Origin of the sequence: Marinobacter sp. C2H3, assembly GCF_037080155.1 — a bacterium.
GTDB lineage: Bacteria > Pseudomonadota > Gammaproteobacteria > Pseudomonadales > Oleiphilaceae > Marinobacter.
Window position 1 is genome coordinate 884,022 of record NZ_JBBBNZ010000001.1, and the last position, 57,671, is coordinate 941,692.

46 protein-coding genes (2 of these 46 cut by a window edge) are annotated in these 57,671 nt (G+C 64.3%); 24 read left to right on the forward strand and 22 right to left on the reverse strand.

What is annotated here, in order from left to right; translation table 11 throughout:
* Nucleotides 1–861, forward strand: the 3' portion of a protein-coding gene (locus tag V3388_RS03900) for an alpha/beta hydrolase (RefSeq protein WP_336366207.1). Its footprint begins 141 nt before the window's first position; the window shows 861 of its 1,002 coding nt (coding positions 142–1,002); its start codon lies off the left edge, out of view; its stop codon occupies nt 859–861.
* A gap of 13 nt (nt 862–874) precedes the next feature.
* Entirely contained in the window at nt 875–1,531 is a 657-nt protein-coding gene (locus V3388_RS03905) for an OmpA family protein (RefSeq protein WP_336366208.1), read from the forward strand.
* A 100-nt stretch (nt 1,532–1,631) separates the two neighbouring features.
* Here V3388_RS03905 and serA read toward each other — a convergent pair whose 3' ends face one another.
* Complete coding sequence (gene serA / locus V3388_RS03910) at nt 1,632–2,861, reverse strand: phosphoglycerate dehydrogenase (RefSeq protein WP_336366209.1); 1,230 nt, start codon at nt 2,859–2,861, stop codon at nt 1,632–1,634.
* A gap of 187 nt (nt 2,862–3,048) precedes the next feature.
* Here serA and V3388_RS03915 point away from each other — a divergent pair, with 187 nt between their 5' ends.
* Both V3388_RS03915 and mscL read left to right on the forward strand, forming a co-directional pair.
* Nucleotides 3,049–4,452: an FAD-binding oxidoreductase gene (locus V3388_RS03915; RefSeq protein ID WP_336366210.1), complete on the forward strand. Its 1,404-nt coding sequence runs from the start codon at nt 3,049–3,051 to the stop codon at nt 4,450–4,452.
* 134 nt (nt 4,453–4,586) lie between these two features.
* Nucleotides 4,587–4,988 carry a large-conductance mechanosensitive channel protein MscL gene (mscL, locus tag V3388_RS03920; RefSeq protein WP_336366211.1) on the forward strand — a complete coding sequence of 134 codons (402 nt, stop codon included), beginning with the start codon at nt 4,587–4,589 and terminating at the stop codon, nt 4,986–4,988.
* A gap of 8 nt (nt 4,989–4,996) precedes the next feature.
* Here mscL and V3388_RS03925 read toward each other — a convergent pair whose 3' ends face one another.
* The 5 genes from V3388_RS03925 to V3388_RS03945 form a co-directional block, all read right to left on the reverse strand.
* Entirely contained in the window at nt 4,997–6,313 is a 1,317-nt protein-coding gene (locus V3388_RS03925; protein WP_336366212.1) for an ABC1 kinase family protein, read from the reverse strand.
* A gap of 82 nt (nt 6,314–6,395) precedes the next feature.
* On the reverse strand, nt 6,396–7,058 hold the full coding sequence (locus tag V3388_RS03930; RefSeq protein ID WP_336366213.1) for a fumarylacetoacetate hydrolase family protein: 663 nt from the start codon (nt 7,056–7,058) through the stop codon (nt 6,396–6,398).
* A 19-nt stretch (nt 7,059–7,077) separates the two neighbouring features.
* Nucleotides 7,078–7,620 (reverse strand): adenine phosphoribosyltransferase, encoded by a 543-nt coding sequence (locus V3388_RS03935; protein ID WP_336366214.1) that lies wholly within the window; start codon nt 7,618–7,620, stop codon nt 7,078–7,080.
* 30 nt (nt 7,621–7,650) lie between these two features.
* Nucleotides 7,651–8,949 (reverse strand): NCS2 family permease, encoded by a 1,299-nt coding sequence (locus V3388_RS03940; RefSeq protein ID WP_336366215.1) that lies wholly within the window; start codon nt 8,947–8,949, stop codon nt 7,651–7,653.
* Between the two features lie 131 nt (nt 8,950–9,080).
* On the reverse strand, nt 9,081–9,701 hold the full coding sequence (locus V3388_RS03945) for a trimeric intracellular cation channel family protein (protein ID WP_336366216.1): 621 nt from the start codon (nt 9,699–9,701) through the stop codon (nt 9,081–9,083).
* Nucleotides 9,702–9,916: 215 nt separating this feature from the next.
* Here V3388_RS03945 and V3388_RS03950 point away from each other — a divergent pair, with 215 nt between their 5' ends.
* Both V3388_RS03950 and V3388_RS03955 read left to right on the forward strand, forming a co-directional pair.
* A complete protein-coding gene (locus tag V3388_RS03950; RefSeq protein WP_336366217.1) occupies nt 9,917–10,495 on the forward strand; it encodes a BLUF domain-containing protein in 579 nt (192 codons plus the stop codon).
* Between the two features lie 103 nt (nt 10,496–10,598).
* Nucleotides 10,599–11,579 carry an NADPH:quinone oxidoreductase family protein gene (locus tag V3388_RS03955; protein WP_336366218.1) on the forward strand — a complete coding sequence of 327 codons (981 nt, stop codon included), beginning with the start codon at nt 10,599–10,601 and terminating at the stop codon, nt 11,577–11,579.
* Nucleotides 11,580–11,585: 6 nt separating this feature from the next.
* On the opposite strand, the gene V3388_RS03960 is transcribed toward V3388_RS03955, so the two are convergent.
* From V3388_RS03960 to V3388_RS03990, 7 genes are all read right to left on the reverse strand, one after another.
* Nucleotides 11,586–13,415 carry a long-chain-acyl-CoA synthetase gene (locus tag V3388_RS03960; RefSeq protein ID WP_336366219.1) on the reverse strand — a complete coding sequence of 610 codons (1,830 nt, stop codon included), beginning with the start codon at nt 13,413–13,415 and terminating at the stop codon, nt 11,586–11,588.
* Nucleotides 13,416–13,448: 33 nt separating this feature from the next.
* Nucleotides 13,449–15,398 carry an acetyl/propionyl/methylcrotonyl-CoA carboxylase subunit alpha gene (locus V3388_RS03965; protein ID WP_336366220.1) on the reverse strand — a complete coding sequence of 650 codons (1,950 nt, stop codon included), beginning with the start codon at nt 15,396–15,398 and terminating at the stop codon, nt 13,449–13,451.
* Between the two features lie 237 nt (nt 15,399–15,635).
* On the reverse strand, nt 15,636–16,469 hold the full coding sequence (locus tag V3388_RS03970; RefSeq protein WP_336366221.1) for an enoyl-CoA hydratase/isomerase family protein: 834 nt from the start codon (nt 16,467–16,469) through the stop codon (nt 15,636–15,638).
* A 24-nt stretch (nt 16,470–16,493) separates the two neighbouring features.
* The gene (gene atuD / locus V3388_RS03975) at nt 16,494–17,654 is read right to left on the reverse strand and encodes a citronellyl-CoA dehydrogenase (RefSeq protein WP_336366222.1); all 1,161 of its coding nucleotides are present in this window, start codon (nt 17,652–17,654) and stop codon (nt 16,494–16,496) included.
* A 449-nt stretch (nt 17,655–18,103) separates the two neighbouring features.
* Nucleotides 18,104–19,720 (reverse strand): acyl-CoA carboxylase subunit beta, encoded by a 1,617-nt coding sequence (locus V3388_RS03980; protein ID WP_336366223.1) that lies wholly within the window; start codon nt 19,718–19,720, stop codon nt 18,104–18,106.
* Between the two features lie 66 nt (nt 19,721–19,786).
* Nucleotides 19,787–20,653 (reverse strand): SDR family oxidoreductase, encoded by an 867-nt coding sequence (locus V3388_RS03985; protein WP_336366224.1) that lies wholly within the window; start codon nt 20,651–20,653, stop codon nt 19,787–19,789.
* Nucleotides 20,654–20,878: 225 nt separating this feature from the next.
* Nucleotides 20,879–22,678, reverse strand: a complete 1,800-nt coding sequence (locus V3388_RS03990; RefSeq protein ID WP_336366225.1) for an acyclic terpene utilization AtuA family protein — start codon at nt 22,676–22,678, stop codon at nt 20,879–20,881.
* A gap of 153 nt (nt 22,679–22,831) precedes the next feature.
* On the opposite strand from V3388_RS03990, the gene V3388_RS03995 reads away from it, so the two are divergent.
* The 8 genes from V3388_RS03995 (at nt 22,832) to V3388_RS04030 (ending at nt 34,858) form a co-directional block, all read left to right on the forward strand.
* On the forward strand, nt 22,832–23,446 hold the full coding sequence (locus V3388_RS03995; RefSeq protein ID WP_336366226.1) for a TetR/AcrR family transcriptional regulator: 615 nt from the start codon (nt 22,832–22,834) through the stop codon (nt 23,444–23,446).
* 349 nt (nt 23,447–23,795) lie between these two features.
* A complete protein-coding gene (locus tag V3388_RS04000; RefSeq protein WP_336366227.1) occupies nt 23,796–24,854 on the forward strand; it encodes a hypothetical protein in 1,059 nt (352 codons plus the stop codon).
* An 88-nt stretch (nt 24,855–24,942) separates the two neighbouring features.
* Nucleotides 24,943–25,953: a putative solute-binding protein gene (locus V3388_RS04005; RefSeq protein ID WP_336366228.1), complete on the forward strand. Its 1,011-nt coding sequence runs from the start codon at nt 24,943–24,945 to the stop codon at nt 25,951–25,953.
* Nucleotides 25,954–25,968: 15 nt separating this feature from the next.
* The gene (locus V3388_RS04010) at nt 25,969–28,020 is read left to right on the forward strand and encodes a TRAP transporter large permease subunit (RefSeq protein ID WP_336366229.1); all 2,052 of its coding nucleotides are present in this window, start codon (nt 25,969–25,971) and stop codon (nt 28,018–28,020) included.
* 208 nt (nt 28,021–28,228) lie between these two features.
* Nucleotides 28,229–30,943, forward strand: coding sequence for a S8 family serine peptidase (locus V3388_RS04015; protein ID WP_336366230.1), 2,715 nt, complete (start codon nt 28,229–28,231; stop codon nt 30,941–30,943).
* The gene (locus V3388_RS04020) at nt 30,940–31,473 is read left to right on the forward strand and encodes a protease complex subunit PrcB family protein (protein ID WP_336366231.1); all 534 of its coding nucleotides are present in this window, start codon (nt 30,940–30,942) and stop codon (nt 31,471–31,473) included. The genes V3388_RS04015 and V3388_RS04020 overlap by 4 nt, the downstream gene beginning before the upstream one ends.
* A 92-nt stretch (nt 31,474–31,565) precedes the next feature.
* On the forward strand, nt 31,566–33,473 hold the full coding sequence (gene parE / locus V3388_RS04025; protein ID WP_336366232.1) for a DNA topoisomerase IV subunit B: 1,908 nt from the start codon (nt 31,566–31,568) through the stop codon (nt 33,471–33,473).
* A 95-nt stretch (nt 33,474–33,568) separates the two neighbouring features.
* Nucleotides 33,569–34,858, forward strand: coding sequence for an SLC13 family permease (locus tag V3388_RS04030; protein WP_336366233.1), 1,290 nt, complete (start codon nt 33,569–33,571; stop codon nt 34,856–34,858).
* Here the strand turns inward: V3388_RS04030 and V3388_RS04035 are convergent.
* The 3 genes from V3388_RS04035 to V3388_RS04045 form a co-directional block, all read right to left on the reverse strand.
* Nucleotides 34,845–36,128: an EAL domain-containing protein gene (locus tag V3388_RS04035; RefSeq protein WP_336366234.1), complete on the reverse strand. Its 1,284-nt coding sequence runs from the start codon at nt 36,126–36,128 to the stop codon at nt 34,845–34,847. The genes V3388_RS04030 and V3388_RS04035 overlap by 14 nt on opposite strands.
* 524 nt (nt 36,129–36,652) lie before the next feature.
* Nucleotides 36,653–38,290 (reverse strand): methyl-accepting chemotaxis protein, encoded by a 1,638-nt coding sequence (locus V3388_RS04040; RefSeq protein WP_336366235.1) that lies wholly within the window; start codon nt 38,288–38,290, stop codon nt 36,653–36,655.
* 167 nt (nt 38,291–38,457) lie between these two features.
* Nucleotides 38,458–38,700 carry a hypothetical protein gene (locus tag V3388_RS04045; RefSeq protein WP_336366236.1) on the reverse strand — a complete coding sequence of 81 codons (243 nt, stop codon included), beginning with the start codon at nt 38,698–38,700 and terminating at the stop codon, nt 38,458–38,460.
* A gap of 241 nt (nt 38,701–38,941) precedes the next feature.
* Between V3388_RS04045 and parC the strand changes: the two genes are divergently transcribed.
* Entirely contained in the window at nt 38,942–41,236 is a 2,295-nt protein-coding gene (parC, locus tag V3388_RS04050; protein ID WP_336366237.1) for a DNA topoisomerase IV subunit A, read from the forward strand.
* Entirely contained in the window at nt 41,229–42,443 is a 1,215-nt protein-coding gene (gene serB / locus V3388_RS04055) for a phosphoserine phosphatase SerB (protein ID WP_336366238.1), read from the forward strand. The genes parC and serB overlap by 8 nt, the downstream gene beginning before the upstream one ends.
* A 57-nt stretch (nt 42,444–42,500) precedes the next feature.
* On the opposite strand, the gene V3388_RS04060 is transcribed toward serB, so the two are convergent.
* The 3 genes from V3388_RS04060 to epmB all read right to left on the reverse strand — a co-directional run bounded on the left by V3388_RS04060 (nt 42,501) and on the right by epmB (nt 47,680).
* The gene (locus V3388_RS04060) at nt 42,501–44,585 is read right to left on the reverse strand and encodes an EAL domain-containing response regulator (protein WP_336366239.1); all 2,085 of its coding nucleotides are present in this window, start codon (nt 44,583–44,585) and stop codon (nt 42,501–42,503) included.
* 130 nt (nt 44,586–44,715) lie between these two features.
* Nucleotides 44,716–46,503 (reverse strand): GTPase, encoded by a 1,788-nt coding sequence (locus tag V3388_RS04065; RefSeq protein WP_336366240.1) that lies wholly within the window; start codon nt 46,501–46,503, stop codon nt 44,716–44,718.
* 148 nt (nt 46,504–46,651) lie between these two features.
* Nucleotides 46,652–47,680, reverse strand: a complete 1,029-nt coding sequence (epmB, locus tag V3388_RS04070) for an EF-P beta-lysylation protein EpmB (protein ID WP_336366241.1) — start codon at nt 47,678–47,680, stop codon at nt 46,652–46,654.
* Between the two features lie 45 nt (nt 47,681–47,725).
* Between epmB and efp the strand changes: the two genes are divergently transcribed.
* A complete protein-coding gene (gene efp, locus V3388_RS04075; protein WP_336366242.1) occupies nt 47,726–48,301 on the forward strand; it encodes an elongation factor P in 576 nt (191 codons plus the stop codon).
* Nucleotides 48,302–48,309: 8 nt separating this feature from the next.
* Complete coding sequence (epmA, locus tag V3388_RS04080) at nt 48,310–49,278, forward strand: EF-P lysine aminoacylase EpmA (RefSeq protein WP_336366243.1); 969 nt, start codon at nt 48,310–48,312, stop codon at nt 49,276–49,278.
* Between the two features lie 11 nt (nt 49,279–49,289).
* Here the strand turns inward: epmA and asd are convergent, their stop codons facing one another.
* A complete protein-coding gene (gene asd, locus V3388_RS04085) occupies nt 49,290–50,147 on the reverse strand; it encodes an archaetidylserine decarboxylase (protein ID WP_336366244.1) in 858 nt (285 codons plus the stop codon).
* A 202-nt stretch (nt 50,148–50,349) separates the two neighbouring features.
* Between asd and motA the strand changes: the two genes are divergently transcribed.
* Both motA and motB read left to right on the forward strand, forming a co-directional pair.
* The gene (gene motA / locus V3388_RS04090; protein ID WP_336366245.1) at nt 50,350–51,201 is read left to right on the forward strand and encodes a flagellar motor stator protein MotA; all 852 of its coding nucleotides are present in this window, start codon (nt 50,350–50,352) and stop codon (nt 51,199–51,201) included.
* Nucleotides 51,202–51,230: 29 nt separating this feature from the next.
* A complete protein-coding gene (motB, locus tag V3388_RS04095) occupies nt 51,231–52,196 on the forward strand; it encodes a flagellar motor protein MotB (protein WP_336366246.1) in 966 nt (321 codons plus the stop codon).
* Nucleotides 52,197–52,208: 12 nt separating this feature from the next.
* On the opposite strand, the gene rsgA is transcribed toward motB, so the two are convergent.
* Entirely contained in the window at nt 52,209–53,258 is a 1,050-nt protein-coding gene (gene rsgA, locus V3388_RS04100) for a small ribosomal subunit biogenesis GTPase RsgA (protein WP_336366247.1), read from the reverse strand.
* Between the two features lie 146 nt (nt 53,259–53,404).
* Here rsgA and orn point away from each other — a divergent pair, with 146 nt between their 5' ends.
* Nucleotides 53,405–53,950: an oligoribonuclease gene (gene orn, locus V3388_RS04105; RefSeq protein ID WP_336366248.1), complete on the forward strand. Its 546-nt coding sequence runs from the start codon at nt 53,405–53,407 to the stop codon at nt 53,948–53,950.
* Between the two features lie 25 nt (nt 53,951–53,975).
* On the opposite strand, the gene queG is transcribed toward orn, so the two are convergent.
* Nucleotides 53,976–55,061, reverse strand: coding sequence for a tRNA epoxyqueuosine(34) reductase QueG (gene queG / locus V3388_RS04110; protein WP_336366249.1), 1,086 nt, complete (start codon nt 55,059–55,061; stop codon nt 53,976–53,978).
* 168 nt (nt 55,062–55,229) lie between these two features.
* Between queG and V3388_RS04115 the strand changes: the two genes are divergently transcribed.
* The 3 genes in view from V3388_RS04115 to V3388_RS04125 are tightly spaced (at most 13 nt apart) and all read left to right on the forward strand, a layout consistent with a single transcriptional unit that may run on beyond the window.
* Nucleotides 55,230–56,783, forward strand: coding sequence for an NAD(P)H-hydrate dehydratase (locus tag V3388_RS04115; RefSeq protein WP_336366250.1), 1,554 nt, complete (start codon nt 55,230–55,232; stop codon nt 56,781–56,783).
* Nucleotides 56,784–56,796: 13 nt separating this feature from the next.
* Entirely contained in the window at nt 56,797–57,324 is a 528-nt protein-coding gene (tsaE, locus tag V3388_RS04120; protein ID WP_336366251.1) for a tRNA (adenosine(37)-N6)-threonylcarbamoyltransferase complex ATPase subunit type 1 TsaE, read from the forward strand.
* A gap of 4 nt (nt 57,325–57,328) precedes the next feature.
* A protein-coding gene (locus V3388_RS04125; RefSeq protein WP_336366252.1) for an N-acetylmuramoyl-L-alanine amidase crosses the window boundary here: on the forward strand, nt 57,329–57,671 show its 5' portion. 1,013 nt of this gene lie beyond the right edge of the window; the window shows 343 of its 1,356 coding nt (coding positions 1–343); it begins with the start codon at nt 57,329–57,331; its stop codon lies off the right edge, out of view.

Below are 57,671 nucleotides of genomic sequence, written 5' to 3' on the forward strand. Positions count from 1 at the left end.
CTGTGGGTGGAACACCCCGAGGTGGCCTATCACCAGGGCTACGTGCCCGCCGGCGGCCACCAGGTGATGCTGCATTACTATCGGCTCTCAGACGCCGCCGGCCCGTGCCGGGGCACAGTGTTTATCCTGCATGGCTATTTTGACCACGTTGGCCTCTACAGCCAGCTGATTGACCGCTGCCTGGGCGCCGGCTTCGACGTGATCGCCTACGATCAGCCCGGCCACGGCCTCTCGAGCGGCACTCCGGCCGCCATCGGCAGTTTTCTCGAGTACCAGCAGGTGCTGACGTCGGTGATGGGGGCGGTCCGTGGCCACGTGCGGGCGCCCTGGTTTGCGGTGGGCCAGAGCACCGGTGGTGCCATCCTGATCGATTACCTGCTGTCCAACGGCCACAATCAGGACACGTCGGCGTTCCGCAAGGTGGTGCTGCTGGCGCCCCTGGTGCGCCCGGCCGGGTGGCTGGGCGCCCGCATCCTGCACTCCCTGGCTCGGCCGTTTTTCACCCGCTGGCGCCGGGCCTTTTCGGAGAACAGCGGTAACACCCGGTTCCTCCGGTTCCTGCGGGAACACGATCCGCTCCAGGCCCGTGCGGTGCATGTGGACTGGGTCAGCGCGCTGCGCCAGTGGGTACCGCATATTGAGTCTGCACGCCCCGTCGATTTCCCGGTGACGGTCATTCAGGGTGAAAAGGACCAGACGGTTGACTGGCGTCACAACCTGCGGATCATCCGCAATAAATTCTCCTCGGTTGAGGAACGGAAAATCCCCAGCGGGCGTCATCATCTGGTGAATGAAGCCCGGGATTTGCAGGCGACGGTATTCAATACCATCATTGATTCATTCCGCAGTGTGTCATCGTAAACAGGAGAAGCTTGTGAAAAAGACCCTCATCGCGTGCATCGTTGCCGCCTACGCCCTGACCGGCTGTATGACCTATGACCCATACACCGGTGAACAGAAGACGTCCAACGCCACCAAAGGCAGCGTGATTGGTGCCATCGGCGGCGCCGTTGTCGGTGCCGCGACGTCCAGCAAGAAGGACCGCGCCAAAGGTGCTCTGATTGGCGCCGCAGCGGGCGGGGCGATCGGCGGTGGTATTGGCTACTACATGGACAAGCAGGAAGCCGAGCTGCGCCGCAAGCTGGAAGGTTCCGGCGTGCGTGTGGTGCGCAATGGCGACGAGATCCAACTGGTCATGCCGGGCAACATCACGTTCGATGTGAACCAGACCAGCATCAAGTCGTCGTTTACGGACACCCTCGAATCTGTGGCGCTGGTCCTCAAGGAGTATGACAAGACCATCATCCAGATCGCCGGCCACACCGACAGCTCCGGCTCGGACAGCTACAACCAGCTGCTGAGCGAGCAGCGCGCGGCCTCCGTGCGGGATTTCCTGCTGAACCAGGGCATTGCCCCGGCCCGTACCCGTGCCGTGGGTTACGGCGAGCGGTACCCGGTGGCGTCCAACGACACCGCCGCTGGCCGGGAACAGAACCGCCGGGTCGAGCTGACCCTGGTGCCGATGCAGTAAGTGGCCTGGTTGGGGCGCCAGCGCTTGAAGCCGCTGGCGTTACCGGCATAAAAAAACCGACGCCCTCAGGCGTCGGTTTTTTTGTGGCCGGATAGCCGGCTCAGAACAGCACCCGGCAGCGGATGGTGCCCTTGACCTTGCGCAGCTTCTCAAGCGCCAGCTCGCCGTAGGCCTTGTCCACATCCACCACCACGTAGCCGATGTCTTCCTTGGTCTGCAGGTACTGGCCGCACACGTTGATGCCGTTCTCGGAGAACACCTGGTTGATTTCGGACATCACGCCCGGCACGTTCTCGTGAATGTGCAGCAGGCGGTGCTTGTTCGGGTGGGAGGGCAGCGCCACTTCCGGGAAGTTGACGGACGACACGGAGGTGCCGTTGTCGCTGTACATGGCCAGCTTTTCCGCCACCTCACGCCCGATGTTTTCCTGGGCTTCCATGGTGGAACCGCCCACGTGCGGGGTCAGGATGACGTTATCGAACTCTCGCAGGGGCGACACGAATTCCTCGTCGTTGGACTTCGGCTCCACCGGGAATACGTCCACGGCGGCACCCAGCAGCTTGCCGGACCGAAGCGCGTCGGCCAGGGCGTCGATGTCCACCACGGTGCCCCGGGAAGCGTTCATGAAGACGCTGCCCGGCTTCATCTGGGCGAACTGCTCGGCCTTGAACATGTACTTGGTGGCCGGGGTCTCCGGTACGTGCAGGGAAACCACGTCCGCCAGGTTCAGCAGCTCCTGCATGGAGCCCACCTGGGTGGCGTTACCGATGGACAGCTTGGAGACCACGTCGTAGAAGAACACTTCCATGCCCAGGGCTTCGGCCAGCACGCTGAACTGGGTGCCGATGTTGCCGTAGCCGATGATGCCCAGCTTTTTGCCGCGAATCTCGAAACTGTTCTTGGCGGACTTCTGCCAGACGCCGCGATGCGCCTTGGCGTTTTTCTCCGGCACGCCCCGCAGCAGCAGGATAGCCTGGGCCAGGACCAGTTCGGCCACGGACCGGGTGTTGGAGAAGGGCGCGTTGAACACGGCCACGCCGCGACGGGTGGCGGCCTTGAGGTCCACCTGGTTGGTGCCGATGCAGAAACAGCCCACGGCCACCAGCTTGTGGGCGGCCTCGAACACCTTCTCGGTGAGCTGGGTCCGGGAGCGGATGCCGATAAAGTGCGCGTCGGCGATCTTCTCGATCAGCTCCTCTTCGCCCAGGGAATGAGTCAGGTACTCGATGTTGGTATAACCTGCCGCGTTGAGCGTATCAATGGCTGTCTGATGCACGCCTTCCAGCAGCAGGATCCGGATTTTGCTCTTTTCGAGAGACGTATTGGACATGGGCTAGTTTCCGAACCTTTCCTCTATGAAGTGACCTGTGGCCAGGATCATCGGGCCGGCTCACAGAACAGGGGCGGTATGATACCATACTCGCCACGTTTCACAGTGCGTCGGTTCACTTGAGTCAATTCTCCCCGACTCCCGTCGCAGCAGGCGTTGACCCAACTTTCACGAGACCGAATAGCCAATGAATGCCGAACAGATCATTGCCGCCCTTAAAGACCTTCTGGCCGCCGGTGACGCACCGGGTCGCGTGTTGACGGACCCGGACGACCTGGAGGCCTATGGCAAGGACTGGACCAAGATCTACCCGCCCAAGCCCACCGCCATCGCGCTGCCGAAGACCACCGAGCAGGTGCAGGCTTTGGTGCGTTTTGCCAACGAGCACCGGGTGGCGCTGGTACCCTCCGGCGGACGCACCGGCCTGAGCGCTGGCGCCGTGGCCGCCAACGGTGAGGTGGTGGTGGCGTTTGATCTGATGAACCAGATCCTCGATTTCAACGCCAGCGATCGCACTGTGCGCTGCCAGGCCGGGGTGGTTACCGAGCAGTTGCAGAATTTCGCTGAGGAAAACGGCCTGTATTACCCTGTGGATTTCGCCTCCGCCGGTTCCAGCCAACTCGGCGGCAACCTGTCCACCAACGCCGGTGGCATCAAGGTGATCCGCTACGGCATGAGCCGGGACTGGGTGGCCGGGTTGAAAGTGGTTACCGGCAAGGGTGACGTGCTGGAGCTGAACCGGGACCTGGCCAAGAACAACACCGGCTACGATCTGCGCCATCTGTTCATTGGGGCCGAAGGCACCCTTGGCTTCATCACCGAGGCCACCATGAAGCTGACCCGCACCCCGGACAACCTGACCGTGCTGGTGCTGGGCCTGAACGACCTCACCAATACCATGGACGTGCTGCAGGCGTTCCAGGGCAAGCTCGACCTGACCGCCTACGAGTTTTTCTCCCACCAGGCCATGGGGCACGTGCTCGCCCACGGCCAGGTGCAGGCGCCGTTCGAGACCGAAGCGCCGTACTACGCGCTGCTGGAATTCGAGGCAGTCTCGGACCAGGTCATGGACGATGCCATGGCGCTGTTCGAGCAGTGCGTGGAAAACGGCTGGGTGCTGGACGGTGTGATCAGCCAGAGCGAGACCCAGACCAAGAACCTGTGGCAGCTGCGGGAGCGGATTTCCGAGTCCATTGCTCCGCGCACCCCCTACAAGAACGACATTTCCGTGGTGGTCTCGAAGGTGCCAGGGTTCCTCACCGAGATAGATCAGGTGGTGACCGAGCACTATCCGGATTTTGAGATCATCTGGTTCGGCCACATCGGCGATGGCAACCTGCACCTGAACATCCTCAAGCCAGAGGCCATGGCCAAGGAGGACTTCTTCGAGAAGTGCCAGCAGGTGAACAAATGGGTGTTCGAGATCGTCGAGCGCTACCAGGGCAGCGTGTCCGCCGAGCACGGCGTGGGCATGACCAAGAAGCCCTATCTCCATTACACCCGCAGCGAGGCGGAAATTGCCTACCTGCGCGGCATCAAGCAGGTGTTCGATCCAAACGGCATCATGAACCCCGGAAAAATCTTCGACTGAGCGCATCGTCGCCAGCGCCAGATTCCGCCCCATGCACTACACTCTGGATACGCCGGTTCCGGCGTATCCGTCCTTTTGTTGGCCGGGTAACGTCTTGTTTTCAGAGACTTCAGGGGCTTAAAGGAGTGCATGGGATGAGCTTTATCAAAGAGTTCAAGGAATTTGCGGTCAAAGGCAACGTCATGGACATGGCCGTGGGCATCATCATCGGCGTGGCGTTCGGCAAGATCGTGTCATCGCTGGTGGCGGACGTGGTGATGCCCCCCATCGGCCTGCTGGTGGGCGGTGTGGATTTTTCCAACCTGGTCATTACCCTTCGGGCGGCGTCGGACGGTGTTGACGCGGTCAACCTGCGCTACGGGATGTTCCTGCAGGCGGTCTTTGACTTCCTGATCGTGGCCTTCGCGGTGTTCAGTGCGGTCAAGGTGTTGAACCATCTGCGCAAGAAGGAGGCGGAAACCCCGGCCAAGCCGCCGGCGCCGTCCGCCCAGGAGCAACTGCTAATGGAAATCCGGGACCTTCTCAAGAAGGAATAACCCGCCGGTCAGTCCTCCGCTGGGGCGGCCAGATACCGCTCCAGCTCAGGCCGAAAGGCCGCCTTCACCCCCAATCGCTTCATCAGCCAGTAGTGCCCCGCCACCATCCGATCAATAAACAGACTTTCCACGGGCGGCTTGAACGCGTCCAAATGCTGGAACACCGTGCTGGTGTTTGCCGCCACCTTCAGGTGCAGGTCGGCGCTGGCAAAGTCGTAGGGGGTCTCGCCGGCAAAGGGCGCAATCAGGATGTTGCGCCAGAGCGCGTAGTAGGCCGGATTCACTGGCGGCTGGCTGGCCACCCGGGCGCCCAGCGCAATCAGATGGTGGTCCAGGGCATCGTAGTCCTCGGCCATGGCCGCCAGTAGCGCCCGGCGGTAGGCGTCCACCACCTCGGGCTTGAGCTGCTTTACGCAACCGAAATCGTACAGGATGATCGAACCGTCCGGGCGGAAGGCGTAGTTGCCAGGGTGCGGGTCGCCGTGGATGCAGTGGAACCGGAACAGCTGGTCCGCCATGGCGGCAAACAGCCGGTGGCCGATCCGGTTGCGGATATCCTGATCATAGCGTTCGGGGGTCACTGCACTGATGTGATCACCTTCAAGCAATTCCAGGGTCAGCACGCGCCGGGTGCTGTGGCTTTCGATCACCCGGGGCAGCAGCAGCCAGGGCTGGTGTTGGTGGAATTGCCGGAAGCGAGCCAGGTTGCGGGCCTCGTTGGCGTAATCCAGTTCTTCCTTCAGGCGGGTGCGAATCTCGGCGAACAGGGCGTCCACGCTCTCTTTTGGCACTTTCAACAGGCCACCCAGGCGCAGGGCCATGCGCAGTTGGCGCAGGTCCGAATCGCAGGATTCGTCCACTCCGGGGTACTGTACTTTCACCACCACATCGGTACCGTCGTGCAGCCGTGCCCGGTGCACCTGGCCGATGCTGGCGGACGCATAAGGCGTCTGCTGAACGTACTCGAAGCGTTCTCCAAGCGGCGCCCCCAGCTCGGCTTCCAGCTGCGTGGCGATCACCTCGAACGGCATGGGCGGTGCTTCCCGCTGGAGCTTTTCCAGCGCCTCGGAGAATTCCTTGGGCAGGAAATCCTGTGTCTGGGAGGCAATCTGGCCAACCTTCATCACGGCCCCCTTGAGTTCCCCCAGGGTATCCACGATTTGCCCGGCCATACGGGTGTACTGTTCGCTGCGGGCGTCCTCCGAGTGTTCGCCGCCGAGCAGGCGCCGGGCACGTTGGCCGGCCACCTGCCCGGCAACGGAAGCGGTCATGCCGGCCAGTTTGAAGAAGCGGCCGGTGCGGGAGGTAACCGGTTTTTTGGCCATGGTGCTGCGATGTCCGGTGGCGAAATCAGGGGTTGCGCGAGCGGCGCCCGGCAACACAGACGGCGGGCGATCGCCCGCCGGTTCAGCTTACCCGGGTCTGCAGAAACAGCAAGTCTTCCAGGGCCAGCGACAGGGTTTGCCCGGCGCGGAGCGGGCCGACGCCCTTGGGGGTGCCGGTGAGGACCACGTCCCCCGGCAGTAGGGAGAAGGAGTGGCTGATGTGGGCAATCAACGGCACGATCGGGTTCAGCATGTCCCGTGTCTCGCCGGTCTGGCGGCGCTCGCCGTCTATGTCCAGGGTGAAGTGGATGTTGTCGCCCGCCAGCGCGCTGGCGGGCACGAACGGCGACAGGGGGCAGGCGCCGTCGAAGCCCTTTGCCCGCTCCCAGGGGTGGCCCTGCTGCTTGAGCTGGCTTTGCACGTCCCTCAGGGTCAGGTCCAGCGCCAGGCCGTAGCCAAGGATGGCATCGGTGACCTCACTGGCGGACGCCCGTGTCAGCGGCCGTCCGATCAGCACCGCCAGCTCGGTCTCGAAATGCACCTCGCCCTGGCCCGTAGGGAGCTCGATAGGCCGGGTCAGGTGCACGGCCGCCGTTGCTGGTTTGATGAACAGCAGCGGGGTGTCTGGCACCGGGTTATTCAGCTCCCGGGCATGCTCGGCGTAGTTGCGTCCGACGCAGACGATTTTGCCCAGGGGCAGGTGCAGCGGGGTGCTGTCTTTCCAATGGTGCTGGTAGTCGGGCATGGGCGCCTCCTGTGGCCGTTCAGTCGCCTTCAAACGAGCAGACAGTATAGACCCGAAGGCCCTCGTCCTGCAGTTTGCGGGAGCCGCCGAGGTCCGGCAGGTCGATCATGGCTGCCACCTCAATGATTTCCGCGCCAATGCGCCGAATCAACCGGGACGCCGCGAGCATAGTGCCGCCGGTGGCAATCAGGTCGTCCACCAGCACCACCTTGTCGCCCGGTTTGAAGGCGTCCTTGTGGAGTTCCACCGAGGCGGTGCCGTACTCCAGTTCGTAGTCTTCCACCAGCGTGTCGAACGGCAGCTTGCCTTTTTTGCGGATCAGCACCAGGGAGGCGTTCAGCTCATAGGCCAGGGCCGAGCCGATGATGAAGCCCCGGGCATCCACGGCGGCGACGGCGTCGATTTTTTCGCCGTGGTAGCGGTGCACGAAGGCGTCAATCAGCTTGCGGAAGGCGGTCTTGTCCTGCAGCACGGTGGTGATGTCGCGGAAGGACACGCCGGGCTTGGGCCAGTCCGGCACGGTACGGATCGCCTTTTTGATGCTTTCGGAGAAATAATCCATGGTCAGCCTGTCTCTTGGCCTGGGTGCCGCTTACGCGGCGTCCAGGAACATGAATTTCAGAATGAACACGACGGCGACGGTCACCACACTGGCGTTCAGCTGGGACCAGCGGCCGGAGACGGCTTTGATCACCGCATAGGTAATAAAGCCCAGGGCGATGCCGTTGGCAATGGAGAAGGTCAGCGGCATGGCCAGGGCGGTCACGATGGCCGGGGCCGCCTCGGTGATGTCGTCCCAATCAATCTGCTTGAGACCGCTGGCCATCAGCACCGCCACGTAGAACAGGGCCGGTGCGGTGGCGTAGGCGGGAATGATGCTGGCAATGGGTGAGAGCACCAGGCTGGCCAGGAACAGCACCGCGACCACCACGGCGGTCAGGCCGGTGCGACCGCCGGCGGCGATACCGGCGGTGGATTCAATGTAGCTGGTGGTGGTGGAGGTACCCAGGGCCGCGCCGGACATAGTGGCCACGGAATCGGACATCAGCGCCCGGCCCAGGCGCGGCAGCTTGCCGTCCTTGTCCAGGAGGCCACCTCGATGGGCGGCGCCGATCAGGGTGCCGGAGGTGTCAAACAGGTCCACGAACAGGAACGCGAAGATGATGCTGATCATGCCCACGTTCAGGGCGCCGCCAATGTCCAGTTGCAGGAAGGTGGGCGCGAGACTCGGCGGAGCCGAAACAAAGCCCTTGTACTGGACCATACCCATAACTAGCGAAATCACGGTAATCAGCAGGATGCCGATCATCACCGCGCCGGTGACCCGGCGGTACGACAGCGCGCAGATCAGCACGAAGCCCAGGAAGAACAGCAGCGCCTCCGGCGTCTTGATGTCGCCCAGGCCCACCAGGGTGGCGGGGTGGTCCACCACGATGCCGGCGTTCTTCAGGGCGATCAGCGCCAGGAAAAAACCAATGCCGGCGGAAATGCCGAAGCGCAGGGACATGGGAATGCTGTTGATGATCCATTCCCGGATCTTGAGGATGCTCAACAGGAAGAAGATCAGGCCGGACATGAACACCGCGCCCAGGGCCACCTGCCAGCTGTAGCCCATGCTGCCCACCACAGTGAACGCAAAGAAGGCGTTCAGGCCCATGCCGGGGGCCAGGGCGATGGGGTAGTTGGCCCACAGGCCCATGATCAGCGTGCCGATGGCGGCCGCCAGGCAGGTCGCGACAAAGATGGCGCCGAAATCCATGCCGGTGGTGGAGAGCACACTGGGGTTGACCACGATGATGTAGGCCATGGTCAGGAAGGTGGTCACGCCCGCCAGCAGTTCTTTACGAACGGTGGTGCCGTGGGCCCGGAGTTGGAACAGTCGTTCAAGCATGACGGAGGCCTGCCTTTCGGGAGTCGGGAAGTTGAGTGATGGGGACTGCGCGCGCCGGTCTGTCGCCGGCTGCGTGAAAAAACGGCAATGTTACCGTGTGCGGCCGCCGCCGCCAAGGGATGATCGACCGTTCAGCGGTTGCCGGCCGGGTCCCGCTGCAGGCGGATGTCGTAGCGCACCGCCAGCAGCCGCACGATGACGATAAACAGCAATCCGACGGTCAGGGGCACCGGCCCGCTGCCCAGCCACCACTGGCAGACAAAGTAGACCCAGCAGCCGGCAAAGGAGATGGACGCGTAGATCTGGTCCTTGCGGAAGATGAACGGCACCTCGTTGCACAGGGTGTCCCGCAGGGCGCCGCCGAAGGTGCCGGTCATCACACCCAGCAGTGAGGCGATGAACCAGGAATGGCCCAGGTCCAGGGCCAGCTGGGCGCCCAGAATGGAGAAAATGCCCAGGCCAATGGCGTCCGGAAACACGATGCGGGACTCCCGCAATTTGTGCGCCCGGCTCCAGTAGCTGAACACAATCGCCATCACCAGGATCAGGATGGGCTGTTCCTGGTGCTTGATCCAGTACAGCGGGTGGTTGTCCATCATCAGGTCCCGCAGGGTGCCGCCGCCCAGCGCCGTGATGAAGCCGATGGTAAACACGCCCACCGGGTCCATGTTTTTTGAGCGAGCGACGATCATGCCTGAGATGGCAAAGGCGATCACGCCGATCATTTCCAGCACATAGATGATGTCGACCATGGCAGACCTGTCAAACAGTGGGGTGACTGACGGAATGGCTGACTGGGCCCGGCCCAGCGGGGCGCCAGACGTGCGGCGACAACAGGGTCGGTGGCACGAGTGCGGCAAGGATAGCGGATTTGATGCCCGCGTTCATCCTGCCGGGCAGTGATCCGAGCCAGCGTCGGGGAACGTATCATGCCTTCAAATTACCGCGTTTGTTGCTGGAGCCGTGTATGTCCCTGATTCGTCTTGCCTACGCCAGTGAGGCTACGTTTGAAGCCACGCCGGTGACCACCGGCGTTGAGCCCACCGTGGCCCGGATTCTGCTCACCTCCCGGCGGAATAACGCGCGCAGCAACCTGGTGGGGGGGCTGTATTACGGCGACGGGTACTTTTTCCAGTACCTCGAAGGCGATGAAGAGGACGTTCGCGACACCTACGGCCGCATACAGAAAGACGACCGGCACACCAACCTGATCACCCTGATCGACGAGCCGCTATCCGCGCCCACCTTCAAAAACTGGTCGATGAAGTATGTACCGCTGTCCAGCGACGTGCAGGCGCTGCTGGCCCGCCACCGCATGACGCGGTTCGAGCCGCACCGGTTCAGCGCCCAGCAGTGCGAGGACATGATTGACCTGATTCGTCAGTCCAGCGCCAATCAGAAGCTGGTGAACCACGACGACGCGGAGCGCGGTGGTGTGCGGATGGGGGATCGCCCACAGGCGTTCTCACCGGCGCTGCGCTACGGCCTGCTGGCGGCGGGCGTGTGCCTCTTGGGGGCGCTGATCTACGCCGGGACACTGCTCTGAGCATTATAAGCCGCGTTTATTCTGCGCGATAAGAGAACCTGATTTGCCTCATGACCTGAGTGTGGTTAGTTTGAGCAAAACCCCACGCGACTCAGGAGATCCCATGAAAGCCATCCTCTGCAAGGAATACGGCCCCGCCGACACCCTCGTCATTGAAGACGTGCCGAGCCCTGAGGCCAAGGGCCGAGGGGTGAAGGTGCGGGTGCGGGCCGCCGGCCTGAACTTCCCGGATACCCTGATAATCGAGAATAAATACCAGATCAAACCGCCGCTGCCGTTCTCCCCGGGGGGAGAAATGGCCGGTGAGGTGATCGCCGTGGGTGACCAGGTGACTCGCTTCAAACCCGGCGACCGTGTGGCGGGGCTGACCGGCTACGGCGCGTTTGCCGAGGAAGTGATCGTGCCGGAGCAGAACCTGCTGCCGGTGCCGGACGCCATGTCCGACGAGAAAGCCGCCGCCTTTACCATGGTCTATGGCACCTCCTACTACGCGCTCAAGCAGCGGGCCAACCTGCAGCCAGGGGAAACCCTGCTGGTGCTGGGCGCCAGCGGCGGCGTCGGCCTGGCGACGGTTGAGCTGGGCAAGGCCATGGGCGCCCGGGTGATTGCCGCCGCCAGTTCGGCGGACAAGCTGGCCATCGCCCAGGCGGCCGGCGCCGACGAGGTGATCAACTACTCCGAGGAAAATCTCAAGGACGCCGCCAAGCGCCTGACCAACAGCAAAGGCGTGGACGTGATTTACGATCCCGTGGGCGGTGAGTACACCGAGCAGGCCCTGCGGGCCATGGCCTGGAACGGTCGCCACCTGATCATCGGCTTTGCCGCCGGCGATATCCCGAAGATTCCCGCCAACCTCACGCTGCTGAAGGGTTGCTCCGTGGTGGGCGTGTTCTGGGGCGATTTCACCCGGCGGGAGCCGGAGGTGAGCGCCCAGAACATGGTGGACCTGATGGGCCTGTTCGCCGAAGGCAAGATCGACCCGAAGATCAGCGCCGTTTACCCGTTTGAGGATTACGCCCAGGCCCTCGGAGCACTCACCGGCCGCAAGGCGACCGGCAAGGTGGTGCTGAAAGTCGGCGGGTAGGGCCCCTCAGAAACGCACGGCGCCGGCGTCGATGTCCCGGGCCAGCGCCGGCGTCACCGGGGTGTAGCCTTCGGTGCCCGGCAGCCAGGCGTACACGGTACCCTGGCCCTGGTCCGGGGCGTAGCCCGCCTTCTGCACGTCCACTTTCCGGTATTTGAAGGTGCCGGTTTTCTCGATCTCGCGGGCAACCCGCAGGAATACGGGCACGGCGTAGGGCGGCAGGTTGTCCGCCAGATACCGGAACAGCCGGTCCGGATCGAACGCTTCCGCATCGCCCTGGGGCACCAGGGTGGCCATGCCGGCTTTGCCGTTGGTGCCCGGGATTTCCACGCCGTAGACAATGGCTTCGGCCACCAGCCCGGAGCCGTCGATGATGTTCTCCACTTCCGTGGTGGAGACGTTCTCACCCTTCCAGCGGAAGGTGTCCCCCATGCGGTCCACAAACTGCAGGTGGCGCCAGCCAATCTCCCGTAGCACGTCGCCGGTGTTGAACCAGGCGTCGCCCTGTTTGAAGGCGTCCCGCAGGATGGATTTTTCCGTGGCGTCTTTCTGGGTGTAACCCTCAAACGCCCATTTCTTGTTGATCTCGCCGATCAGCAGGCCCGGTTCGCCCTTGGCCGCTTCCTCCAGCCGGCCCCGGGCGTCTCGAATGGGGTCCCGGGTGCCTTCATGGAACTTCACCAGGCGGTATGGCGCCGTGGAGAAGCCCACGGTGTTGTCCACGTTGAAGAAGTTGCTGAAACCGATGTTCCCTTCGGACGACGCATACAGCTCCGCGACCGTCTCAATGCCGAAGCGCTCCTTGAACGGCGTCCAGATGGACGGCCGCAGGCCGTTGCCGATCATCTTGGTGAGCGTGTGATTGCGGTCGTCCGGGGACGGCGGCTGGTTCATCAGGTAGCGGCACAGCTCGCCCACATAGCCGAAGGTGGTGGCTCGATAGTGGCGCACGTCCTGCCAGAAGGCGCTGGCGGAGAACCGGCGGCGCAGGGCAATGGCGGAGCCCCCGGCCAGCACCGAGCCCCAACACACCAGCAGCGCGGTGCCGTGGTACAGGGGCAAGGTGCAGTACAGGACGTCCTCCGGCGTCATCGCCAGGGACATCAGCCCGAAACCGCCGTAGGCCCGCACAAACTTCTTGTGGGAGCCGGGCGCCGCCTTGGGCAGTCCGGTGGTGCCGGAGGTGTAGAGATACACGGCGGTGTCGCCCAGGGTCGGCGGCTGGTCCAGTACCAGCGGTTCGCTGGACCGGGCGCTGACGCCGGCAGCCAGGTTGGCGTAGCCCTCGGGCGCTTCCCCGAACACGTTCAGGGTGTTGGCGTTGGCCAGGAACTGGAACGGCGCCGGATGGTCCGGCGCGAGCTGGTCCCGGATGCCGTCCAGCGTGTCCACCAGTTCCTCGCCCACCACGATCATCCGGGGCTCGATCAGCCCGATGCTGTGGGCCAGCACCTTGCCTTTCTGGGACGTGTTGAGCATGGCGCAGGCCACACCCAGCTTGGCGGCACCGGCCACCACCGCGAGCAGTTCCGGGCGGTTCTCCAGCATCACCGCGATGGCATCACCCCGAGCCAGGCCCTGATCATGCAGGTAATGGGCGATGCGGTTGGACCAGGCGTCGAATTCCGCCCAGGTGACCACCACATCGTTGAACAGCACCGCCGGACGGTCGCCGTGCTTGTCGGCGTTGCGGGCCACCAGGGTGCCCAGGGTCAGGTCGGCGCCGTCGTCCTTGATGGCGTAGTAATACAGCCCCCGGGCGATGGCCGGCAGGCGACGAAGCACGCCCGGCAGGTGTCGGACGAGGTCCCGGGCGGTGACGTTGTCTTGGCTCATGTGGATTCCGCTGACGCTGTGGTTGATGCCTGATTAATCGGTGGCCGGCTCAATGTCGACCAGCGGTTGCAGGCGGCGCACCTGGGTGCCGGCGGCCACGTGCACGTGGGTAATCACGCCGTCGCAGTCCGCCTTCACCGGATGCTCCATTTTCATCGCCTCCAGGATGGCCAGGGTCTGACCCCGGGCCACGGTCTCGCCCTCCCGGGCCAGAATGTCCAGGATGGCCCCGTCCATGGCGGCTTTGAGGGTGCCCGAGCCGCTGCCGGCATCGGCGCTGGCGGGGGCGTGGGTGCGGTCCTGAACCTGCCAGGCCCGTCCGGCTGCCTGCAAATATAGGGAATCACCTTCCCGGTGATATTGGCACCGCTGACGCACCCCGTTGTCGATGATGCACACCTCGCCCGGCCCCTCCGCCACCCGCTGGAACGCGAAGGCGGTCTCCCCGAGCTGAACCTCGGTGGTGTTGCCCCGGATTCGAAGCAGCGCCTCACGGGTAGTCTCCTCTACCGCCAGCGCCACCGGAATACGGGTGGCCGCCGCGTTGCTCCAGCCGGCCTGGCCCTGTGTGTCCAGCCCGAGCAGGGCGGCGCTAAGGGCCCAGTCCCGGTCGGTGAGGGTCATCGGCTTCAGGGAGGGATCGTTTTCAAAGGCCTGCTCAAGGAACGCAGTGGTTGCCTCGCCGGCGCCGAACACCGGGTGGTCGATGATCCGGCTCAGGAAATGCCGGTTGGTGGTCACCCCGAACACGGCGGTGTCCTCCAGGGCCCGGATGAGCCGCCGCCGGGCCTGGTCCCGGTTCTCGCCCCAGGCCACCACCTTGGCCAGCATGGGGTCGTAATGGGGGGTGATCCGGTCGCCGCTGCGCACCCCGCTGTCAAAGCGCACACCGGGCCCTTCGGCGGGCTGGAAACGGTGCAGTTCGCCGGTCTGAGGGGTGAACCCGTGGGCCGGGTCCTCGGCGTACAGGCGGACTTCAATGGCGTGACCGGTCAGCCGGATGGCGTCCTGCGCTAGCGGCAAGGGCCGGCCTTCGGCCACGGCCAACTGCCAGGCCACCAGATCCTGCCCGGTGATCAGTTCCGTCACCGGATGCTCCACCTGCAGGCGGGTGTTCATTTCCAGGAAGTAGAACCGGCGGTTCTGGTCCACCAGTAACTCCACGGTGCCGGCGCCTTCGTACCGGCAGGCGAGGGCGGCCCGCACGGCGGCTTCACCCATGGCCTGGCGCAGGTCCGGCGTCATGAATGGCGAGGGCGCCTCTTCCACCACCTTCTGGTGCCGACGCTGAATGGAGCAGTCCCGCTCCCCCAGGTACACCGCGTTGCCTTGGCGGTCGGCGAACACCTGGATTTCGATGTGTCGGGGTTCGATCACCGCCTTTTCCAGAATCAGCTCGTCATCGCCGAACGCCTGACGCGCCTCGGAGCGTGCCCGGGACAGGGCCTCCGGCAGATCTTCCGGGCTGTGAACCAGTCGCATGCCCCGGCCACCACCGCCGGCGGAGGCTTTCACCATCAGCGGGTAGCCGATGTCGCCGGCGGCCTGGATCAGTTCGTCATCGCCGGCGTTGTCCCCTTCGAAGCCCGGCACCACGGGAACGCCCGCCGCCTGCATGGCGATTTTGGAGCGGCGCTTGCTGCCCATCAGCTCAATGGCGTCCGCCGGCGGCCCCACGAACACCAGGCCCGCCTCGGCGCAGGCCCGGGCAAAAACGGCGTTCTCGGAGAGAAACCCGTAGCCCGGATGCACCGCGTCGGCGCCGGTGCAGCGGGCGGCGTCCAGCAGCGCCTCCACGTTCAGGTAGGAAGCTCCGACCGGCGCAGGACCGATCCGCACGGCCAGGTCCGCCTCGGCCACGTGCAGCGCCCGGGCGTCCGCGTCGGAATACACGGCCACGGTACGGTAGCCCAGGGCACGGGCGGTGCGGATGATGCGCACCGCAATCTCGCCCCGGTTGGCAATCAGCAGGGTTTTCAGCATGGCGTTGTCCTTTGAAAGCTCCAGTCATGGGGGAAGCACTGGCCGGGTGATCTCGCCAGAAAAACGCGACGAGCCCCCGCAAGCGGGCCCGGCCAGCAATCGCAGATTGCTGTCGTTAGGCTTCGCATGAAGCTCCGCTTCATAAACACTTTCCTAACCCCTGTGCGCTTGGCTCAGGCCATCCATGGCCTTCGACATTTTCTGGCGAGATCATCCGGCCAGCGCGGAATCGATCGATCATGCCTCGTTGGCCCATGCCGGCGGCCGCTTCTGCATAAAGGCAGCGGTGCCTTCAGTGCCCTCGGGGCCACGAATGGCGTCGGCAAATCGGGCCGCGGCGTCGTCCAGCAGGGCATCCATCGGCTCCTTGCCCACCCGGTGCAACAGCGCCTTGGTCTGGGCGGTGGCCTCCGGGGCGCACTGGCGAATCCGCTCAACGGCCTGATTCAGCGCTTCGGTCAGCGTGCCGTCGGTGTCCGCCACCTGATGGACGAGGCCAAGCGCAAGGGCCTCGGCGCCGTCAATCCGGAGCCCGAGCAGGGCCAGGCGTCGGGCCTGGGTCAGGCCGATGCGCTCCACCACAAAGGGGGCAATCTGCGCCGGTATCACCCCCAGGGTGGTTTCCGGCATGGCAAAGCGGGCGCTGGCGCCGGCGATGGCGAGATCCGAAACGCAGGCCAGGCCGAAACCGCCGCCCATTACCGCGCCCTCCAGCACCGCAATGACCACGCAGGGGGATTCGTTGACCTGCTGGATCATGCGGCCAAAAGCGCGGTTGAGGCGATAGAACGGGTCGTCCTCGCCGGACGTCGTATCGGAATTCCCGCCCGCGCCCCGGGCGCTGGCCATGTCCCGTATGTCCCCGCCGGCGCAGAAATGCCCGCCCGCGCCTCGGAGAACCACCGCCCGGAATCGGCGGTCCTGGGCCACCCGGGTGAAGACGGCGGACAGCTCCGCGACCATCTGCAGGCTCATGGCGTTGCGCACGTCCGGCCGGTTCAGGGTCACCGACAGCACGGGGCCATCGGCGCTCAGGACCAGGGTGTCGCAGTGGGGCAGGGATGCGGTCATAACGCGATTCTCCAGATTCGTGGTTCAGTCCCTGTGCTTGCCGGGCAGAATGCCCATCAGCTTGCAGATGATGCCGAGCATGATTTCGTCGGCGCCGCCGCCGATGGAGACCAGCCGCACGTCCCGGTAGGCCCGGGACAGGGGGTTGTCCCACATGTATCCGTTGCCGCCCCAGAACTGCAGGCAGCTGTCGGTCACCTCGCGTCCGAGCCGGCCGGCCTTGAGCTTGGCCATGGAGGCCAGCCGGGTGGCGTCTTTACCGGCGATGTGCAGCTCGCAGGCCTGATAGGTCAGGGCCCGCAGGGCTTCCACCTCGGTCTGCAGTTCGGCCATGCGGAAGTGGATGTACTGGTTGTCGATCAGCGCCTGGCCGAAGGTGCGCCGCTCCCGGCAGTAGTCGATGGTTTTGTTGATGCACACCTCCAGCGCCTTGATCACGTTGGCGGCGCCCCACATGCGCTCCTCCTGGAACTGGACCATCTGCATCATGAAGCCGGTGCCTTCGGCGCCGATGCGGTTGCGCTGGGGCACGCGGACGTCGTCAAAGAAGATCTGGGCGGTCTCGGAGGAGCGCATGCCCAGTTTGTTCAGGTGCGGGCTGAAGGAGATGCCGGGGCTGTCCATGGGCACCACAATCAGGGATTTGTTCTTGTGGGGCTTGTCGTCGCTGGTGTTGGCCAACAGGCAGATGAAATCGGCCTTCGGGGAGTTGGTGATCCACATCTTGGAGCCGTTGATGACGTAATCATCGCCGTCCTTGCGGGCGCTGGTTTTCAGGCCGGCCACGTCGGAGCCGGCGCCCACTTCACTGACGCCAATGCAGCCCACCATGTCGCCGGCGATGGCGGGGGCGAGAAAGTCCCGTTTGAGTTCGTCCGAGCCGAACCGGGCCAGCGCCGGGGTGCACATGTCGGTCTGCACGCCGATGGCCAGGGGCACGCCCCCGCACAGGGCGGTGCCTAGCTCTTCGGCGGCCACCAGGTTGTAGCTGTAGTCGAGGCCCATGCCGCCGTATTCTTCGGGTTTCTGGATGCCAAGCAGGCCCAGGTTGCCGAGCTTTTTGAACAGGTCGTGAATGGGGAATTCCCCGGCCGCTTCCCACTCGTCGCAGTGGGGGTTGATTTCCTTTTCAACGAAGTCCCGGACGGTTTTTCTCAGGGCTTCGTGTTCGGCGGTGAACTTCATGTCGGCTCTCCTTGGTGAGTTCTTGCCTGCTGCGATTGGGTGCCGGTTCTCGTGCTTGGGCAGCGGCTGACTGGGTGGGGCTTCAGAAAATCGCTACAAGCACGTCCGTGTGCGCTTGGGTCGGGCCGTCCATGGCCCTCCACATTTTCTGAAGCCCCACCCACTCAGCCGCTTGGGCCTGCCACGCTTCTGCTGCCTTTTGGCCATCTCGTTGCTTCGGTTTACCGCATCGGGCACCGGGTTTGCCCGGCGGGCATTGTTAATCTCGGCGCTCACTCGTGGTTCGATCGCGCCGTCTGGGGCGTTTCGTCCAAAAATGTGGAGGGCCAGGGATGGCCCGACCCAAGCGCACACGGATGTGCTCGTAGCGTTTTTTGGACGAAACGCCCCAGACGGTGCTACTCCAACACCCGCAGGCTGGCGTTTCAGGCACCCCCGGAGATAAACCATCAAAACCGTGCCACCCCAAAGGTATTCGACCGCAGCGAACGCTGTTCCGCTTCTCGGCACAGGGACAGAGCCAGCGCCAGAACCCGCCGGGTGTCGCGAGGGTCAATCAGCCCGTCGTCCCAGAGGCGGGCGGTGCCGTACAGGGCCGTTGAGCCGTCTTCCAGCTTCTTGGCGGTGGCCTGCTCCAGGAACGCCAGCGTCTTCTCATCCGGCTCCACGCCGGCCTTGCGCTGCTTCTCCTCCGCCACAATGCGCATGACCTTGCCCGCCTGGGCCGGGCCCATGACGGCGGTGCGGCTGTTGGGCCAAGCGAAGATAAACCGCGGGTCCAGGCCCCGGCCGCACATGGCGTAGTTGCCGGCGCCGTAGGAGCCGCCCACCACCACCGCGAGCTTGGGCACCCGGCAGTTCGCCACCGCCTGGATCATCTTGGACCCGTGCTTGATGATGCCGTGCTGCTCCGAATGGGTGCCCACCATAAAACCGGTGGTGTTGTGCAGGAACAACAGCGGGGTGCCCGCCTGATCGCACAGCTGGATGAACTGGGCCGCCTTGGTGGAACCGGCCGGGGTGATCGGGCCGTTGTTGCCGAAAATGCCCACACTGTGGCCTTCGATGCGGATGGTGCCGCACACGGTCTGGTCGTCGTAGCCGTTCTTGAAATCCAGGAAGCGGGAGCCGTCGGCGATGCGCGCCAGAATCTCCCGCAAGTCGTAGGGCGTTTTCGGGTCAGACGGCACCACCCCCAGCAGCTCCTCCGCCGGGTAGCGGGGTGGCTCCCAGTCCGGTTCCGGCCGCGCCGGCAGGTGCTCGTTCCAGGGCAGGGCGCCCAGAATGTCCCGGGCCTGGCGGATACCATCGGCGTCGTTTTCCGCCAGGTACTCGGCGGTGCCGGCGACGGTGGCGTGCATCTCGGCGCCGCCCAGTTCCTCATCCGTGGCCACCTCACCGGTGGCCGCTTTCAGCAGCGGCGGGCCGGCCAGGAACAGTTTGGCCTGCTCGCGTACCGTGATCACATAATCCGAGAGCCCGGGCTGGTAGGCGCCGCCGGCGGTGGCGTTGCCGTGGACCACGGTAATCTGGGGAATGCCGGCGGCCGACAGCCGTGCCTGGTTGGCAAAGCCCCGGGCGCCCAGCACGAAAATGTCCGTGGCATAGTTCAGGTTGGCGCCGCCCGATTCGGACAGCGACACCACCGGCAGCTTGTTCTCCAGGGCGATCTGCTGCAGGCGCAGGGTCTTGTCCAGCCCGGCGGGGCTGATGGTGCCGCCCTTGATGGCGCTGTTGCTGGCCACCACCAGGCAGCGCACGCCGGAGACCCAGCCGATACCGGCGATCAGCCCGCCGCCGGCCATGGAGCCGTCCTTGTCATCGTGCATGCGATAGCCGGCCAGGGAGCACAGTTCCAGGAAATCGCGGCCCCGGTCCAGCAGCCGGTTGATCCGGTCCCGGGGCAGGAGCTTGCCCCGCTGGGTGAACTTGTCCCGGGCCGATTCCGCCAGGTCCAGCACCTTCTGCTCCGCGTCCCGGAAGGTGCGGATGTGCGCTTCCATGGCGTCCACGTTGGCCTGGAACGCCTCGGACTGGGGGTTGAGCGTGCTTTCGAGTACCTGCATGAACCTGTCTCTCTGTGTTCGTTATCCCGTGCGCCCTGTCAGGGCCCAGCGACGCCTGGCGCAACCTCAGCCGTCGCCCAGCACCCGGGGAGTAACCGCCCGGTGGAAGCCGTTGAACGGGGCGTTGTTCTTCGCTTTCGGCATGGGCCAGACCCGGCCGCCCTGGGAGGCCGCGCCGTCGATGCGCAGGCAATCGCCGCTGATGAACGCCGCCGCCGGGCTCAGCAGAAAACAGATGGCTGCGCTCACTTCCGCCTCGGTGCCCATGCGCTTGAGGGGTACCGCGTCCGCCAGGCCACGAATCCAGCTCTTCATGGTGTCCGGGTAGTTATCCATGCCGCTGGAGGCAATCCAGCCCGGTGCCACGGCGTTGACGCGCACCCCGGACGGTGCCCATTCCACGGCGGCGGTCTGGGTGAAGTTCACCATGCCGGCCCGGGCCGCGCCGGAGTGGCCCATGCCGGGCATGCCGCCCCACATGTCCGCCACGATGTTCACGATGGCGCCGCCGGTCTTGGCCAGCGCCTGGGTGTAGGCTTCCCGGGCAATCAAGAAGCCGCCGGTGAGGTTAGTGCGCACCACGGTTTCCCAGCCTTTCTGGCTGATCCCGGTCAGCGGCGCGGCAAACTGCCCGCCGGCGTTGTTCACCACGCCGTCCAGCCGCCCGTGTTCGGCGATGACGGCGGCCACCATGGCCTTGACCGCCGCTTCTTCACGGATGTCACACACATGCGCCGAGGCCACGCCGCCGTCTTCCTCAATTTCCGCCTTCACCGCCTGGACCTTTTCCGCCTTTCGCCCCACCAGCGCCACCCGGGCGCCGAGCGCCGCCAGCTCATGGGCGGTGCACCGGCCAATGCCCGAGCCGCCGCCTGTGACGATGATCACCTGGCCGCTGAACAGGCCGGGCCGTAACACCGATTGGTATCCCATGGTTTCTCCTGTAGTCGTTGTCTCACACCCAATGCATCCATTGTTGCTGTGCGCTGCCTGGCGATGCCGCTAGGACCACGCAGAACGTCAAACTCCCCCACCGGTCTCTCCCTCCGGGTTGGTCTTCCGGGACACGCCGTGAATACGTCCCTGTAGGCTTGAGCGCAGCATCCCTGCTGCGCACAGTCCCGGAAGACCAACCCGGAGGGAGAGCCCTCGCCGAACTCAACGCAGAATGCCCCCCGGTACCGGCACCGGAAACTCCAGCAACTGCTGGGCAAACGCCTTGCCCTGGGGATCAATCCGCAGGCTCGCAACGCCGCCACCGCCCAGGCTGCGGGCCAGCAGGAAATTGAATCCGGGCAGGCCCGGCAACGCCCAACGGGTGACCCGGCCATGCGCCGGGTCCAGTACGTGGGCCATCCAGTCCGCCACGGCGGCTTCCGTTAGCGCCGCCGCCAGGTAGGGCAGATAGGCCGGCTCCCGGGCGATCACGCCGATGTTGCTGTGATCGCCCTTGTCGCCGCTGCGGGCCCAGGCCAGGCGGATCAGCGGTACGGTCTCTGTCAATGGCTCGTCAACGGCGGGTATCGGCGGTTCGTTCGGCAGGGACGCGGGATCAAACCCGCCGTCCGTCGCCACGGCCACGGGCGTGGATTGTCCGCCCTGATCCACCAGCACCTGCACCCGGGTTTTGGGCACCAGGCAGGAGAACAGCCGGATCTTCGGCCAGACCGACGGCCGCCCGCCGACAATGCCGGTGAGCCCCGGCGCCATCCCCGTTGCCGCCTGGGCAATCTCCCGGGAAAACAGCACCAGAGCCTCCTTTTTCGGGTGTGCGGTGGCGATCTTCACCACCACTTCCCGGCAGCTGCCGGCCCGGCCGTGGGCGCCGTAGGTGGCTTCGGTACCCAGCAGTTCGATGCTGGTCTCCGAGTAATCCGGCAGGCCGCGCTCGCGGAACAGGGCCGAGGTTTTCGCCAGGATCGCGTCGGCCACCGCCTGGGCCTTGGCCGGCGCGTCGATGCCCGCCAGCAGGAAGGTGACGGTGCATTTGAACCCGTCCGGCCAGGTGCCGGAGACCTTGTAGGTATCGGTGGGTGGGCGCCCCCGTGCGCCGCTCACCTGAACCCGGTCCGGGCCGAGTTGGCTGAGTGTCACGGCGGTGAAATCGCAGGTGACGTCCGGCAGCAGGTAGGCCCGGGGATCGCCGATTTCGTACACCAGCTGCTCCGCCACCGTGCCCCGGCTCACCAGGCCGCCGGTGCCATCCGGCTTGGTGATCACCACGGTGCCGTCGGCGCTCACCTCCGCGATGGGAAAGCCCATGTTGGCGTAGCCGCCCGCCACCTCGGCCCAGTCGGTAAAGTTGCCGCCGGTGGCCTGGGCGCCGCATTCCAGCAGGTGGCCGGCCAGGCTGCCCTGGGCCAGCCGGTCGTAGTCGTCCCATTGCCAGCCGAATTCGTGTACCAGGGGTGCCAGCACCAGCGCGCTGTCCGCCACCCGGCCGGTGATCACAATGTCCGCGCCCTGTTCCAGCGCGGTCACCAGCCCCGGCGCGCCCAGGTAGGCGTTCAGGCTCACCATCATCCCGGGCAGGGGGGCACCGGTGTCCATTTCGGCGATGCCGTCTTTTGCCAGGGCGGATTTCTGGGGCATCAGGTCGTCGCCCAGTACCAGGGCAATCCTGAGGTCCACGCCGGCCTCGTCGCACAACGCCTGCAGTGCATCGCGACAAGCCACGGGGTTAACGCCGCCGGCGTTGGCCAGCACCCGGACCCGCTGGTCTTTGATCTCCCTGAGGAGTGGGCCCATTACGGTTTGCACAAAATCCCGGGCGTACCCCTGGGTGGGGTCTTTCATCTTCTGTCCGGCCATGATCGACAGGGTGATTTCTGCCAGATAGTCCGCCACCAGATAATCCAGCTGGCCGTGCCGGACCAACTGCGCGGCGGCGGTTTCCGTGTCGCCCCAGAAGGCCGACGAACAGCCAATGCGAACGGTGGGGCGGGGGGCGTCAGTCATGGGGCGCAGTCTCCGTGCGATGGGTGGGGCCGCTATTGGAATCTCCAAATCTGCCATTGACATTACCAAGCAAGCGCTTGGTTTGTAAACAAGCGGTGCTGAGGTACAATCGGTTTCGGACAATTGGCCCACTCAGCAACCCGGACCCGCCCCGTGACCCCACGCCAGATCTTGAAAACCCTGATTGACGATTCCCTCGTGTCGGACCCGGACAGTGCCCGTGGGCGCCTGTTGCAGGCCGCCGCCCGGCTGTTCCGGGACAAAGGCTATGAGCGCACCACGGTGCGGGACCTGGCGGCGGCGGTGGGCATTCAGTCCGGCAGCCTGTTTCACCACTTCCGCACCAAGGAAGACATTCTGCGGGCGGTGATGGTGGAAACCATTCACCTGAACACGGCCCTGATGCGGGCCGCGGTGGACGCCGCAGACTCCCCCCGGGGCAAGCTGCGGGCGCTGATCCGCACCGAACTGGAATCCATCAACGGGCAGACCGGCGAGGCCATGGCAGTTCTGGTGTTCGAGTGGCGCAGCCTGTCGGAGCCGGCCCGGGCGGACGTGCTCAAACTGCGGGAAGTTTACGAGGCGCTCTGGCTGGACGTACTTGGCCAACTGCGCCGCCAGGGCGATCTGCAGGCGGAACCGTTCATTGTCCGGCGCATGCTTACCGGCGCCCTGAGCTGGACCATTACCTGGTACCGGCCGGCCCGGGGCGGGCTGACGCTGGATGACCTGACCGACCAGATTATGGCGATGCTGGCGCTGGCCTGAGGCGGCTCGTCGGGGCGCGTTTCTCACGTTTCCCCGCCTTTTCACGAGCGGTTGTCTCCCATCCTCCCGGGCCGGTTCGGCCGTCCACCCCTGAAAATTCTGTGCGCCAGATCAAAGAAAAACCTTTTGATTACCCCCTCTGACAGGCCATTGGCCTGATCGGCATGTCGGGGTCGGCGCAACAGCCATGTTGGCGAGCGCATTTTCGACGCATCCTTGCAACCGTTGACTGGAGACAGTGCCCACTGAGGAGCGCGTGGCGGTTCACAGTATTGGCTCGGCATAACGGCAATAATCCAACGCTGTCATTCCAGTACCTATAAAAACAACGTGAAACAGGGCGAACACTATGTACCAACTGGCTACCACCGGCCGCCTCTGTGTGGCTAACCTCAAGCTCCTGATCGCGGGTGCCGCCATTCTTTTGGCAGGCTGCTCCGCCAACCCTATCTATTCCACCACCGGCGTGGTACTGGCGAATTACTCCGAAGACGAAGCCACCCCTTACGTTATGCAGATGTCCGACCCGCAGATGGCCTGTGCGCTGGGCGAGGGCGTGGACCCGCTGCTGTATTCCTTCAAACGGGTAACCGACGCCCCGGACAGCACCGGCTCCCTGCTGATGCTGCTGGCCGGCAACTGCATGGAATACCGGGCCTGGGACGCGGAGCTGCGGTACCTGCGGGCGGATTTCCGGGGTGACGTGCCGGGCGCGAAGGATGCCCGTGAAGAGTCCAAGCGGCTCTACGCCAAGACCGCCGAGCGCCGCTACAAATCGTTCCAGCGCGCCATGGCCGCCTATGAGTTCGATCCCGCCGCTGAGCCCATGGAGTGCCCCTTCCTCTACACCGAGCAGGACGAGCTGACCTTCTTGTTGGGGCTGCTCACCGGCATGCAGGCCATCGTCAACGACGCCAACTCCGGCGCCCTGGCGGGGATCCCCCGCAACATCGCGCCCCAGGCCGAGCGGGCCGCCGCCTGCATTGACGATGCAAAGTGGGGCGGCCTGCCCAACGCCATCCGTGCCCTGGTCTGGCTGCTGCTGCCGGACACCCGCCCGGAGCTGAGCCCGGACCCGTGGCAGATGCTGGACCACAGCGCCGAGCTGGGCATTGAAAAGGGCTTCCGTGCCTCCCTCGCCCTCAAGGCGGTTGCCGCCGAGACCTTTGGTCGTCCGGACAAGCTGAAAGAAGCGATCGCCCAGTTTGCCGATGCCGAGGCCACCATCAAGGTCTGGGAAGACTACCGGCTGGTGGACGAAGTGGCCCGAGGCGTCATCCAGTTCTCCTCCGACAAGTACTGGACCAAGCACTACGGCTACCGCACGCCCCGCAGCTTCTTCGGCAAGATGAGCCCGGAGCGTCAGATGGAAGACGTCGAAACCATGGATCTGGACGACCTGCTCTGAGCGCAGGCGTCCCGCGCCGGGCCACGCCCTGCATCGAAACCTGACATTGCACACGTATCACAAACACAAGAAAGACCAGGAGGTCGTCATGTTCCGCAAATCCCTTACTGCTCTCACCCTGGCGGCGGTTGCGCCGCTGGCCTCGGCCCAGTCCGTCAAGCTCTGCGTGTTTGACGTCATCGGTGCCAACGGTGATTTCTACAACATGGTCAAGGACTACGCCCTTGAAATGAAAGGCCACGGCGTGGATTTTGATCTCAAGCCCTACACCGATGAAGGCGTGGCCGTGGGTGACTTCAATGCCGGCCAGTGCGACGCGGTGGCCGCCACCGACCTGCGGACCCGGCCGTTCAACCGCTTCACCGGCACCATCAGTGCCGTCGGCGCGCTGCCCACTTACGACGATCTGAAAACCCTGCTGGCGACCCTGGCCCAGCCCAAGGCCGCACCGCTGATGAAGCAGAACGGCTACGAAGTGCTGGGCATTATCCCCGCCGGCGCCGGCTACCTGTTTGTGAACGATCGCAGCATCGATACGGCGGGCGAACTGGCCGGTAAGCGAATGGCCACCCTGGATTACCAGAAAGACGCGATTCACATGGTGAACTTCGTCAAGGCCACCGTGGTGCCCTCGGACATCACCAACTTTGCCGGCAAGTTCAATAATGGTTCCGTGGACACCGCCTACGCCCCGGCCTTCGCCTACGAGGCCCTGGAGCTTTACAAAGGCATTGGCGACAAGGGTGGCGTAGTGGATTACCCGCTGGCCCAGCTGACCCTGCAGATCATCGCCCGTGACGACGTGCTCAGCGACGAGCAGGCGCAGCAGTCCCGGGATGTGGCCTGGGCCATGTTCCCGCAGGCCATGGACCTGATTCACGGCCAGGAAAAGGCCATTCCCGAGGACAAGTGGATCCGCATTCCGGAGAAGGACATTCGCGGCTATCAGGAAATGTTCCGTCAGAACCGCCTGGAAATGCGGGACGGCGTGAATGGCGCGCCGGACGTCTACGATCCGAAGATGCTGGGTCTGATGAGCAAGATCCGTTGCGCCAGCAACCCGGCCGCTTCCGAGTGCACGGCCGCAAACCGCGAATAACAGGACCGCAAGACGATGAACTGGCGCACGCTGACTGTACCGGCCACCAAGACTCTGTACCCCATGCACAAGCTGCATGGGGCCATTCTCCTGCTCCTGCTGATGTTTACGCTGTTGCTGGGAATGGGGAGCTCGCTGCACTCCCGCCTGCTGTGGGTGGGGGAGCAGGTCTGGCCGAACTATTACCTTCTGGACCCGGCGGCGACCAAGCCGGACTGCGACCTCAACCGGGATATCGACGCCGAGGTTGAAAAGCGGATAAAGGCCTATAAGCCGGATCCGGATGACCTGTTCAGCTCGCCACCCAATGCCGCGGCCCTTCGCAAATCCCTGGAAAGCAACCTGGAGCTGTGTCAGCAGAAATACGCCCTGTACGAGCAGAACCAGAAGCTCGCCACCCCCGCGCTGGGGGCGTACAAGTGGGTCGAGCAGAACATCGCGCGATTCCTGCTGGATAACATCGACCTGACTAAATTCCTGTTCATTGCCATGTTCGCCATGGCCGCGGCGATTGCCGCCCTGGATACCGATCACATCGCCCTGCGGCTGCCCCGTAACCGGGCCGAGTGGCGGCTGAGCCAGGGCGTGCAGTTCGTGGTGAACGGGCTGATGGTGGCGTCCCTGAATGCCTATGTCGGCAAGCTGGCGCTGTCGCCGGAATCGGAAACCACCAGCGAGCTGCAGTACGCCTGGGGGCTGGTGTTCGGCCTGTTCATGCTGATCAACCTGATCCGGTTTGTGAACGTGCCCGAGCGGGTTAACCCCGGCCGCTTGTCCTTCTCCTCCGGGCTGGTGATTCCGCTGTATTGCTCCATGGGCCTGATCGCCATGGGCTACTTCTTCCTGGTGGACGGCTACGCGTCGGGGCTGGCCATTTACTTCGGCATGATGACCAACCTGTCGTCCATGTTCATCAACATCGGCCTGTACGTGCTGGTGGGCATGATGCTCAAGCAGACCCGCCTGCCGGAGCTGCTGCTGGACGTGATCAAGCCGTTCAACCTGCCGGCGCCGCTGCTGGCTTCGGTGATTATCTTCACCACCGCGTTTCCGACCGCCTTCACCGGCGCTTCCGGGATTTTCATCCTGGCCGTCGGTGGCGTTGTCTACGACGAGCTGCGCCGCTCTGGCGCCGGTCGTCAGCTGTCCCTGGCCACCACGGCCATGTCTGGCAGCCTCGGGGTGGTGCTGAACCCGTGCCTTCTGATTGTGGTCGTGGCCGCGCTAAACAAGGAAGTGACCACCTCGGAAATGTACGGCTGGGGCGTGTGGATTTTCCTGATGTCCGCCACCCTGTTTACCCTGGTGGTGTGCAAGACCGAAGGCAACTGGAAGCCCCGTCCGGCGCCGGGGGCGATGACCCAGGCCATCGCCAACCTGCGCCCGCTGGTGCCCTACGCGGCGGTGGCGGCGCTGGTGATCCTGGCGATCTGGATCATTCTCGGCCTGAAGTTCAACGAGTACAGCGCGCCACTGATCCTGCCGCTGGTGATGCTCGCCCTGGTGGCGCTAGACGCGGGCAAGGCCGACGACACCGAGCCCGGCAGCCGGAGCCGGGTGTTCTGGAACCGCAGCGCGGCGGCCGCCAGCGATTCGGCGGTGCACATCGGTGCGCTGCTGGGGCTGATCGGGTTCTCCATCTGCCTGGGCGGTATTCTGGAGCGCTCCAACATCGTTCACCTGCTGTTCCCGGAACATCTGGCGAGCCCGTGGCTGGCGATGATGGTGATCGTGCTGCTGCTGACGTTCATTGGCATGGTGATGGACCCGTTTGGCGCCGTGATTCTGGTGTCCGCCACCATTGCCCAGCCGGCCATCGGCATGGGCATCGACGCGCTGCACTTCTGGCTGGTGTGTCTGGTGGCCTTTGAGCTCGGCTACCTGAGCCCGCCGGTGGCGCTGAACCACCTACTGACCCGGCAGGTGGTAGGCGAAACCGAAGTGCTGGCGGCGGAACGCACCGGCTCCTTCTGGCACCGCTATCAGCGGCTGCTGCTGCCCCTGACGATCATGGGGCCGACCCTGTTGATCGTGGCCTTTGTGCCGCTGTTTTTCTACGCGCTCTGAGCCACACACGTTGACCCAGGCGCTCGTCTGAGCGCGCAACTTACCGGGCCCGCTGGGCCCGTTTTTTTTGCCCAGGGCTCAGGGGTTGCCGGAACCGTCGCGCAATTTTCATCGTTTGGTTCTAGAATCGGGGCACGATGTATCCGGTTCTCGGCACTGAGAGCGGCGAGCCGGATGAAACCCCCACAGGTGAAGCGGGAAGGTGTGCATGAACGGTTATAAAGTCTGGCGATCCGCCGGTGTGTTGGTCCTGCTGCCCGTCGCCCTGGCGGGGTGTGGCGGCGGTGGCGGGTCCTCCAGTGGCGGCGACACCCCGGCACCGTCGGCGGCGGTGGCCGGCCAGATTGATATTGAAGCCAACACCCGGGTGGATATCGATACGGCGGAAAAGCTCAGTGTGACCTCCGGCTTCCTGGGCACCGCGAGCCCGCAATCCTTGCCAGGCAGCGTGATTCTCGGAGGTTACGTCAGTGGCCAGTCTGGCAGCCGTAACGTTAATGATCCGAACGACGACTATGCCCGCGATCCGGTCGACCGGTACCAGCTGACGGTGTCAGCGGGAGACCGGATCGAATTACAGACCTTCTACACCTATTACTACGACGCTGCCGGCACGCCCGTCGAAGCGAACTTTCCGGTGAGCCTGACGCTGAGGAATCCCAGTGACGGTTCCGTTGTGACCAACACCATGACGCAGACGACGTCCCCTGGTACCCAGGTCTACTCCGTGTCGATTGACGTGCCCACCGGCACGGCGACGGGCAGCTATTACGTGGATGTGGAGGCGGGCTCCGGCCCCATGCGCTATGTGCTGACCACCTCGCCGTCCGGCGGGGTCACGTCCCTGTCGTTCGACTGGCCGCGGTACAACTTTGTCCGGGACGAGGCGCTGGTTACCTTCGGTGGAAGCGTGAACGCCCGGGCCATGGCCTCGACCCTGAGCGCGAGCCCGGTGCGCGAGCTGGGGCAGGGCACCTGGCTGATGCGCCGTAACGCGGCCCAGACGCTGTCCGCTGGCAGCGCGCCGGAGCAGACAGCCCAATGGATCCAGGCACTGCGGGCACAGCCGGGCGTTGCCTCGGCGGTGCCGAATTATGTGGTCAATGCTCAGGCGCCAAGCCCGGATCCTCTTTATTCAAAGCAATGGCACTATCCGTTGATCAACGTACCGGCGGCCTGGCAGTTGGCGCCCGGTGGCGGTAATGGCGTGACCGTGGCGGTGGTGGATACGGGATTGTTTCGGGACCGCGCGAACGGTCAGTGGCACCCGGATCTCAATGCCCATGTCCCCCAAGTTAGCGATCCCCGTCTAATTGGCTCGGATTTTGTCAGCCAGACCGACCTGGACAACGATGACGTTAATACGACGTTCTACGGCAAGATCGGGCGGGATAATATCCCGGCTGACCCGGGCAGCACGTTGGGCACCAATGTCTTCCATGGCACTCATGTGGCCGGCACCATCGCCGCATTGAAAGACAACGGAATCGGTGGAACGGGCGTGGCATTCAGCGCCACCTTGCTGCCCGTTCGCGTGTTGGGCGAGGGCGGTAGTGGTTCCCTGGGCGATCTGGTGGATGGCCTTAACTGGATCGCCGACAACGACAACGCCGATATCGTTAACCTGAGCCTGGGCGGGCTGCCCTACGTCTCGTCCCTGGAAACGGCGCTCAAGCGCCTGAATGACCGGGGTATCACCACGGTGGCCGCCGCCGGTAACAGCGCCACCAGCACCAAGGAATACCCGGCCGCGTCCCAGTACGCCATTGCCGTCAGCGCGGTGGACGGTGCCGGGAACCTGGCGCCGTATTCCAATTTTGGCAGCTGGATTGATGTGGCAGCGCCGGGCGGCAGCGCTGCTGATGCGAACCTGGATGGGTCCCCCGACCTGGTCCTGAGCACCAGCGCCACGCTCGGAGATAGCGGCCAGTTTGAGCCCAGCTATCGGGGGCTGGTGGGGACCTCCATGGCCGCCCCGCACGTGAGCGGGGTCTTTGCGCTGATGCAGGAGGCCAGCACCACAGCTATCTCGCCGGGCCAGTTCCGGGCTTGGTTAATGGCCGGTGAGCTGACTCAGGATGGCGACGGGTCCCGGAATGACCAGTTGGGTTACGGGCTGATTGATGCTGCCAGGGCGGTTTCCAAAGCGCTGAACGGTGGTTCGACAACGGTGGTTTCTCCAGATCCTTATTTCGTCAGTCTGAATAATCAAAAGACGGAGGACGTTGTAACGCTGAACCGCATTGGCGATCTCACAAACCCGCTCACCAATTGCGTCTTTTCTTCCCCCGCGTGGTTGAAGGTTACCTGCGACGATGCTGTGGACCCGGCAGAGCTGACAGTCGCTCTCATAGACCCCAGCTCGCTTAACCCCGACGCTCCCTTGAAGGGCTCGGTTTCTGTCACTTACACCACTGATTCCTCCCGTTCCCTCACCATCCCCGTCAGCGCCCAGATCGTCACCGACGCTACCGACCGCGACGCCGGCGTGCAGTTCGTCCTGCTGGTGCAGACCGAACCCGATGCCGACGGCAACTTCATCACGGAAGCCCAGGATGTGGTGCAGGTAGAAAACGGCCAGTACACCTTCCGATTCCGCCACGACGACGGCCAGGGTACCCAGGACGTCGATGAGGTACGCCCCGGCAGCTACTACCTGGTGGCCGGTACCGACCTGGATAATGACGGCTTCATCTGCCAGCCGGGGGAGGCCTGCGCTGAGTATCCGGTGTCTGGGCTTCGCCAGGTGGTGCAGGTCACCGCCGATACCGACCTCACTAATCTGCGCATGACCACCGGCTTCAGCCGGCCCACCATTTCCGCCGCGACGCCGGATGTGCTGCCGAGGCCGGATTTCGGCGGCTATCGCCTGCTGACCCGGGATGACCCGGGCGTAAAACAGCTTTCCGGAGGCCGCCCATGATCCGTCCATCGTTTCGCCAGTCACGTCACCGGCTATTGCCGCGGCTGGCCCTGGCCCGCCGGGTTGCCGTGGTGGCTGCATGCGTGACGTTGTCTGCCTGTGCCGCCGCGCCGAATCCCACGGCGCCCGCCCCCGCGCCCGTACGGCAGATCACCCAGTCGGCGCACTGCGGTCTAACTGGCCCTGGCCTGCTGCTGGTGACCACCGACGACCAGCTCTCCAAATACCTCGGCCTGAAGGGCCAGAACCTGGCTACCCAGCAGCTCCGGGCTGTGGACTTGAGCCAGGAAGTGCTGCTGTTCGTGACCCTGGGCGAAAAGCCCACCGCCGGCTACGGGGTCGGGCTGGCCGCCGCTGACCTCCAACGGGATAACCTGCGCATCCGGATGGAGTCCCGGACGCCGCCGGCCGGCGCGGTGCTAGCCCAGGTCATGACCTCGCCCTGCGCGGTGCTGGCGGTGGAGCCCGGGCGCTGGAACCGGGTGACGGTCTCGGGCGTGGCCGAGGCGCCGATGGTGCTTCAGCCGTAAGCGGCCGGCGGCACAAAACAACCGTTGATCTTTGCCGGTGAATCCCTAAGCTAGGGCTCTGTTTTGAACCATCGCGGAGCCTCGCCCTGTCTATGAGCCAGCAGCCCAAGAGCCAAGAGTACAACGCCGACGCCATTGAAGTTCTCAGCGGCCTCGATCCGGTGCGCAAGCGCCCGGGCATGTACACGGATACCAGCCGGCCGAACCACCTGGCTCAGGAAGTGATCGACAACAGCGTGGACGAGGCGCTGGCCGGTCACGCCCGCCGCATCGATGTGATTCTCCATGACGACGGCTCCCTGAGCGTCGAGGACGATGGCCGGGGCATGCCGGTGGATCTGCATAAGGAAGAGGGTGTGCCGGGGGTGGAGCTGATCCTCACCCGGCTGCACGCCGGCGGCAAGTTCTCCCAGGGCAACTACAACTTCTCCGGCGGTCTGCACGGGGTGGGCGTCTCCGTGGTCAATGCCCTGTCCCTGGAGCTGGAAGTGCTGATCAAGCGCGATGGCCAGCTGCACCGTATGACCTTCGCCGATGGCGAGAAGGCCTCGGATCTGCAGGTGGTCGACACGGTGGGCAAACGCAACACCGGCACCCGCCTGCGCTTCCGGCCCGATCCGAAATACTTCGATAGCCCCAACTTCTCCGTCAGCCGGCTGCGCCATAACCTCCGGGCCAAGGCGGTGCTGTGCCCGGGCCTGACGGTGACGTTCCTCCAGGAAAAGACCGGCGACAAGGACGAGTGGTTCTACGAGGACGGGCTGCGGGACTACCTGCGGACCGCCCTGGCGGACATCGAGGCGGTGCCCCTGGACCCGTTTACCGGCAGCTTCTCCGGCAACGCCGAGGCGGTGGATTGGGCCATCCAGTGGCTGCCCGAGGGCGGCGAAGCGGTCATGGAAAGCTACGTCAACCTGATTCCCACCGCCCAGGGCGGCACCCATGTGAACGGCCTGCGCACCGGCCTGCTTGAAGCGATGCGGGAGTTCTGCGAGTTCCGCAACCTGTTGCCCCGGGGCGTGAGATTGTCCCCGGAGGACATCTGGGAGCGCGTGGCCTACGTGCTGTCGTTCAAGATGCAGGAGCCGCAGTTCTCCGGGCAGACCAAGGAGCGGCTGTCGTCCCGGGAAGCGGCGAGCTTTGTCTCCGGCGTGGTCAAGGACGCCTTCAGCCTGTGGCTGAACCAGCACACCGATGTGGCGGAAGCCCTGGCGGAGCTGTTCATCAGCAACGCCCAGCGGCGCCTGCGGGCCAGCAAGAAGGTGGCCCGGAAAAAAGTCACCTCCGGCCCGGCCCTGCCCGGCAAGCTGGCGGACTGTTCCGGCGGCGATACGGCCCGCTCTGAGCTGTTCCTGGTGGAGGGGGATTCCGCCGGCGGTTCCGCCAAGCAGGCCCGGGACCGGGAGTTCCAGGCGGTGATGCCGCTGCGGGGCAAGATCCTGAACACCTGGGAGGTGGATTCCGGCGAGATCCTGGCGTCCCAGGAAGTCCACGACATTGCCGTGGCCATTGGCGTGGACCCGGGCTCGGACGATCTGGCCGGTCTTCGTTACAACAAGGTCTGCATCCTGGCGGACGCGGATTCCGATGGCCTGCACATCGCCACCCTGCTGTGCGCGCTGTTTGTGAAGCATTTCCGGCCGGTGGTAGCCGCCGGCCACGTGTTCGTGGCGATGCCGCCCCTGTATCGGGTGGATCTGGGCAAGGAGACCTTCTACGCCCTGGATGAGCACGAAAAGCAGGGCATTCTCGATCGCCTGAAAGCGGAAAACCGCCGGGGCAAGCTCTCGGTCACCCGCTTCAAGGGCCTGGGTGAGATGAATCCGCTGCAACTGCGGGAAACCACCATGGCCCCGGATACCCGCCGGCTGGTGATGCTGACGCTGGAAGAGGGCGACCAGACCGACGAGCGCATGGACATGCTGCTGGGCAAGAAGCGGGCGTCTGACCGCAGGGCCTGGCTGGAAGCCTACGGCAATCTCGCCGACGTGACCGGTTGATATATCGTAAAGTGCTTTTAAAATCGCTCGTTATTCTTTTTGTGGCTTGATGAAACCCGCTATCCTGCCAGTTTTCATGACCGGGAAGACCGTACATGGACTGGCAAGGTTGGTTCTCGCTGGCGCTCGCCGGCGGTGCCCTGTTACTGATGAGTACCGGCCGCTTTGCGCCCCATCTGGTGATGATGGGCGTCCTGGTCGTGCTCAGCGTGAGCGGTGTGCTGTCGCCGGACCAGGCGCTGGCGGGCTTCAGTAACAGCGGTCTGATGACGGTGGCGGCCATGTTCGTGGTGGCCGCCGGCGTGCATCATTCCGGTGGCGTTGAGCTGCTGGTGACGCATTTACTCCGTCACCCCCGCAGCGTGCGCAGCGCCCAGGCCCGCATTGCCGTGCCGGTCTCCCTGCTCAGCGGCTTCCTGAACAACACGCCGGTGGTTGCCACCATGATCCCGGCCATTCACAGCTGGTCCGACCGGATCGGCATTGCCCCCTCCAAGCTGATGATCCCCCTGAGCTACTCCGCCATTCTCGGCGGTACGCTGACCCTCGTGGGCACCAGTACCAACCTGGTGGTGAACGGCCAGTACCAGCGTCTGACCGGCGCCGAAGGGTTTTCCATTTTTTCCATCACCAGCGTTGGCCTCCCGGTGGCGGTGATCGGCATCGCCGCCATCCTGCTGGTCATGCCCCGGCTGCTGCCGGATCACGGACCGCGCATTGCGCTGTCACCGACCGCCGGTGACGGCGATGCACTGGTGTCTGACATCGGCGCTGAGCCGGCGAATGCCCCAGAGCGGGCCTGGTGGTCCTGGGCCATTCTGCTTGGCATGGTGGTGCTGGCGGCGGTTGGGACCCTGTCGATGCTGAACGCGGCGTTCCTCGGTGCCGCCCTGATGATCCTCACCGGTTGCTGCTCACCCCGGCAGGCCCAGCGGGCCATCGACGTTCCGGTGCTGCTCACCATCGGCGCCTCCTTCGCCCTGGGGGCCGCGCTGGCGGACACCGGCGCCGCCGGATATCTGGCAGAGCGAATCATGGGTTTGAGCCATGGGCACCTGCTGCTCAGCATCTTCCTGGTGTACTTTGCCGTGTCCGTGCTGACAGAAGTGGTCACCAACAACGCGGCGGCGGTGCTGGTCATTCCAGTGGTGCTGTCGATGACCACGGTGATGGGGGTGGCCCCAGAGCCGTTCGTGATCGCGGTGATGATGGCGGCCTCGGCCAGTTTTGCCACGCCCATCGGGTACCAGACCAATATGATGGTGCTGGGGCCGGGCGGCTACCGGTTCTCGGATTTTCTGCGGGTCGGGTTGCCGATGAACCTGTTCATTGGCCTGGTGACGGTCGCGGTGATTGCCGTGGTGTACGGCATTAACCCGTGGTGATGTCGGGATCCACCGGGTTGGAGAGTATGTCGCAGCACAGCACCTGGAGTTCGCCCGCCTGATAAAAGCCCAGGGAGAGGGTGACGCACATGTAGGCGCCGGTCACGCACAGGTAGGGGTTGGTCACGTGCAGGTGGTTGGGCTGGGCCAGGGCCTGCCGGAGGTACTGCTGACGGTACCAGTCGGCGCTGGTGGTGCTTTCCAGCGGGCGGAAGCGGGGGTCCTGGTGCCGGGAGCCGGTATCGGAGAGCAGGGTGTCGTCGATCTGCACCCCCTGGGCGTTCACCCGATAGCAACGGGATACCGCCGGGTGGTTGAGCAGGTCCCGGCACGCCTCTGCCATGTCGAATCCATCGCCCAGACGGCCGCTGGCCCGCCGGAAATAGCCCTCGAAGAACGCCACCAGTTGATGGGTTGGGTCCCGGGTGATCTGTGCCTGTCGTTTGTATTCCTGCAGCAGGTGGTCAAAGTCCGTGTTCGCCTCCGCCAGGGTCCGAAAATCCAGGCTGGGCCGCTGGAAATAGAATCCCTGGACAAAATCCACGCCGGCGTCAATGGCAATCAGTGCCTGGTCCCGGGTTTCCACCCCCTCCAGTAACACCAGACAGGCGGATTGATGCAGCAGCGAGACGATGCCGTTGAGGATCTGCCGGGCCTTGTGATCGTCCGCCGCCCGGGTGAGCAACGTTCGATCGAGTTTGACGATGTCCGGCGACAGGTTCCAGATGCGTTCGAAATTCGAGTGGCCTGCCCCGAAGTCATCGATGGCGGTCAGGCAACCCAGATCCTTGTAGTACCCAACGGTCTCCCGCAGACGGTCGGCATTGTCCGTGGGCTGCTCGACAATTTCCATGACAATGCGATGGGCCGGCAGGCCCGTCTTCTTCAGTAACTGCCCAAAAAACGCGTCAGACTGGTTCTTGCCAGCCACCACCCGGGGCGACACATTCAGGAACAGCCAGTTCAGCCGATCCTCAATGGCGCTGTAATTGCGCATGTGCAGATAACGACAGAGCCGGTCCAACAGCAGGTTTTCGGCGTCGCAGGTGGGCAGGTCGAACAGGTGGTTGGGAAGTACCGGGGCGTTGTCGTTGTCAAACGGCCGTATCAGAGCTTCGTACCCGACGATCCGCTTGTGGGAAATGCTGTAAATAGGCTGAAGCGCGGTTCTCAGGGTCAGGCCCCGGAAATCCGCGGTCCAGTTCAGGCCTTCCTGGCTCAGCATGGGTGACAGCACATCCAGTTCCGGGGCTGCCAGCGTGTCAGGCAAGGGTCGCGACATAGAGTTCTGGCTGGTTGACGAACACAACGGGCGACAGGGCTGCCCGTACTGTCTGGGTGGCGATCCGATCAGCCGGAGAAGCCCCGGAGACAGTCGCTACTCCGGAGATTGCCAAAAAACGCGGGAGGTTACCACTGTTTCATGAGAAACCGTCGCCGTTTCCGGGAGAAACGGGAACCGGTGTGCAGGGCAGGGCCCGCTTGAGGGGAGGAACCGGCGGCGTCGGCCAACCGGTTCTTCACGTATTCTGAGAGCTGTTCTGAGAAAACGCTGAGGGGCGCGCCCGGCGCTCAACCCAGTGTGTTGCTTGACTCAGTTGTTGCTCGGGACAACGATTCGCTCGTCGAATTCCACTTCCATGCCAATGCTCCTCTGTCGCGGGCAATGCCGCCGGGTTGTATGAAGGGTGTCTAAAAAATCATCGATGGCCAAAGTTTATCGCGATCATCGACGGCAACAATCCGTAATACCCCTATACGACCAAAGCCCATACGACCAAGGGCAAAGCCCCATCAGACCCGGAACCGACTCGCCTGGCGGCCAAGGTCCGCGGCATACTCGTTCAGGCTCTGGCTGATCTGATCGATTTCCCGGGAGCGGGTGTCGCTTTCCGAAGCCAGGTCGTTGATGTCGGTGACGTTGCGGTTGATCTCCTCAACAACCTGGGTCTGTTCCTCTGTGGCTGACGCAACGCTGGTGTTCATGTCGCTGATGGTGCTGATGCCCTGAAGGATTGACTGCAGGCCGTGTTCCGCCTCCGAGGCCAGGCGTTCGGTGGCGGCGGCCTCTTTCTGCCCGGCTTCCATCTCGGTCACCACAGCGGCCACACCGGCCTGCAGGGCTGTAATCATGGTGTGAATGTCTTCGGTGGACTGTTGGGTGCGCCCGGCCAGAGAGCGGACTTCATCCGCGACCACTGCAAAGCCGCGGCCCTGTTCTCCGGCCCGGGCGGCTTCGATGGCAGCGTTCAGGGCCAGCAGGTTGGTTTGTTCGGCGATGCCCCGGATGACGTCCAGCACGGAGGTGATGTTGTCAGAATCCCGGGACAGTGTGGTGATGGCGTCAATGGCCTTGGCGATCTGGGCGGCCAGCCGTTGCACCTGCCTTGACGAGTCACCGATCAGGCGGGCGTTGTCGGCCCCGGTACGCTCAGTATCCCGGGTGATTTCCGCGGCCCGGTTGGCGTTGCCGGCCACCTCTTCGATGGCGCTCTGCATCTCGTTGATGGCGGTGGCCACCATGTCGATGGACTCGGTCTGCCGGGCGATGCCATCGCTGTTGGCGCGCGCCGCATGGGCCAGGCCGTCGGCCCGCTCCGCCAGATCACCGCTCAGGGTCTGGATGGAGCGAATCATTTCCTGGAGGTTGGCCAGCACCCGGTTGAAGCTTTCCGCCAGTTGGCCCAGATCATCCTGAACCGTCACCGGTACCCGTTGCGTCAGATCGCCTTCGCCCTGGGCCATGGCGTCCAGCTGGTCGCGGATGGCGCGGATGGAGCCAAGAATCAGTTTCAGGAACAGGAAGAAAACGGCCAGGCTCACGACCAGCGCAATCACCGTCACCACGGCCGTGGTGATGAGGTTGGTCATGCCGGTTCGGGACGATGCCTCCGCCCTCGCTCCGGCCCGCTCATCCGCGAGGGCGCCAAGTTTGTCATAGTACTCCCGGAGCCGGTCAAAGCGCGGGGCGGCCTCGGTGGTGGCCAATGCCCGGGCGCTGCCGGGATCGCCATTCGTTGCCATGGTCATGGCTCGGCGGGCCGCGTTCAGCCAGTCGTTGTAGGCCTGGTCAAAGCCGTTGCCCAGATCGGTGGGGCCCAGGCTGGTCAGCAGGGCCTCGGCCTTTTTGAATCGGTCCAGCGCCTGTTTGGCGTTCTCATCAAAGGTGGCGATAAACGGGGTGGTGTCTCCACCGTTGAACGCCGCGTCCAGCAGTCCCATCTGCGCCGTCAGCGCCTGGTAGAGATCCCGGTCACCGTTGAGAACGGTGCTGACGGCTGGCAGATAGGTGCTCGCGACCCGGTCCGTGGCCGTCAGCAGGGTACGGACCGACATGGCGCTGAGAACCCCGACCAGGATCAGGGCGGCGGCCGTAATGGCGAAGGGCAGGGCGATTTTGGTGCGCAGACCGAACCGATGAAACAGGGTCATGGCTACCTCCAGGGAATGCAAAGAATGTGCGGCAAAACGACGGCCGCCTTCTGGAGGATAGCAGTTGTTGGGCCAGCTGCACGGCGGGTTCCCCGAGGAGCCGGGTCAGCAACGGCCCGTAGGCGCTTGCGCTGAGCGGTGCGTGGTGAGGTTCGTCCCAGGCTCGATCAATGGTCTATGGGCGGTGCGTCCTGCCGTGGCAGGCAGTGCTTGCAGAGATAGCGCTGGCGCCAGAACTGGCCGGCGAAGATGACGGCCCAGATCAGCAAGCCGGCCCACAGGTAGGGGCGGGGAACCACAAAGGTTCCGCTGATGGCAAACTCCACCAGCAGCATCAGCGCCACCGCGAGAATCGCATTGACCATGGCTGTGAGCATGGCCTGGCCGCAGGCTTTGAGGTTCGGGGTCATAAAGGTCCGTTTGTCGGAAAGTGGAAAACGGTCTTCGACTTACTGGGGCCGAGAATACGGGGCACCCGCCACGCCCTCCATTGGGGAATTCCGCTATTGGAGAAAGCGGGTGGCTACCAGATTGGTGTATCCGCTCCGGCGTCCATATAATGACGGCTTTCGCTGGGCCCGGGACGTCCGGGCCGGAAGGTCGCATCGCGGCTGGCCGCCCGCCGGCCGTTCAGGCAAACAAGAGGCACGCATGCCAGAGTTCCAGACCACCGATGAAGGTTTTGAGCGCGTCTCGCTCAAGGAATACACCGAGAAGGCCTACCTCGACTACTCCATGTACGTCATCCTCGACCGGGCGTTGCCTAACGTCGGGGATGGTCTGAAGCCCGTACAGCGGCGCATTGTCTACGCCATGTCCGAGCTGGGCCTGAAATCCACGGCCAAGTACAAGAAGTCTGCCCGTACCGTGGGCGACGTGCTCGGCAAGTTCCACCCCCACGGTGACAGCGCCTGTTACGAGGCCATGGTGCTCATGGCGCAGCCGTTCTCCTACCGCTACCCGCTGGTGGACGGCCAGGGCAACTGGGGCTCTCCGGACGATCCCAAATCCTTCGCCGCGATGCGGTACACCGAATCCCGTCTGGCGGCGTTTGCCGATGTCCTCCTTGGTGAGCTGGGGCAGGGCACGGCGGACTGGGTGCCCAACTTTGACGGCACCATGGACGAGCCGTCCATTCTGCCGGCCCGGCTGCCCCATGTGCTGCTCAATGGCACCACCGGTATTGCCGTGGGCATGGCCACGGACATCCCGCCCCACAACGTGCGGGAAGTGGCGGCCGCCTGCATTCGCCTGCTGGACCAGCCGGACGCATCGGTGGATCAGCTGTGCGAGCACATCAAGGGGCCGGATTTCCCGACGCGGGCGGAAATCATCACCCCTCGCCGCGATCTGCGGCAAATGTATGAAACCGGCCGCGGCTCCCTACGCATGCGGGCCCGCTGGGTGAAAGAGAACGGCGAAATCGTGGTCACCGATCTGCCGCACCAGGTGTCCGGCAACCGGGTGCTGGAGCAGATTGCCCAGCAGATGCAGACCAAGAAGCTGCCCATGGTGGCGGACCTGCGGGACGAGTCGGACCACGAGAACCCGACTCGCCTGGTGGTGGTGCCCCGGTCCAACCGGGTGGATCTGGACGGCCTGATGGCGCACCTGTTTGCGAGCACCGATCTGGAGAAAACCTACCGGGTCAACATCAACGTGATCGGTAACGACGGTCGCCCGGGTGTGAAAGGCCTGCACACGATTCTCACGGAGTGGCTGGCGTTCCGGCGCAACACGGTGACCCGGCGCCTGCAGCACCGGCTCGACAAGGTGCTGGCGCGGCTGCATATCCTCGAAGGCTTGCTGATCGCCTACCTCAACATTGATGAAGTGATCGCCATCATCCGAAACGAGGACAAGCCCAAGGACGAGCTGATGGCCCGATTTGGTCTGTCCGCGGACCAGGCGGAAGCCATCCTGGAGCTGAAACTTCGCCACCTGGCCAAGCTGGAAGAAATGAAAATCCGCGGCGAGCAGGATGAACTGGCTGCCGAACGGGATGAACTGCAGGCGATCCTGGGCTCCTCCGATCGCCTGACCGATCTGATCAAAACCGAACTGCGCCAGGACGCCGAAACCTACGGTGACGACCGCCGCTCCCCGATCGTCGAGCGGGAGGAAGCCCGGGCGTTCAGCGAGGTGGATCTGGTCTCCAACGATCCGGTGACGGTGGTGCTGTCTGAGAAGGGCTGGGTCCGGGCGGCCAAGGGCCACGACATCGAGCCGGAAGGGTTAAGCTACAAATCCGGCGACCGCTTTGCGCTGGCCGCCCGGGGCCGCAACAACCAGCAGGTGATTTTCCTGGATTCCACCGGTCGCGCCTATTCCCTGCAAGCCCACAACCTGCCTTCGGCCCGGGGCCAGGGCGAACCGCTGACCGGGCGCATCAACCCACCGTCCGGGGCGACGTTTGCCGGCCTGTTGATGGGCGAGCCGGCCAGCAAAGTCCTGCTGGTGACCGACGGTGGCTACGGTTTTGTGGCCCGATTGGACGACATGATCGGCAAGAATCGCAACGGCAAGGCGGTGGTCTCGGTGCCGCGGGGCGCCCGCATTCTGCCGCCGGTGCCGCTGCCGAAGACGGCCGGTGAGCAGTATCTGGCCGCCATCTCCAACGAGGGACGCATGCTGGTGTTCCCGCTCACCGAGCTGCCGGAACTGGCCAAGGGCAAGGGCAACAAGATTCTGAGCATTCCCTCCGCCCGGGTACAGAACCGTGAGGAGTTCGTCGTGGCGGTTGCCATCTTTGCCCGCGAGGACCAGATTGAAATCCGCGCCGGCAAGCGCAAGATGAGCCTTCGCTTCAACGATCTGGAGCATTACCTGGGCGAGCGGGGCCGGCGGGGCCACAAGCTGCCCCGGGGCCTCCAGCGGGTGGACGCCATTGACGTGATCCCGGCCGCCGCTGAGCCGGCCCAAGAGGAGACTTCCGAGCGTGAGTGAACTGGTCCTGATCAACGTGTCCGGCCGTGACAAGCCGGGCCTGACCTCGGAAATCACCGGCATCATGGGCCGGTACAACGTGCGTATTCTGGACATTGGCCAGGCGGTGATCCACGACCACCTGACCTGGGGCATCCTGATCGAGATTCCGGACGAGTCCACGTCGTCGCCGGTGATCCGGGATTTGCTGTTCCGGCTGCACGCACTGGATCTTCAGGTGCACTTCGCACCCATTACAGAGGCCGAGTATCAGGCCTGGGCCGCCGGCCGCAACCGGGCCTGCTACATTGTCACCTTGCTGTCCCGGGACCTGCAGGCGGAACAGATTGCCCGGGTATCCGCTATTACTGCCCGGCACGGCCTGAACATCGACAACATTACCCGGCTGTCCGCGCGCCCGTCCCTGAACGTCGCCGACAACCGCATCGCCTGCGTGGAGTTCTCGGTGCGGGGCACGCCGGAGGACCTTGGCCGACTGCGTTCAGACTTCCTGCAAATCGCGGGGGAGATGAACGTGGATATTGCCTTCCAGGAGGACTCCATCTTCCGTCGCAATCGGCGGCTGGTGGTGTTTGATATGGACTCCACCCTGATTGAAGCCGAGGTGATTGATGAGCTGGCCCGGGAGGCCGGTGTCGGCGATCAGGTGGCGGAGATTACCGAGCGGGCCATGCAGGGGGAGCTGGATTTCAGCCAGAGTTTTGCCGAGCGCCTGGCCCTGCTGCGTGGACTGGACGAATCGGTGCTGCAGGGCATCGCCGAGCGCCTGCGCATGACCGAGGGCGCCGAGCACCTGATTCGTACGTTGAAGGGGCTGGGCTACCGCACCGCCATTCTCTCCGGCGGCTTCACCTATTTTGCCCGCCACCTGCAGCAGAAGCTGGGCATTGATTACGTGCACGCCAACGAGCTGGAGATTGAAAACGGCAAGGTGACCGGCCGGGTGTCCGGGCAGATCGTGGACGGTAAACGGAAGGCGGAACTGCTCCTGGAGATCGCCCGCAAGGAACACATTTCCACCGAGCAGGTGATTGCTGTGGGCGATGGCGCCAACGATCTGCCGATGCTGAGCAAGGCCGGCCTGGGCGTTGCGTTCCGTGCCAAGCCGCTGGTGAAGGAGTCCGCCCGGCACGCCATTTCTACCCTGGGCCTGGATGCGATCCTGTACCTGATCGGCTTCCGGGAGAGCGAAACCGTGCCGGAATAATCCTGGCCGGTGCCGCCCGGCTTCAGCCCTGGTGGCAAGGCCGGGCGGCGCCTGCCGTCAGTTGTCCCCGAAGTCGTAGTTCATTTCTGGCACCGGCGCCTGCAGATAGTAGCCCTGGATGTAGTTCACGCCGGCCTGCCAGAGCGTCGCCAGGATGCCGGCGTTCTCCACCAGCGGGATGATGGTCAGCTTGCCCGCGGCCTGCAGGCTCTTGACCATCTCCTTGACCTGCTCCTTGGCCTCGTCCGTCTTCTGCATTTCTTCGGTGAACGAACCGTCGATCTTCACGTAATCCGCGTCCACATGCTTGAAGGTATTGAACGGGTTCAGGCTGCAGCCGAACTGGGATACGGACACCTTGCAGTGCAGTTCGTGTACCGAGCGGGTGAAGTCCTTGGCCTGCTTCATGAAGTGGTTAACGTCCGCTTCCCTCAGCTGGAAAATCAGCGAATCACCGGGCAGGCGTGCGGCTTTGAGCGCCACGCTGAGCCAGGGCGTGAAGGTTTTGTCCTGCAGGGTTTCCGCCGTTACGTTCAGGAACAGACGGGTATCGTGGCCCCGTGAACGGTGGTTGGCCAACTGCTTGATGGTCTGCAGGATTACCCAGCGGTCGATCTTGATGGCGGTATCGGTGGGTCCGCCCGGCGGCAGGAAATCATAGGGCGACACTTCCTTGCCGTCCTTGTCGAGCATCCGCACAAACGCTTCGTAGTGCTCCTCGCCCTCGCCCCGAAGGTTGATGATGGGCTGGAACAGCAGGCGGAAGCGGTTGTCGTCCAGGGCCTTGAGGATCGCCTCGGCGGAATTGGACTCGTCCAGGGCCTCGTAATCGGCGGGGTTGTAGACCCGAACCCCGTTGCCCTGTTCGTGCCCTTCCTGCTTGCGTACGTCCGAGGATGCCACGTGGGCCCGGCCCATCAGGTCCTCGGCCTTGGGCGAATTCTCAGTGATGTTGGCCACGCCGATACTGACGGTCAGCGGCACGGTACGACCGTTCACTTCGAAGATGTGATCTTCAACGGCGGCGCGGATCTGCTCGGCCCGGGCGGTCATGCGCTTTTCATCGCTGGGCAGGGCCATGATGCAGAAGGCGTCATCGGACAGCCGCGCCAGGGTGATGTCGTCGTCCACGTTTTCCCGCAGAAGGGTCGCCAGGTCCCCCAACAGCAGGTCGGCGCCGGCAATGCCGATCTGGCTCTTCATGGAAACGAAGTTGTCGATGCCGATGTAGGCCAGGGCGCCGGCCTCGTTGTCTTTGCCGGCGCGGGCAATGGCCTGGGCCAACGCATCCATCAGGTGCTGGCGGTTGTAAAGGCCGGTGAGCAGATCCTGGCTGCTGATCTGCCGCAGCTTCTCTTCCAGTTCGGCGTCCGACTGTTCCGGCTGCAGGACAATCTGGGTGCAGGCCTCACCGTCGTAGGTGGCCGCCGACACCGACATAATGACGTTTAGCTCCTGATCGTCACTGCGCCGCGCCACGCAGTGCAGGGCCATGCCGTCTTCATTCTTCTCTGCAAACGACTTCATGAACTGCTTGTAGGCGTCCTGGCTGTCCGGGGTGAGGGTATCGAGCACCGGAATGCAGATCAGGTCGTCGATGTCGTCATATCCCAGGAAGTCCATGTACGACTGGTTGGCATAGATATGCATGCCATCGTTGATGTAGGCGATGGCGTCCTTGGAGCTTTCCAGCAGCAACTGGCAGCGCTGTTCCGCTTCCCGCAGGTGGGATTCCAGGGCGCGCCGGCGGCGGCGCTCCTCGAGGGCGGCCAGTTCCCGGTTAATAACCAGCAGCAGCCAGTCCCGGGCGTCCGCCGGCACCGTATCCTGGGCGCCGGACTTGAGGGTGGCCACCCGTTGCTCCCGATCATCGCCTTCGGTCAGCACGATAAAGGGCACGTCCTTTTCCATCCGGCGAACCATGGCCAGGGCCGCCTCCGCGCTCAGCTCCTCATCCCCCTCACGGGCCAGGAACAGGTCCCAGCTGCCGGATTTGAGGGTTTCTTCAAGATCTTCCTCGGAGGTGACCCGGTGCGCCCGGGTCGCTTTGCCGGCGTTTCTCAGCAGGCTGACCAGGGATTCGGCGTCGTTCTGGGAGGGGTCGAGGATCAGAAGGTGTACGGTCGCGGTTTTTTTCTGCATTCGGAAAACGTCTCGTGCTACTCGTGGGCGCGCAGGCTATGGCCGAATGATGCAGGGGTTACTGCGCAATAACAACCCTGAAACCGCGAGACTGTGCGCGGTCGCAGGGCGTTGTACCGGTGGGCCCGCGTCAGAGGGATGGCCAGAGCGAGTCGAATTCGTCGCCGCTGGCGCTGGCGTCGCTGGACGGGCGTTCGGCGGGCGCTGCGGTGCTGTGGAGTTTCAGCTCAAACTGGCTGATGCTGCCGGTGGCCGAGACTTTGCGGCCCAGCATCCCCTGATCTTCCCGACCATCGTGCATCAGCGTGATGCGGCTTCCGGACTGGAACGGCAGGCGTGGGGTGATCAGCGTGGCGGGCTGGCGAATCACGGCGATTTCCGGCAGCAAAAGGCCTCGAAGGTACTCGCTGCTGTTGCCGATTTTCTGAATCAGGCGGACGCCGCAGGGCGCCGCGCTCGGCGCCATCAGTTCAATGCCCACCCGGGTGCCTTGGTGCTTGAGCTGTCGAATCCAGCGCACGACGGCCACACTCCAGGGGTGGGATCTCTGCTCCCTGACGCCCAGGATCTCGCCGGCCTGGAGTGACACGGGAACGCCGGTTTCCCAGCCCACACAGTAGCCACCCGGGCTGGTGTTGATCAGGTAGGCCTGGTGCGACTTCGGCCGGCTTTTCTCCGCGTCCGGCGACGTGATCGTGCCGGCCGCGCCCCGGAAGTTGATGGGGGTATCGGCCGAGTAAAGCCGATCTTCGCTGGGTGCGGCGTCGTGGGCGCCGGACCAGGCATCGTTGCGCTGCCGGGAGGCCCGGATGAACGGGTTTTCGTCCTCCGGACGCGTACTTTCGTTCCCGCTGACGAACTCGGTGAAGGTCTTTTCGCCGGAGATAAAATAGTGGGTGGCGGTCAGCCCGACACAGAGCTCCAGCGTGCCGTCGCTGGCAATCCGGTTGAAGTTGCGCTTGGCGAGAATGCCGAGGGCCTGGCTCAGGTGCACCAGTAATGTGTCGCTGACGGTGCCCGGCACGGACAGAGGCGCCGGCTCGCGGCCGTTGTCCCGGCGCAGGTGCAGGGTGTCGGAAATCAGGCCGGACAATGCCCGGGTTTCCAGCCCCAGCGTGTCGCCGGACGGCGAGGCGTCCAGCAGGCTTCGGTAGACCGGCGGCGTGTCCTTGTCGGTAAGCACCGCGAACAGGCTGTCGTCGCCGGAGCCGCACTGAGCATGGTCGGTCCAGGATTCGAACAGGTCGTAGACCAGGCTCAGTTCGGACTGACGGAGCTGATTGGGCCGTGCACAACCCAGCAGGAGTATGCGCTTGTAGGCGTCTGCAACCGAACTGCTGCGCCGGTGTGAGAGGGTGTGGTCCTCGACCGGCGCGTCGGTCAGCCCGTTGCCGGCGGCGTAACGGTACAGATGATGGCATTCCAGCCAGCTTCCTGCCGGGCTCGGGCAGTACAGCTGATGCGCCCGGAGGATGGTGGCGGAGAGTTCAGACACGGCCCGGTGGGCGGCGGTGGTCATGCCCTTTCGGTGCTTTTCCAGGCCACCGTTGTCCAGAAAGTCGACCAGGCAGAGTTTGTATCCTCCCGCCAGATGCAGCTGCAGGGCCTGGGCGAGGTTGGCAATTTTTCGCTGTTTTTCGGGCAACGCGATGGCCAGCCCCAGAAAGTGGCTGGACAGCTCGGAGCACACAAAGTGGACTTTGTCCCGCACCAGCTCCAGCAGTTGCAGGCGCTGGGCCGGGGCAATGAAAAGTTGGTTGAGCTCGATGACCGCGTGATAAAGCTGGCGGGAGACTTCCCCGATGTTGGCCATGGGCAATTGGCCGACCCAGTCCCGAAACGCTTTCGGGCTGGTGTCGCAAAACGACAGGGTCGCCGTTTTCTGGTCGGGGATCTTCAGCTCGTCTCTCAGGCTCATGGCGTCCTTCGGCGTACGTCAGTGCCGGGGGCCTGGCTCGGCGATCCCGGAGTGTCGACTTTAAAATAGCAAAATCTTCTTAGAAAGCGAGAAGATCACGCGTTGACAATCTTTGACAAGTCGCGTGTTCGGGGAATTGTGCGCTTGCTCACGGGAACAGGTCGATCGGTGTCTTGCTGGCCCGATCGGGTATCTCCCGAACCAGTCGCGGCACCAGGAAACCGGGCAGCCTGGGCAGCAGAGCCTGCACCAGTTGCCGCGCCTCGTCGTCGCTGACGTGAAAATGGTGGGCGCCGGCCACCGGATCAAACGCGTGCAGGTAGTAGGGCAACACGCCGGCATCGAACAACGCTTCGCTCAGTTCCACCAGGGTGTCCACGCTGTCATTAACGCGCCGCAGGATCACGCTCTGGTTCAGCAGGGTAACGCCGGCGGCCTTGAGCCGGGCGAGCGCGGCGCGGGTGTTGCTGTCCAGTTCGGCCGGGTGGTTCACATGCACCACCATCACCACCGGCACCCGGGACTCGGCTACCCAGGCCAGGAGGGCATCGCAGACCCGCTGGGGAATCACCACCGGCAGGCGGGTGTGAATGCGCAGGCGGCGAAGCTGCGGCAGAGTGTTGAGGGCCTCGACCCACTGGTGCAACAGCCGGTCGCTGACGGCAAGGGGGTCGCCGCCGCTGAAAATGACTTCTTCGATGTCCGGATTGGCAGACAGGGCAGCCACGACCTGGCGGCGCTGGTCCGGGTCCAGCCGCTGTTCGTGGTAGGGGAAGTGTCGCCGGAAGCAGTAACGGCAGTTGATGGCGCACTGGCCGGTGACCATGAGCAACGCCCGGTTCCGATATTTCCGGATCAGCCCGGTGGTCAGTATGGCGCCCTGTTCCTCCAGCGGATCCGGCACGAAGCCGTCCTGCGGTTCCACTTCATCCGTCCTGGGCAGGACCTGCCGGAGCAGCGGGTCATCAGGATCGCCGGGGCGCATGCGGGCGAGGAACGGCTCCGGCACCCGGATCGGAAACAGCCGGTGGCCGGCGGCGGCGCCGCTGAGCCATTGGGCCGGATCGAGCCCCAGCCGATCCAGAAGCGCCTCCGGCGTGGTCACGGAGCGGGACAGGCAGGCCTGCCAGGAGTCCGGGTTGTGGGCTTCTATACGGGCGGCCGTTCGCTGTATCATAGCGCTCTTTCAATTTGCAACGACAGTGTGTCAGGTGGACATTTCATGGCTTCATATTCTACCAACGAATTCCGCAGTGGTCTTAAGGTTTTGCTGGACGGCGATCCGTGCATCATTCTGGAAAACGAGTTCGTCAAACCGGGCAAAGGCCAGGCGTTCAACCGGGTTCGTCTGCGTAACCTGAACACAAACCGCGTGTGGGAGCGTACCTTCAAGTCCGGCGAGAGCCTGGAGTCGGCGGACGTGATCGACCAGGACATGGAGTACCTCTATAGCGACGGCGAATTCTGGCATTTCATGGCCACCGATGGCTCCTTCGAGCAGTTCCCCGCCGACGCCAAGGCCGTGGGGGACACCGTCAAGTGGCTCAAGGAGCAGGACGTCTACACCGTCACCCTGTACAACGGCTCGCCGCTGTCTGTGACGCCCCCGAACTTCGTGGAGCTGGAAGTGGTGGATACCGATCCGGGCATGAAAGGCGACACCGCCCAGGGCGGCTCCAAGCCGGCTACTCTGTCGACCGGCGCGGTGGTGAACGTGCCGTTGTTCATCACCATCGGTGAAGTGCTGAAGGTGGATACCCGGTCCGGTGAATACGTCAGCCGCGTCAAGAGCAGTTGAGGTTGCCGGTGACTGATCCGGTCGCCTGGCGCCCGGTTGCGTCCCGGGCCGCCCTGGAAAGCCGCGCACGGCAGCTTGCCTACGTGCGCGGCTTTTTTGCGCAACGGGGGGTGCTGGAGGTGGAAACCCCGGTGCTGGGCCGCCATGGCGTGACTGATCCCCATCTGGATTCAGTGGCCGTCAGCGCCACCACCCCGGAATGGTCCGGGGGCGTTTTGCAGACCTCCCCCGAGTATCACATGAAACGCCTGCTGGCCGCCGGATCCGGGCCGATCTACCAGGTCGCCCGGGTGTTTCGGGACGGCGAGCGCGGCCGCCGCCACAACGTCGAATTTTCCCTGCTGGAATGGTATCGCCCGGGGTTTGACGATCAGTCACTGATGAGCGAGGTGGCCGATCTGGTGACGGGATGGCTTCATTGCGATCGCCCTGACACCCTGAGCTATCGGGACGCTCTGCGGGCCTTTGGCGGTGTGGACCCATTCGAGGCCTCACTGGAGACGCTTCGCGATCGGTGCCGGCAGTGGATGGCGCCCGAGCAACTGGCGGACCTGGGCCGGGATGGCTGCCTGGACCTGATCATGAGTCTGGCGGTGGAGCCTCAGCTTGGTCAATTGCGGCCCGTGTTTATCACCCGATACCCCGCATCACAGGCGGCCCTGGCCAAGGTGTCGCAGGAGGATGGCCATCCGGTGGCTCACCGGTTCGAACTGTACGTTCGGGGCGTTGAGCTGTGCAACGGCTACTGGGAGTTGACCGATCCGGACGAGCAGGCCCGGCGGTTTGCGGCGGATAATCAGGTCCGCAAAGCCCTGAACAAGCCGGTGATGACGGTGGACGAGGCGCTGCTGGCGGCGCTGAGCGCCGGCCTGCCTGAGTGCGCCGGTGTCGCCATGGGCCTGGACCGGCTGCTGATGCTGAAAACCGGTGCTGAGGACATCGCCGAGGTGCTGGCGTTTCCGGTTGAGCGGGCCTGACGGGTTCGGTCTCAGCCGAGCAGTTCGCCGAAGGCCTCGCCCATGCGAATGCTCTTGCCGGCCACCTGTTCTGAGTTCCAGCGCACGCGGCCTTTTGGCATCACCATCACCACCGTGGAGCCCAGCCGGAAACGGCCCATCTCGTCGCCCTTGGCAATCTCGATGGCCCGCTCGCCCTGATAGACCGAGGTGGTGACCAGTCGGTTGCCTGGAGCCACCACGCCGGACCAGACGGTCTCGACGCTGCCGACGATCATCGCGCCCACCAGTACCAGAGCCATGGGGCCGTGGTCGGTATCAAAACGGCAGACCACCCGCTCGTTGCGGGCGAACAGGTTGGGCACGTTCTCCGCGGTGGTCGGATTGACCGAGAACAGTTTGCCGGGGACGTAGACCATCTCCCGCAGGGTGCCGGTCACCGGCATGTGAATGCGGTGGTAGTCGCTCGGCGACAGGTAGAGCGTGGCGAACTCGCCGTCCTCGAAATCCTTTGCCCGCTGGGGATCGCCGCCGAGCAGTTCCACCAGGCTGAAGGACTGGCCTTTGGCCTGGAACACCCGGCCATCGGTAATCTGACCCAACTGGGAGATGGCGCCGTCCACCGGACTGACCAGGGTGGTATCGCCCCCGGCGATGGGCCGGGCGCCGGCTTTCAAGGCGCGGGTGAAGAACGCGTTAAACGACGGGTAAGCGGTGAAATCCGGTTCCGCCGCCTCGCTCATGTTTACGCCGTAGCGGTCGATAAACCACTTGATCACGCGGTTTTTCATGGCCGGGTTGCCGACATTGTCGGCCAGGCGACCGGCGATCCGTGATACGGTTTGCTGAGGCGTCACGTATTGACTCAGCACAAACAGTTTATCGAGCATGGCAACAACAGACCTTTGGGTTCGGGGTGGCGGAGTTTACCAAACCCCAGGGGCCGTGTAGAAATGGTTTTGCGGCGTCGCCGGGGCCCGGTGGCGCTGGTATTATCGGGCGGTAAGCCTCCTTAGGTGTAGGACGGGAAGGTCCCGGCGGTGCTGGCCGGCCCCGATCCAACTGACGACAATAAAGCGTGCGAACACATCCATGTTGCTGATTATTGGTGCAATTATCGTTTTTGCCTGCGTGCTGGGCGGTTTTACCATGCACGGCGGGAACCTGCTGGTCCTGTGGCAGCCAACCGAAGTGCTGATCATCTTTGGCGCCGCCATTGGCTCTTTCATCATTGCCAACCCCGTGCATACCCTCAAGGATGTGTTCGGCAAGTGCATGCGGTTGCTGACTGGCTCGCCCTACAACAAAGCGTTTTACATGGATCTGTTGAGCCTGATGTACGACATCTTCGACAAGTCCCGCAAACAGGGGGTGATGTCCATTGAGGAAGACATCGACAACCCCGAGTCCAGCCAGATCTTCAGTCGTTACCCGGCGGTGATGAAGTCCAAGGAGCTGCTGTCGTTCGTGACCGACTACCTGCGCATCATCAGCGCCGGCAATATGGCCACCCATGAACTTGAAGGCATGATGGAGGCGGAAATCGACAGCCGGCAGCACGAGCTCGAGGAACCCGCCCACGCCGTCAACAAGATCGCGGATGCTCTGCCGGGGCTGGGGATTGTGGCGGCGGTGTTGGGCATCGTGATCACCATGAACTATATGTCCGAAGGCCCCGAGGTGATCGGCCACAGCGTGGCGGCGGCCCTGGTGGGCACCTTCATGGGTATCTTTATGGGTTATGGCTTCGTTGGCCCCACCGGCATTGCCCTGGAACACGCGGCCAAGTACGAACTGAAGGCCTACGAGTGCGTCAAATCGGCGCTGGTGGCGACGGTTTCCGGCCAGGCGCCGCAGATGGCGATTGAATTCGGCCGCAAGGCGCTGCCCACGGATAAACGCCCGGGCTTCCAGGAGCTCAACGACCATGTTCGCTCCAAGTAATGGCGGGATGCGTGTGATGGGGGTGGCCCGTGGCCGGTGACGAACAACCGATCATCGTCAAACGCAAGAAGCGCGTTGCCGGTGGCCACCACGGTGGCTCGTGGAAAGTGGCGTTTGCTGACTTCGCCACCGCCATGATGGCGTTTTTTCTGGTGCTCTGGCTGACCTCTACGGCCAGCCCGGAGCAGTTGCGGGCAGTGGAAGGGTATTTCCGGGATCCCGTTGGCTTCACGGAAGGCGGATCGCCCAACCCGGTGGACCTGGAAGGCAGCGCCTCGGTGGTGAAAGAGACCACCCAGGATCAGGCGCCCAACCAGATCCAGCTCAAGGACGAACAGGTGGATCAACTGGCGGACACCCTCGAACAGCGCCGTATGAAAGAACTGTTCCAGGAGCTCAAGCAGCGCATCGAGCAGAGTGAGACCCTGCAGAAGTTCAAGGATCAGCTGCTGATCGACATCACCGACGAGGGCCTGCGCATCCAGATCGTCGACCGCTCCGGGCGGCCGATGTTTGACAGCGGCAGCGCCGAGCTCAAGTACTATTCCCAGGACATCCTGTTCGAGCTGGCCAAGACCCTGGGCTCCGTCAGCAACAAACTCAGTATTACCGGCCATACCGATGCGACGCCCTACAACGGCCGCCCCGGCTACACCAACTGGGAACTCTCCGCCGACCGGGCCAACACCGCGCGTCGGGCGCTGGTGGCCGGTGGCGTGCGCTCCGGGCAGATTGCCCGGGTGGTGGGTCTGGCGGATTCGGTGCTGTTTGACAAGAACGACCCTCTGGCGCCGGTGAACCGCCGCATTTCCATCATCGTGCTGAACAAGAAAACCGCCGATGGCATTCAGGAAAAAGCCAGCGGCAGCGACGCGCCGGTCATCGACCTGACCCAGCCGACCGAGCAGCAGTCCCAGGACGCCATGAAGAAACTGGAAGGCGGCGACTGGGGCAGCGACAAGCCGGAGCCCAAACCGGGGGAGCTTAACTGGTAGGTCGTAAGACCCTTAGCCGAGAGTCAGGCCTCGAGCCTGCTGCTCGGCCATGTCTGCCAGGATGCGGTGGAAGCTTTTCAGACGCTCCGGGCTGATGCGTCCGTCCGCAGCGGCAGCGTCCAGCGCGCAGCCGGGGTCACCCTGATGGCGGCAGTTGCGGAATTTGCAGGTGCCGATCAGCGGGCGGATTTCCCGGAAGCCGTATTCAATTTCCCCTGGCGTCATGTGCCACAGGCCGAATTCCCGGATGCCCGGGGAATCGATGAGATCCCCGCCAATGGGCAGGTGGAACAGCCGTGCCGTGGTGGTGGTGTGCCGGCCCTTGCCGGTGCTGGCGGAGACATCGCCCACCCGGATGGCCTCTTCCGGCATCAGGGTCTGGATGATCGACGACTTGCCCACCCCCGACTGACCCACGAACACCGTGGTTTGGCCCTGCACCAGAGCGCTCACTTCCGGCGATGGCTGCTTGCCGGATTCGGTGGCTGAGGTGCGCACCACCTGATACCCCAGCCGCTCGTAGCGGGCGAGCAGGGCGTCGATGGCGGGGCGGTTGGCGTCGGTCAGCAGGTCGGTTTTGTTGAGTAACAGCACGGCCGGAATGTCGCTGCTCTCGGCGGCCACCAGATAGCGATCCACCAGGTTGTCATGGGGCTCCGGTTCCGGCGCGATCACCAGCACAATGTGATCGATGTTGGCGGCGACGGGCTTGAGGGCGCCGAAGTTGTCCGGCCGTTGCAGCAGGTTGTTCCGCTCGCAGCGGGCAACGATCACGCCAGCGTCGTTCTTGCCCTGGCGCCAGACCACCCGGTCGCCGGTGACCAGGCTGTCGATGTTGGCCCGGACGAAACAGCGGAACACCTGACCCTGGCCGTCACCGTCCAGCGCTTCCACGTCGAGCTGCTGGCCGTAGTGGGCAATCACCAGCCCTTCAATCTCCGGCCCCAGTTCCCCAGCCTCGGCCTCTATGGCCTTTTCCTTTCGGCTGGCGCGGGCCGCCCGCTCACCCTGAATCTTCTGGATGCGCCACTGTTGCTGCTTGTTCAATCGCCGTTTGGCCATAACCGGGCTGCCGTGAAGGGGTGGGTCATTTGGGTGTGTTGGTGTGGGCCCGTGGCCCTGCGACGCTATTGTACTGGAATGGCGGCCCGGCCGCTGTATCATGGGGCCCACATCGGCAATCATTCATTACGGCAGGATCTGACACTATGGCAAACGGCAACTTTCTGGCCTGGATCGACCTGGAAATGACCGGGCTGGACCCGGAGAAGGAACGCATCATCGAGATGGCAACCATCGTCACCGATGCCGAGCTGAACGTGGTGGCCGAGGGGCCGGTGATTGCCGTGCATCAGCCCGACAGCCTGCTGGACGCCATGGACGAATGGTGCACCCGCACCCACGGTGCTAGCGGCCTGACCCAGCGGGTTCGCGACAGCAAGGTGTCCGAGGCGGAAGCCGAGCAGCAGACCATCGCGTTCCTGAAGCAGTACCTCGGCGCCGGCCAGTCGCCCCTGTGTGGCAACAGTATTGGCCAGGACCGTCGATTCCTGGTGAAGTACATGCCCGAGCTGGAGGCCTTCTTCCACTACCGCAATCTGGACGTGTCCACGGTCAAGGAGCTGGCCCGTCGCTGGCGCCCGGACGTGCTCGACGGCGTCAAAAAGAACGGCAGCCATCTGGCCCTGGACGATATCCGGGATTCCATCAACGAGCTGCGCCACTACCGAGCGACCTTCTTCCGCCTCTCCTGAGCGCCACCCGAAAGCCGCCGGCGCCTCAGGGCGCCAGGCCGTGGCGTGTCAGCGCCCAATGAACGTGCTCCCGAACCAGGGATGAAGGGTGGTCTGCCCGCTGCTTCAGGGCCTCCACCACCGGAATGGTCGTGGGGGCATTGCCCAGCCCGACCGCGAGGTTTCTCAGCCAGTTCTCATAGCCCGTGCGGCGAATGGCGGAGCCTTCGGTTCGCGTCAGGAATTCGTCTTCCGTCCACAGGAACAGGGTGGCCAGTTCGCTGTTGTCCAGGTGATGGCGGGGTCGGAAGTCGGGCTCCCGGGTCGGTTTGCTGAACTTGTTCCAGGGGCACACTAGCTGGCAGTCGTCGCAGCCGAACACCCGGTTGCCCATCTTGGCCCGCAATTCTTCAGGGATAGGGCCCTTCAGTTCAATGGTCAGATAGCTGATGCAGCGCCGCGCATCCAGCAGGTGCGGTCCCACGAAGGCGTCGGTGGGGCAGGCGCTGAGGCAGGCGGAGCAACTGCCGCAGTGCTCGGTGTCAAACGGCGCGTCCACCGGCAGCGGCGCGCTGGTGAAAATTTCCCCGAGAAAGAAGAGCGACCCCGCCTTCGGGTGGATGATCATGGTGTTCTTGCCCATCCAGCCCAGGCCCGCTCGCTGCGCCAGTGCCCGCTCCAGCACCGGGGCGCTGTCCACGAAAGCCCGGTAATCGTAGCCCTGGACGGCGTCATCAATCTGCTTGGCCAGGATGGCCAGGCGTTTTCGGATCAGCTTGTGGTAGTCCCGGCCGAGCGCGTAGCGGGTCACGTAGGCGGTTTCCCGGTTGGCCAGGGCCTGGTGGGGGTTGTCCGGGGCGGTCCGGTAGTCCATGCGCACCGAGATCACTCGGGCCGTGCCCGGTACCAGCGCCGTCGGCGTGTAGCGCTTGTTGCCGTGATCCGCCATGTACGCCATGTCCCCGTGGTACCCCTGCTTCAGCCACTCCTGCAGGCGTTGCCCATGGGGGCCGGGGTCGGGCCGAGTGATGCCCAGGTCGGCAAAGCCAAGGTCCCGGGCCCACTGGCGGATCTGCGCCGGAAGGGCCGTCAGCCTTGGGTCTTGCTGGGAAGTGTCCGGAGCGTCTGTCATGGAGTATCGGGGTGTCGGAATCTGTCAGAAGGAGATGAAAACGGCCGCGGCGATGCATCGCCCGCAAATCCCGTTGATTACGTTATGACCTTTTTTCGGGTTTTGCTATGCTTTACAGATATCTGGAAAAGTGTCTTAAACCGGTTTCTGTAACGGGAGCGCAGAACCATGCCGCCATCGTCAGCGCGCAGTGTACCAGAGCCGTTGTATTCCGCCGAAGCGGTGCGCCGGATCGATCGGCACATCATCGATCAGCGGGGCGGTGACGGCTTTGGCTTGATGCAGTCGGCGGCGCATGCTGCCTTCCGGCGCATGGTCAAACGCTGGCCGTCGGTGTCGCCGGTGCTGGTGCTGTGCGGCGCCGGTAACAACGGCGGTGACGGTTACCTGCTGGCGTCCCAGGCCCAACGGCACGGGCTTGAGGTTCGCTGCCTGGCAGTGGCGCCGGTTGAACGGCTGACCGGGGATGCCCGCTCAGCCTGGCAGCAGGCCGAGGCGGACGGCGTTCCGGTGCAGGCCGTTGAGGCCTTGGATGACGCCGGCCTGGCCTCCCTGCTCGACGGCGCGAGCCTGATCGTGGATGCGATGCTGGGCACCGGCGTCTCCGGCCCGCCCCGATCGCCGTTCGCCGAGGTAATCGCCCGGGCGAATGCCTGCCCGGCACCGATTTTGGCGGTGGACGTGCCCTCGGGGCTCGATGCCAGCACCGGCGCGGCCGCGGGCGAGGTGGTCCGGGCGGCGCTGACGGTGACGTTCATCGGGCGCAAGGCTGGCCTGTATACCGGCGTTGGCCCGGCGGTCTGCGGCGATATCGCCTTTGACGACCTGGGCGCCGATGCCGATGCCCTGGCGGCCGGTGGCGTTCCAGTCGCGCGGCTGCGGCGGTGGAACGATGTCCGCGCCCTGTTGCCCCGGCGCCCGGCCAACGCCCACAAAGGCCAGTTCGGGCGCCTGTTGATCGTTGCCGGTGACCGGGGATTTGGCGGCGCCGGGCTGATGGCGGCGGAAGCCGCGGGCCGCTCCGGTGCCGGGTTGGTGACGCTCGCGACCCGCCCGGAACACGTCGGCGCAGCGCTGGCCCGTTGCCCGTCGGTGATGGTCCGGGGCGTGATTCACGGCTCGGAAATTGAGGATTTGCTCTCGGGCGCGGACACCGTAGTGTGTGGCCCGGGTATGGGCACTGGCGCCTGGGGCCAGCAGATGTTGCAGCAGGTGCTGGGCAGCGAGGTCCCTCGGGTGCTGGACGCGGACGCCCTGAACCTGCTGGCGTCCCGGGTGGCAGTGGCATCCGAGCGCCAGGTGCTCACACCCCATCCCGGTGAAGCCGCCCGGCTGCTGGGGTGCCAGGTGGCGGACATCGAGCGGGACCGCATTGGTGCTGCGCAGCGTCTCCAACGGACGTACGGTGGCGTGGTTCTGCTCAAGGGTGCCGGCACCGTGATTGCCGCCGGCACCGAAACGGTGGATATTGTGGGCGGCGGCAACCCGGGGATGGCCACCGGCGGCATGGGCGACGTCCTTGCCGGGGTAATCGGTGCCCTGTGCGGACAGCTGTCTGGCCTGGCCCCAGCAGTTGTGGCGGCAGCGTGCGCACACCTGGCGGCGGCGGATCGGGCGTCCGGGCATGTCGGGTATATGGGCCTGCTGCCAACGGACGTGATCGGCCACCTACCGCTGGTGTTCCGGGATGCCGAGCAGGCGGCAGCCGCAGATAAGGTGTAGCGAGGAAACTCTGATGACGGTGTTTGGCAACGAGCGGCGACTGTTTCTGGACGGCGAGGCGGAGACCGAGCGCCTCGGCCGCGAGCTGGCCCGCCTGGCGAAAGCGAGCGACGACGGCCTGGTGGTGTTCCTGCAAGGCGAACTGGGCATGGGCAAAACGACCCTCAGCCGTGGCGTGATGCGGGGTTTGGGTCATCAGGGTGCGGTCAAGAGCCCCACGTATACCCTGGTGGAGCCATACGACCAGCTCACGCCCAACGTCTATCACTTTGACCTGTATCGCCTGGGTGATCCGGAGGAGCTGGAGTACATGGGCATCCGGGATTATTTCGATGGCACCAACCTGTGCCTGATTGAGTGGCCGGAGCGGGGTGAAGGCGTGTTGCCGGAGCCGGATCTGGATGTACAACTCAGCCGCGAACGCGAGGGTCGCTCGGTGGTTATCCGGGCGCGCTCTGAGCGGGGTGCGCGGGTCATGAACGAGATGGTGCTGATCGGGCCGGAACCGGACCCGGACAAACCCACCGACGATGTGGATTGATACGATGAATCTGCGACAACGACGCCTGCTTCAGACTTTGACCCTGTTTCTCGCCGGGTGGCTGGCGATGGCTGCGACGGCTGGCACCCGGGTGGAGGATGCCCGGCTCTGGCCAGCGCCGGACCACACCCGTCTGGTGTTTGATCTGACCGGCCCGGTGGAGCACAACGTGTTTGCCCTGAAGGGCCCGGACCGCCTGGTGATTGATTTGAAAGACGCGGCGCTCAAGGCCCGGCTTGAGGCCCTGGATCTGTCCGGCACCCCGATCCGTCGGATTCGCAGCGCGCCCCGTAACGGCAACGACCTGCGCGTGGTGCTGGACCTGAAAGGGCCCATCAAGCCCCGCA

Coding starts and splice junctions, on each gene's coding strand:
- V3388_RS04045 (WP_336366236.1), bottom strand. CDS start 38,700: ATGACCCCGAACCTCAAAGCCTGCGGCCAGGCCATGCTCACAGCCATG.
- V3388_RS04010 (WP_336366229.1), top strand. CDS start 25,969: ATGAACTGGCGCACGCTGACTGTACCGGCCACCAAGACTCTGTACCCC.
- V3388_RS04030 (WP_336366233.1), top strand. CDS start 33,569: ATGGACTGGCAAGGTTGGTTCTCGCTGGCGCTCGCCGGCGGTGCCCTG.
- V3388_RS03915 (WP_336366210.1), top strand. CDS start 3,049: ATGAATGCCGAACAGATCATTGCCGCCCTTAAAGACCTTCTGGCCGCC.
- orn (WP_336366248.1), top strand. CDS start 53,405: ATGGCAAACGGCAACTTTCTGGCCTGGATCGACCTGGAAATGACCGGG.
- efp (WP_336366242.1), top strand. CDS start 47,726: ATGGCTTCATATTCTACCAACGAATTCCGCAGTGGTCTTAAGGTTTTG.
- V3388_RS04005 (WP_336366228.1), top strand. CDS start 24,943: ATGTTCCGCAAATCCCTTACTGCTCTCACCCTGGCGGCGGTTGCGCCG.
- V3388_RS04115 (WP_336366250.1), top strand. CDS start 55,230: ATGCCGCCATCGTCAGCGCGCAGTGTACCAGAGCCGTTGTATTCCGCC.
- epmB (WP_336366241.1), bottom strand. CDS start 47,680: ATGATACAGCGAACGGCCGCCCGTATAGAAGCCCACAACCCGGACTCC.
- rsgA (WP_336366247.1), bottom strand. CDS start 53,258: ATGGCCAAACGGCGATTGAACAAGCAGCAACAGTGGCGCATCCAGAAG.
- V3388_RS03970 (WP_336366221.1), bottom strand. CDS start 16,469: ATGACCGCATCCCTGCCCCACTGCGACACCCTGGTCCTGAGCGCCGAT.
- V3388_RS03990 (WP_336366225.1), bottom strand. CDS start 22,678: ATGACTGACGCCCCCCGCCCCACCGTTCGCATTGGCTGTTCGTCGGCC.
- V3388_RS03950 (WP_336366217.1), top strand. CDS start 9,917: ATGTCCCTGATTCGTCTTGCCTACGCCAGTGAGGCTACGTTTGAAGCC.
- parC (WP_336366237.1), top strand. CDS start 38,942: ATGCCAGAGTTCCAGACCACCGATGAAGGTTTTGAGCGCGTCTCGCTC.
- atuD (WP_336366222.1), bottom strand. CDS start 17,654: ATGAAGTTCACCGCCGAACACGAAGCCCTGAGAAAAACCGTCCGGGAC.
- mscL (WP_336366211.1), top strand. CDS start 4,587: ATGAGCTTTATCAAAGAGTTCAAGGAATTTGCGGTCAAAGGCAACGTC.
- V3388_RS04015 (WP_336366230.1), top strand. CDS start 28,229: ATGAACGGTTATAAAGTCTGGCGATCCGCCGGTGTGTTGGTCCTGCTG.
- V3388_RS03960 (WP_336366219.1), bottom strand. CDS start 13,415: ATGAGCCAAGACAACGTCACCGCCCGGGACCTCGTCCGACACCTGCCG.
- V3388_RS04060 (WP_336366239.1), bottom strand. CDS start 44,585: ATGCAGAAAAAAACCGCGACCGTACACCTTCTGATCCTCGACCCCTCC.
- V3388_RS03985 (WP_336366224.1), bottom strand. CDS start 20,653: ATGGGATACCAATCGGTGTTACGGCCCGGCCTGTTCAGCGGCCAGGTG.
- V3388_RS03980 (WP_336366223.1), bottom strand. CDS start 19,720: ATGCAGGTACTCGAAAGCACGCTCAACCCCCAGTCCGAGGCGTTCCAG.
- V3388_RS03925 (WP_336366212.1), bottom strand. CDS start 6,313: ATGGCCAAAAAACCGGTTACCTCCCGCACCGGCCGCTTCTTCAAACTG.
- V3388_RS03955 (WP_336366218.1), top strand. CDS start 10,599: ATGAAAGCCATCCTCTGCAAGGAATACGGCCCCGCCGACACCCTCGTC.
- motA (WP_336366245.1), top strand. CDS start 50,350: ATGTTGCTGATTATTGGTGCAATTATCGTTTTTGCCTGCGTGCTGGGC.
- serA (WP_336366209.1), bottom strand. CDS start 2,861: ATGTCCAATACGTCTCTCGAAAAGAGCAAAATCCGGATCCTGCTGCTG.
- queG (WP_336366249.1), bottom strand. CDS start 55,061: ATGACAGACGCTCCGGACACTTCCCAGCAAGACCCAAGGCTGACGGCC.
- asd (WP_336366244.1), bottom strand. CDS start 50,147: ATGCTCGATAAACTGTTTGTGCTGAGTCAATACGTGACGCCTCAGCAA.
- V3388_RS04020 (WP_336366231.1), top strand. CDS start 30,940: ATGATCCGTCCATCGTTTCGCCAGTCACGTCACCGGCTATTGCCGCGG.
- V3388_RS03965 (WP_336366220.1), bottom strand. CDS start 15,398: ATGCTGAAAACCCTGCTGATTGCCAACCGGGGCGAGATTGCGGTGCGC.
- V3388_RS04000 (WP_336366227.1), top strand. CDS start 23,796: ATGTACCAACTGGCTACCACCGGCCGCCTCTGTGTGGCTAACCTCAAG.
- V3388_RS03930 (WP_336366213.1), bottom strand. CDS start 7,058: ATGCCCGACTACCAGCACCATTGGAAAGACAGCACCCCGCTGCACCTG.
- parE (WP_336366232.1), top strand. CDS start 31,566: ATGAGCCAGCAGCCCAAGAGCCAAGAGTACAACGCCGACGCCATTGAA.
- V3388_RS03935 (WP_336366214.1), bottom strand. CDS start 7,620: ATGGATTATTTCTCCGAAAGCATCAAAAAGGCGATCCGTACCGTGCCG.
- V3388_RS03945 (WP_336366216.1), bottom strand. CDS start 9,701: ATGGTCGACATCATCTATGTGCTGGAAATGATCGGCGTGATCGCCTTT.
- V3388_RS04065 (WP_336366240.1), bottom strand. CDS start 46,503: ATGAGCCTGAGAGACGAGCTGAAGATCCCCGACCAGAAAACGGCGACC.
- tsaE (WP_336366251.1), top strand. CDS start 56,797: ATGACGGTGTTTGGCAACGAGCGGCGACTGTTTCTGGACGGCGAGGCG.
- V3388_RS03940 (WP_336366215.1), bottom strand. CDS start 8,949: ATGCTTGAACGACTGTTCCAACTCCGGGCCCACGGCACCACCGTTCGT.
- V3388_RS04040 (WP_336366235.1), bottom strand. CDS start 38,290: ATGACCCTGTTTCATCGGTTCGGTCTGCGCACCAAAATCGCCCTGCCC.